Here is a 57,671-nt window from a genome sequence, read left to right on the forward strand (position 1 = left end):
TATTTACTAGGTCTAAAAATATTTCAATAGTTTGGTTGGTTATTTCTATTGTTTTGTTCATTTATATATATCGTAGAATAAAAAGAAAATAAGTATTAAAAGCATATAAAAAGTGGTTAGTATAGTATGTATTAAATATTATACACATACTATACTAACCACTTAACTATTTATATTCACATTAAGTTATTGACAAAAACACAAATATAGTGTATAGTCAAATATACACTTAATAATTTAATTATGTTACTACCTAACTACATAATATAATAAAAAAAAGTGTTTGTCAACAGTTAAAGAATTTTTGTTAAAAATCACAAAATTAGGAGGAAGATTAATGAAAGAACTAGAAGATGAAAACAGCGTATATTGCTTTGTGGATAATGTCAGATACACAATAAAGCCTTTGGAAGGGGGAGTAGGGAACATAATTAAAAATATTCTCAGTAAGGAGCATTTTAAAGCAAGTTTAAGCATGGAAGAACTTGCTTCTTATATGGGAAATGCTCATGCTATAATTCCTTGTAAACTAAAAATATACAGCAATAAAAAAGAGAATTTTGTTAAGACAAATTTGATTATTATTGATATTGACAACAAAGATGAACAAATAGAAAAATATGGTTATATAACTATAAACAGTATAAAGGATGAACCGTTTATTAAAGATAATTGCTCCTTTATTCAAAAATCAATTAGTTACACAGAGGAATTGAATAAATTTAAACTAGTTTTTAGAACAAATAGGGATATAACTTCTTTAGATGAAATGGAAAAAATCTATAGTTATTTTATTAGGAAGTATCCATTCGCAGATACTAGCGTTCAGAGTTCTACTCGGATATTCTTTGGAGGTATTGGAGTTGATGAGATAGACTACTCGAACACATTGACTATTGATGATATAGACTTAAGTAATATTGAATTAAAGAGGCATGATTCAACAGATGATGAAATAATAAATAATAACGCATTGCCTAATGGTCAATCTGAATTTATTGATTTATTGAAGGAAGATAATGAAACTAAGGTTAAAGAGGCACTTTTAAAACAAAAGAAAAATCAAAAGAAAACAACTAATTATGATGAATTGCTATCAATAATTCAGTCAATTAATTTACATGATTTATTAGATTGCCCTAAAGGACTATTCCTTGATTTATTTCATGTAGAAGAAAATCCATCCAGTAATATATATAAAGATGATAAAGGTATTTATCATTATAAATGTTTCAGTGAATCAGAAAATGGAAACAATTTAGATTTAGTAGGAATTATTGCAAAGGTCAAGGAAATACATCGTATGGATGCCTTTTTCTATTTGGTATGGCAATTAGAGTTACTTCCAGATGAGTTTAACTTAGCAAAAAAATCTATAATACATCATTTAGAAGAAATAGATAACGATAATTCTAGGTATATAAATGCAAATAAGATTTTTGGAAAGAAGACAAAGGAATTTATGGAAGTAATAGAAATTTTATTCAATAATTTGTCTATTGTAGATAAAAAAATCGTCAGTTTTTCAAGAATGTCAGGAAACTTAATGAGTAAAAAAATGAATGAACAAGACGAAACATATCGTCATAATAAATATGCTAAATTCTTATCATTTTGTAGTTTTTTTGGGTTTATAAAAAAATGTGAAGACTCTGAAATACCAAAGGTGTTATTAGGTGAGGTAGAAAAGAAGAAAAAAGAAAATAATTTTGTTCATAGAGATAATGTATACCAGTTATGTGTATTGAATGATTCCTTTTTTGAGAACTTAGAAGAGAAATGTAAAAAAATGGTTGATGCTGGATTTGTTTATTCCAGTTTCACTTACAAAGTCTTAATTAGAATATTTAGTGAAGAAGAAGTCTGTAAACATTTTCCACAAGAAAAAATTAGACATGATAGTGAAGTGGAAATTGAGGCTAGGCGCTATATTGGTGAAATAATTAATGAGTATGGTACATGTGGAGGAGTTATTTCAGAAGCAAAAATTGGCTTAGAGTTGAAAAATTACATTGATTGGTCAGATGGCAAAATAAAAAATTTTCTTAAAGATAATAGAGTTGTAATTCAAAAGGAAAATAACCTAGAATTTCAAAGAATGACAAAGCAAAACAAACGCTTTTATCATGTCGAAGGAGGATTTGGAAAAAATATTTATACTCCTAGGGTATCTTTAGATTTTAAAAATCTTGCTTTGAAATTAATGGATAATATCCCGAGTTTGCATAGCTTCTTAGAAATTGAAAATGGTAAAATTAGAGAAAAAGATGTAGTATGATATTGACCCTACCCCGTATCTAATTCACCGCATAAAGGGGTGCAGGATATATATAGGGGGGGGACCTAGGGAACCTATTTTTTAAGCGTTTTTTAAGCTCGAAACATGTGCAGGGTATATCTGAAACAGGAAGTTAATTATGAATGTAAAACACTGATATAACTGACTTTTACTCTGTTTCAGATAGTTTTTTTATTCCAATTGAAAAATAGTTTTTATTGATTTAAATTAAGAATATAGAACAAGGTAGTGGTATTTTTTTACGAAAAAATCACTAACAAATATTTCAGGTATATATGAAACGTGTTTAACTTACAAGGTGCTATTAATTCATTTGCTAGAAGGGAGGAAACATATGAATGCTATTATTGCTAAAACGTTAGATACTTTAATTAGTCAGGCTAAAAAAATACCTCAATTTTTATTAGTCGTATTAGTTTTTGTGACATTATTTTCAAAGCAAGCAAAATATATTTTTTCGATATTCAATGCTACTTTTTTTAGTTTACTCTCAGAATCTATAGTTGAACTTTTAAATAAGCTTTTACTTACAAAAGAGCAATTTATATATACATGGTCTTTTTTTCTTATTACTATGCTCATTACATTTATATGGAATATATTAAGCCAATCAATCGAGGAAAGTAACTCTGGTAGTCTAAAATTAGGTGGTGATATATTACTATATATAAATTCAATTATTTTCATATTCTTCTTAATTTACAATAAAATTTCTACTACTCCTTTAGTTTTTAATTCAGAGGAATTAAGCACCGTTTCAAATAGTCTATATTTTTGTGTACTAGGTATCTCTTTTGCGGTTTTCTTTCTTTTATTTTCACTAATATACTTAAAGATATTTTGGGATATAGGACCTTTCATTTGGAAGTTTAAACTGAAAATAGGATACAGAATAGCGTGTATATTTATCTATTTAATCGTGTTACAAAAAATAGCAAATACAATACTCCTACCATAATTTGAACTTTATTTAATTAATATAATCAGTACAGATAGTAAGTAAATAAATGGAGATGATAAGTTTTGAAACTTTCACTAAGTAGTACAGGAAAAGCAAAAATAAAAGGTATTGAAGAAATTTATGATGTGACAATATATCAAAATAATGAACAAAACGTAACAAGCGTTTATCTTTCTGTTGAAGTTTTGAATAGTCAAAAAAATAAAAGTTCTGCTACATTAATTCCTTCATATATCGACGAGTTAGAAGTAGAAATCTCAAATGGTGCCAAACTTTTACTTGTAGGTTGTGGTGATAGGAAACATTCTACAACAGTGTATGCGTCTTCTAGAGTAGAAGAGTTTCAATATTTTGCTGATTATATTATCTACGGGGCTAGTCATGTTGAAAATAGATTTGCAACTGCAATATATGATATTCCTGGTATTATTAAATGGGGAACTAAGACAAATTTTGCAAGGTCTACACAAGATGAAGAAAAACGTTATGTAGATATTAATACTGATACTGAAATTATACTTTACGAATCTCAAAGTTATCAAATTAATTATTATGTATCTAGGAATTATCCGTTGGATTTTATTAAAGAAACAGTAGAATTAAAACAGACTCCACATATTGAAATAGAAAGTTTGGAAGGCGTAGAATCAATACAGTGGTTTGAAAAAAAACTAAAGGAATTTGTTTCAGTTGTTGAGTTAGCAACACATAAAAAAATAAACTACAAAAAAATATCATTATTAAAAATAAGAAGAAATGAAATTAACACATCAGAAAATGTAGTATATGACGTAGATTCATATTTAGCAACAAATGAATTTTTGGAAGAGGAATACCATAATAATTACTTGTTTAATTGTGTAGAGCTAGTAAATAATGCTGATTTAGTTACATGGAATAAAAAATTAAGTAAATTACAGCCAGTATTAGATTTGTATAGAGAAGCTTATTACGCAAAGTATTCAAACATGCAAAATCACTTTTTAAATATTTGCCAAGCTTTAGAAACATATCATGCTAGAATGGTCACAAATAGTAAAAGAGAGTATATAAGATTAGCTAATTTAAAAATAGAAGGTTACGTTTCAGGTTGGAAAGACTTTTTAATTAGGGATGAAAAAAAAGAGCATATTCTTTTAGTTGAAAGGATATCTGATTTAATGTTTACTGATGAACCTAAATACTTTTTTTCTGGTGGATTTAATTTTAATGAATTTCCTCAAAAGGTTTCTAAAACAAGAAATTACTATACTCATTATAATGAAAAACAAAAAGATACAGCTTTTCAAGGTGAAGATTTAATAACTGCAACAAGACTTTTGAGATTAATACTAGAATTTCATTTGTTAAAAGAACTGGGCTTTAAAAATGAAGATAACTTTAAAAAATTAATGGAACATTTTAAAGGAGTTCGAACTAGCATGATGTATAAAGAGGCACTTGAAAAAAGTGATGAAATAAACTTTGAACAGAAAAATATTGATTGAATAATTTAAAGGCTACTAGTAGTTAGATTTAGATTTAGCAAAACATTAAAGTTTTTCTTCTATTATAAGTTAGAAAATGTTAAACTAGATTTAGTAAACAGAATAGTGATTTTAATGATACATCAATAGATAAAAGTCGTAAAAGTAGCTACAAATGCTGGACAAATCAAAACTGGTTCATTAAGCCGTACAGACCGTATTGCTAAATACAACCAATTATTAAGAATTGAAGATCAATTAGGTGACTTAGCTGTTTACCGTGGTTTAGGTTCTTTCTACAACTTAAAAAACAAATAATTTTTAAGTAAATTAACTTGCGAACCCTTGATTAAGCAAAGGTTCGTTTATGAAAAATCCCATCTACTATTTCTGAGGATAGTAGATGGGATTTTTTTATGAAATAATAGTTCATAGATAATTTTCTAAAAATTTAAATTTACAGAATTAACTTAATTAGTAATACATTCTTAATTGTTCTAAGAATTACCTAATTCATAAAGTATAAATAATTTCTTCAAATATCAGATTAACTTAAAATTTAAAAGAAGTTGTGTTACAATGAATACGTCTGTAATTTTATTTTGTACATATAAGGAGTTATCATGAAGAACCTACTGTTTATTGGTTTGATTTTATTTTTATCTGGGTGTAGTAAACAAGCTGTAACTCCACAAGGAGAAATAAGTAGTGAAAAAATAGAAGTCAGTTCAAGAATGACAAATGACCGGGAATTAGAAAACAGGTATCAAAGAGAATTAATTAAGGCGAAGGATACTGGAAAAGAGTTGCAAAAAAAATATGAGAATAATAGTGAATTTTTTTCTGGCTATGTAGCAGATTATCTGGCTGATGTATCTGGCTGATGTATCTTCTGTTGCTGCCATGGAAAAGTTTTCTGACTTAATTATTCAAGGTGTGGTAGTGGAAACTGAAGTTGTAGATGCTGCGGAACTAGAAACCATAGTCTCTATTTTAGTTAGGAATATCTATAAAGGAGATAAAAATTTAGTTGGGAACATAGTTCAGGAAAAGGAACTTGGTGCGATTGTCACAAAAGAAGAATGGTTGAAGAGGAACCCCGAAACTGAAGTTGCGGTAGATTATGTAGTTGATGCACCAAATCATGAGACTCCTTCAATAGTTGGCCAAGAAATAGTAATTTTCTTAATAAAGCTTGAAGAAGGTTATTTTGCTTACAGTGGCAATAGTTCTATTTTCTATCTAAATAAACAGACGAATGCTTATGAACAAAGTGATAAAGCGGGGACTGATTTTTCTGATCAAGAATTTAACCAACAATTAGCACAGTTTATATTAGATAGAAAATAAGTATATAAATTACTTGTATAATAAATAAGGATTAAAATTATTGACTTTTTAGATTTAAAAAGTTATAATTATTTGTACTTTTAATAAGAAAATTGGAGGAAAATAATTTGTTAGATGAAACAAATAAGTTTAGTTCTGAAGATATTGAACAAAATAAACTAATGGGAGGACTGGCGTACTTTATTTTCTTTTTACCCTTATTAGTTTGCCCAGATTCAAAGTTTGCTCGTTTCCATGCAAATCAATCATTGCTATTATTAATTTTATCTGTTGCAGGTACTTTTATTTTAGGTTTACTTCCAATTATTGGTTGGTTATTGTTATTTCCATTCTCTATTTTTCTTTTTATTCTCTATATTTTGGGTTTAATAAATGGATTCTCAGGACAAGCAAAACGTATGCCATTATTTGGAAATGTTGATCTTTTAAAATAAGATTTTTATTTTAAACTCACTACTTTTAGTGAGTTTTTTTTGTCATTCAAAAATGAATTTAACTGTCAGTATGAACAAGTTTAGACTATACTGAAATGAGAGAATCAAAAGCTTCATTGGAGGTTGAAAATGTTTAAAATTAATGATTTTTCACGCCTAACTAATGTTAGTGTGAAACTGTTACGTTATTATGATAAATTTAAAGTATTAACACCCTTAATTAGTGATGAGTCCACGGGTTATCGTTATTACTCGGCAGCTCAAATCAATCAACTTGCTAAAATAAAAGAATTGAAAGGGCAAGGATTTACTTTGGCTGTTATTCGCGAATTGTTGGCAATTGAACAGGATCCAAAACAAATAGAACAATATTTGAAAATCCGTGAAAGAGAACTGGAAGAGGAACAAAACAATAGAACAAAACAAGAAATTGCATTAGACCGTTCTATAAACTTAATTGAAAAAGAAGTTCCTAATATAAATGCTAGTGTTGTAATCAAAGAAATTCCTGCTTGCCGTGTGCTTAGTTTAAAAAAAATAGTTCCTAGTTATCATAATGAAAATCAACTATGGATACGTATTGCAAAGATACTCCAAGAATATCCTGAAATAAAAGTAGCTAATCCAAGTTATTGTATCCTGAATTCCCGGAATTTATAACGAGGGAAGGGCAACGCCTAACGCCTCGTATAATTCCTTCTGCTTCGTCGTAACCTCTCCCAACACGCGACCGTGCCCGGGGGCCTCAAATAATTCAATCATGTCCAGTTCGTCCAGTACACCTTGAAGGGTCCATTGGTTAAATAGCTCGGCATCCTGCATCTTCTTTTTCACGTAGGATAAGTAGATTAAGGCGATGAATTCCACAAAAAGCTTCCCATTCAGGGACAATTCGGATGAAACTTGCATTCTTCTGAAGTTGAGGCGCTCTTTTAAATTGCCGAAGGCTTTTTCAACAACATCCTTGCTGCGATAAAGAGACAACGCTTCAAACGGATCATTGACCTCATTAGAAAGCAAGGCGAAGTAACCATAATTTCTAACCGCATTGCGCATCGCCTCTTCTTTAGGCGTGATTTTCTTCCCTCGTTTAGGTGTCTCAGTAACTTCGAAGTACTTATCATAATCTTTCATACGATAATCTTTTAGTGTATTTTCCTTCAGATCTTGGTGAAGGGCTGTCAGATAGTCGTTCATGTCTACCTGATCTTTAATCGCTTTTTCAGGATTGTAGAACAGATGCAGATACGCGCGCTTTTCCAATTTTATCACATCACCTTTATACGGACGTTCCTGTTCGTATTCCCAGTTTATTGTGCGACATACACCGTAGGTGGTGAACTGTGTTTCGAAGTTTGACCAAAGTTTCAAGTTCTCACGTTCCGCTTCCAACACACCCTTGACATATTTGAGTTTGAGTTGCACTCCTATCACGAATTTCTGGTGGTGTTTATACAAGGCGTTGATATTATCCTTGCTGTAAAAACCTCGATCAAATATCACGTTGACCTTTTTGTAGCCCATTACATCAAATTCCTTCATGAGTTGCCGAACCGTTTTAACATCGGTGATATTTCCGGAGAGCTTGCGGTAATAAAAGGGCAGTCCGGATTGCGCCCCAAACAAGAGTGCCAAGTTGATTTGTGGCAAGCGGTCGTGTTCCTTGTTTCGTCCCTTCTTCACTTGCGATAAGACCTCTGAGTAACTCGATATCGACGTAGTGTCAAATGCCCAATACTCCTTTTCCATCCGGCGGTTGCCTTGTTTCTGAAAGAAGGCCATCCGGCCTTCCTCATCGATTGCTTGGAATAGGTCGCTGCTTCGTTGTGAAGGAATATCCTGGCAATACGGGTGATGATGCAGTTTTTGCCAATGGGAAAAACGACTCAAGGCGTTATTCTCTTCGAGAATCAAGTAATAGGCGATCGACAGAATTTGCTTATAATGCTCCGGGAAGATGGCCTTAAGGTCCGCGTATACGCCTGTCTGCTTGCCAATTTGATCGAGCAGATAACCTGCCCCATAGAAGATTCTTCGGACTTGTGTCATTGGAATCGGCCCTGGCTTAACTTCCGATGAAGTCGGGGCCGGTTTCTTTTTGTACGAACGTGTTGGGACGATTTCACCTGTAACCGGATCGACTTTTCCAATCAGTGTCCTCTTAGCGCGTGATTGTTGCTTTTCCTTATCCCAGTAGGGTTCATTCTGATAGGCATAAGTAATGCCCGTTTTCTTGTTTGTCTGAAAAATAACTGCCATATCAACACTCCTCGTTATACATTATATTATATAACGAGTTATAAGTCTACAAAAAAACCGCTATATATCAATCGTTATAGCGGTTTTTCGAGTGATTATCGTTACACAATTCGGGAATGCAGGTTGTATGGCTGTTTATCATGATAAAGAATTCAAGGAAGAGAATGTATTAATTGAAGTACAAGTAGTGTTAACAGAAGCAGAACTATCTAATGTACATTTGAGAATGCCAACGAGTACAATCAAGTGGCTTCCTGCGAAGACTGTTGCTTCAGTTAAATTACAAGGAAAACCTGAGGAAATGACAGAAGTTAATACTAGAGTAGCAGAATGGTTGGAAGCAAATCAACAAAAGTTAAAAGGAGCAATAGTTAACATGTACCATGGATCATTCAGTCACATACCAAATACAGATGAAGGGGGAACAACGGAACGGTGTTATCCGCTAAGCGAAGAGGGAGGCAAGCATAATGAAATATGAATGGCGTAAACAAGATAAACTAATCTATTTACCTAAAGCAGTCCCAACAGTTATAGAGGTACCTAAAATGAACTATTTAACGATTGATGGAGCTGGAAATCCTAATTCAACAGAATTTAGTAAATTGGTTGAAGCATTGTATGCTTATTCGTATGCTATTAAACTATCTCCTAAAAAAGCAATGGAACCAGAAGGCTACTTTGATTATACGGTTTTTCCTTTAGAAGGTTTCTGGACAGCAACAGTTCCTCCAAAAGTTGGTGAAGCAATTGATAAAGATACATTGATCTATCAACTGATGATTCGCCAACCAGAGTTTGTTACAGAACAAGTAGTAGATGAATTTAAAGAATTGGTAGCAAAAAAAGTCCCGTTAGAGCAATTAATGAAAGTTAAGTTTATGGAAATTGACGAAGGTAAGAATTTACAAATGCTGCATATCGGGAGTTATGATAGTGAAGCTGCATCATTTAAAAAAATGGAAGAGCATTGTATAGCCAATGACTGGATTCCATCAAGAACAAAGCATAAAGAAATCTATTTATCAGATCCTAGAAAAGTGCTACCAGAAAAACAAAAAACGGTGTTACGTTTTCAAATAAGGGACTAATCAAAAAAGTAATTCTATTAAAATAAAATTAGAAAAACTAGTCTAAAAAAACACTCATTTATAATAATAGTCTCTATAATGATAATATTAGTTGGAAAAAAAACATTTATTTTATCAAATAACTAAGATATACTAGAGTTAAACGAATGTTATATACAAAATTTAGGAGGAGAAAAAATAATGAAATATTCAATTGAAGGCGGAAATTTACCAGTAGTGATTTGTGATTTAGAAAAAGGCGAGTCAATGATTAGTGAAAATGGTGGACGTAGTTGGGTTTTAGGAGATATTACAACAGAAACTCATTCTGGTGGCGGAATGAAGAAAATGTTAGGTCGCGCTTTTTCAGGTGAAAGTTTATTCTTAAGTCGTTATACTGCTAATACTAATTCTCAAATTGCTTTTGCATCTTCTTTCCCAGGCAATATTATTGCAAAAGAGCTTGGAGTTGGTGAAAGTATTGTTGCACAAAAAACAGCATTTTTAGCATCTACTGAAGGAATGGAACTAAGTGTCTTCTTTCAAAAGAAAGGAACAGCAGGTTTCTTTGGTGGTGAAGGCTTTATTATGCAAAAGGTTACTGGACCGGGAACTGCGTTTTTTGAAATTGATGGAAGTACGAAGACTTATAACTTAGCAGCAGGAGAACGTTTAGTCTGTGATACTGGTTTAGTTGCCTTGATGGATGAAACGTGTAAATTAGAGATTGTTACTGTTAAAGGAATTAAAAACAAATTATTAGGTGGCGAAGGTTTCTTTGATACTGTTGTAACAGGACCAGGACAAGTTGTTGTACAAACAATGACAATTGGTGGATTTGCTCAAAGTATTATGCCCTTTATGGGAGGCGCCAAATAAACGAATTATATAAATAAAGAAATGAATTCAACCTCACTAATTTACTGATAAATTAGTGAGGTTTTTTAATTAAAATTAAATTAAAACGAAAGTTTTTTTGTTGTTTTTTTTAAAAGGTAGATTTTTATATTTTGAAATAAAAATAAAAAAAAGTAGAACTAAGTTGGAAATCTAATTTTTTTTAATGATTATACGAATAAAAAGTAGTTTATGTGTTTATTTTATTCGTTTTTCTGCTATAATTGTAGCTACATCGTTTTCTGAGGAAATGGTGAGAATAAATCAGCTAAAGGGGAAGATAGAGTGGAACGAGTGTATAATTTTTCAGCAGGACCAGCCGTATTGCCTGTTTCTGTTTTAGAGCAAGTACAAGCCGAGTTGCTTTCATACAATGGAAGTGGAATGTCAGTGATGGAATTAAGTCATCGTTCCTCATGGTTTCAACAAATCATTGATGATGCTGAGTCCTTATTAAGAGAGTTGATGAATATTCCAGATAATTACCAAGTTCTCTTCTTACAGGGTGGTGCTAGTTTGCAGTTCAGCATGATCCCAATGAATTTAGCAAATCGTCAAAAAGTGGCGTATGTAAATACTGGATCGTGGTCTGAAAAGGCGATTGAAGAAGCTGAAAAAATCGTTGGATTGCAAGTCAAAGTAGTAGCTAGTTCAAAAGAAAATAAATTCACTTCGGTTCCCCAAATTCCTGCTACTTCAGATGAATTTGATTATTTACACATTACAACAAACAATACGATTGAAGGAACTTGCTATTTTTCAGCTCCAACCAATAGTCAAGTCCCTGTTATTGCTGATATGTCATCAAATATCCTATCAAGTGAGTACAATGTTGCGGATTTTGGATTGATCTATGCTGGAGCGCAAAAAAATATTGGTCCAGCAGGGTTAACAGTAGTGATTGTACGTGAAGATTTAATTGCTGAAAGTAAGGAGAATCTTCCTTCAATGTTGGATTATCAATTGCAAGCTAAAAATGGTTCAATGTACAATACTCCACCTACTTTTGCTATTTATGTAGCTAAATTGGTTTTTGAGTGGATCAAAGAACTTGGTGGTGTTGCAGCTATTGAAAAGTTAAATCGCCAAAAAGCTGAGCTTTTATATACGTATTTAGATAAATCAACCTTATTCTCTTCTCCAGTGGAGCCAAATTCACGTTCTTTGACTAATATTCCATTTGTAACTGGAAATGAAGCGTTAGATAAAAAATTTGTTCAGGAAGCAGAGAAAGCAAACTTTGTAAATTTAAAAGGCCATCGTTCAGTTGGTGGGATGCGGGCTAGCTTGTATAATGCATTTCCAATTGAAGGTGTTCAAGCGCTAATTGAATTTATGCAGAAATTTGCTGAAAATGAGGGGGAAATATAGATGGTTTTTCATATAAAAACGTATAACGCAATTGCAGAAGAAGGATTGCAAAAATTTGAAGGTGCTGAGTATCAAGTAAATCAAAGTGAGTCCCCAGATGCCCTGTTAATTCGCAGTCAAAATCTTCATGATATTGAGATACCAGATAGTGTTTTGGCAGTTGGACGTGCAGGTGCAGGGGTAAATAATATTCCAGTTGAAGAGTATACAGAAAAAGGTGTTGTTGTTTTCAATACGCCGGGTGCCAATGCGAATGCAGTGAAAGAGTTAGTTTTAGCGAACTTATTTATGTCAGCTCGCCCAATTTTAAATGGAGCGGCTTGGACACGAACTTTAGCGACAGATGATCCTAATGTTGAAGCCGTTGTTGAAGCCGAAAAAAAACGCTTTGTTGGGACTGAACTACAAGATAAAAAATTAGGAGTAATCGGACTTGGTGCGATTGGAGCGATGGTGGCTAATGATGCATATCGTCTAGGAATGAATGTTGTCGGCTATGATCCTTATGTTTCGGTTGATACAGCTTGGAATATTTCAAGTCGGGTGAAACGCGCATTAACGATTGAGGAAGTTTTAGCAACTTCTGATTATCTAACGATTCATATTCCTTTAATGTCACAAACAAAGCATATTATTAATGCTGAAAAATTAGCTCTAGTTAAAGAAGGAGCTACCTTGTTGAACTTTTCTCGTGGTGAATTGGTTGACAATCAAGCGGTTTTACAAGCAATTGAAGCAGGTAAATTAAATCAATACATCACTGATTTTGCAGCACCAGAATTGATTGCTACTAAAAATGTTTTAGTTTTACCTCATCTAGGTGCTTCAACGCTGGAAGCCGAAGTAAACTGTGCTAAAATGGCGGCTCGCACGTTGAAATATTATTTAGAAACTGGAAATATCAAGCGTTCTGTGAATTTTCCAACAGTAGATATGAATTTTCAAGCACCATTTCGTTTATCTTTAATTCACCGTAATGTTCCGAGCATGGTAGGAACTATGACGATTGAGTTAGCGAACCAAGGCATTAACATTGTGAATATGATTAATCGCAGTAAAGGTGAATATGCGTATACTTTAATTGATCTAGAGGATATTTCAACAGAGCAATTAGCTCGAATTGTTGAGAAATTAGAAAGTGTTGAAGAGATTATTAGCGTGCGAACAATTGAAAATCAAGTTGTGTATGCATAACTTGACTGACGTAAATCAGAAGGTTGGCTTTATGCAAAATAAATTTTTTATGTTAAGGAGTTTGATAATTAAATGGTAAAAATCAAAGCTTTTAAAGGGATTCGTCCAAATACTCAGGATGCTCAGAAGATTGCGTCTTTGCCTTATGATGTTTTAAATACAGAGGAAGCCCGCGTTTTGGGTGACAAAAATAGTCAATCGTTTTTACACATTGACAAGGCTGAGATTGATTTAGCAAAAGAGGTTTCTCCATACGCAGACGAAGTTTATCAAAAGGCTGCTGAGAATTTGCAAACTTTCTTGCAAAAAGAGTGGTTAATTAAAGAGACTACAGAAAAATTTTATATTTATGAACTAACCATGAATGGACGTAGTCAGACGGGGTTAGTGGTGTGTACATCCATTGATGATTATCTAAATGAAAAGATTAAAAAGCATGAATTTACTCGTGAGGAAAAAGAGCTTGATCGAATTCGTCACGTGGATACGTGTGATGCGAATACAAGTCCAATTTTTTTAACGTATCGAGAAAATCAAGGAATTAATCAACTGATTACAGATTGGGTAAAAGAGCATCAAGCTTTATATGAGTTTACTAGCTTCCATGAAGTCACTCATCGAGTGTGGGAAATTAACGATACTGCAATAATTCAAGACTTAGAAGATTTATTTGCAGCAAAAGTTCCTTATTTGTATATTGCTGATGGTCATCATCGAACAGAGTCGGCTGTAAAAGTTGGCTTACAACGACGTCAGGAATTTCCAGCTGCTCCAGAAAATGCTGAATTTAACTATTTCTTATCTGTGTTGTTTCCAAAAGAACAATTAGACATTCTTGATTACAATCGAGTGGTAAATGTTCCGATATCGGTCGATTTTCTAGCAGATTTAGCAGAAATTTTTACGGTCACAAAAGTCGGCAAAGAAATTGTGAAACCAGAAAAAGCTAAGACCATTGGTATGTATTTGGCGGGCGATTGGTATCAATTAGAGGCCAAATCAGACATCATTTCAGAAGATCCTGTTGCTAGTTTGGATGTGTCTATTTTACAAGAGCATGTGTTAACTGCACTTTTTGATATTCAAGATATTCGGACAGATAAACGGATTGATTTTGTTGGAGGAATTCGTGGTTTAGGTGAATTGGTTGAATTAGTAGATAGCGGTGCTTATACGGTAGCATTTGCGATGTATCCAACTACTATGGAAGATTTATTAAATGTTGCAGATAGTGGTCAAATAATGCCGCCAAAATCAACATGGTTTGAGCCTAAATTATTAAGTGGTCTTTTTGTTCATGATTTGGAAAGTTCAACAAAATAGCATTTATTTTTTAACCCTTTAGACTTGTTTCTTGAGCTTATGAATAGTAAGCTAGTGGAGAAAGAATGTAAATCAAATTTAGAGGTGAAATGGAATGAAAAAAGCACTTATTATTGGTGGTTACGGTACGATTGGTTCAGCTGTAACTGAGGCATTAAAAGAATCTTATGATGTGATTACCGCTGGTCGAACTCAAGGTGACGTCCATGTAGATATGAATTCGATTAAAAGCATTAAAGAGATGTTTGAAACAGTTGGAAAAGTAGACGCAGTGATTTTTACGGCGGGAGCGGCTTACTTTGGTCCACTTGAGGGAATGACACCAGAAAATAATTTAATCAGTATTAGTGGAAAGCTTTTAGGGCAAGTGAATACAGTATTATTAGGAACTGAGTATGTAAATGACAATGGAAGTTTTACGTTAGTTACAGGTATCATGATGGATGATCCGATTTATCAAGGAGCTTCTGCAGCGATGGCTAATGGCGGTGTGCGTGCATTTGCAAAATCAGCAGCGTTGGAGTTACCTAGAGGGATTCGGATTAATACCGTTAGTCCAAATGTCTTAGAGGAATCGTGGGATAATTATCAAGAATTATTTGTTGGATTTAATCCAGTTCCAGTTGCTAAAGTAGCTAATGCTTTTGTCAAAAGTGTTCAGGGGTTACAAACTGGGGAAAGTTACGAAGTATATTAATGAAGAGATAAAGGCAGTTTTAGTTTTCTATATGAGAATTAAAGCTGCTTTTTTTACTAGTGTTAGAGAGAAATAGTTTAAAGTATACGTTCATTTATTTTCTTGGTATACTAATGCTGAAAGAAATTAGACTAGACTTTTTTAGGATTTACAATCAAATAGAGCGCATTTTTTGGAGGAATTTAGTATGGAACTTAAATTAGAAGTTGTGATTACAGATACGCAAACAACCATTCAATTGAATCATAACCAAGATCGGATTACAATCACGGATACTGAGACAAATGAAGTCAAAGTGGAACAACCAAGTGTTTATTTTTTAGTGCAAGATCAGACAATTGTTCATATTGGGCAAGCAACAAAAAAAATGAAGTATGATGGAACAGAATTTAATAAAATCATTGCCATTTATCCATCGTGGGAAGTTGAATTGCCTTATCTGGAACAAATCTTTATTGCTGAAGCGTTAGAAAATGGTGTTCTTCTTCAAGATGTTGCTAAGGAAGAGAGTAAAATTCCAAAAAGCCAAGTAAAAACGATTACTGAATATAAAGATGAAATTTTATTGATTCTTGAAAAATTTGGTTACCCATTGCATGTTAAGGCGCCAAAGCCTGAAGTGAAAGTAGCTAAAAAATCAGCAAAAGCACGACATAGATGGACAAAAGAAGTTAGCCAAATTGAATTTTTTGTAGATACTAGAGAAAGTAAAGCGACCGTTATGTGGCAAAAAAGAAATGAAATGCTACTAAAAGCAGGAGCAAAAATGATGCCGGTAGCACCGCTAAATAAAGATGGTTCAGTTGGTTTTTCTGCAAAAATGGGGGATAAATTGAGAGCAGATTATGCAGATAAATTTAAAAATTTTGTAACAACGGAAGACATGATTTTAAAAAGTGTCAATGAAGTTGGATTATTTTTGTATTATGCTGGGACAAATAGTTGGTTAGAGTTATTGGATACTGGTGGGAAATCAATCGATGCATGGACAAGAGTTGATTAAAAGCATTTTTTAGTAAGAAAATGGAATGAATGGATGATAATAATCCTTTCGATTTGATTAGAAAGAAGAGTCAATTGTTAAAAGATTATATAAAGTGGCTTATGTAATTGAAAAATAAAAAATTAGTAGTAATATTTCTTTGTTTATGGTATCGTAGTAACATATGAAATGTTAAGACGGGAGGGCAATAAATTTGTATAACACACTTTTACTTGCTATATTAGTAATTTCGGTTTTATTAATTATTGTTATCACTATGCAACCAACTAAAACAAACAGCGCTTCAAGTGCCTTGACAGGCGGAGCAGAGCAATTATTCGGTAAACAAAAAGCTCGTGGATTTGAAGCAGTTTTGCAACGTGTAACAGTAGTACTAGGAATAGGTTTCTTTGTACTAGCACTAGCGCTTGCTTATTTAACAGCTAATGGGATGAAATAAACTGATAGAATGAACCACCTGTTTTCAAAAAACAGGTGGTTTTTGTTTTGATTTTTAGAGGTGTTTATAAATCAATTCCACCACCTTTTACGAAGAAAATAATCGCTTTGGTTTTATTTATACTTAAAATACAGTAAAATAATAACTAGAAGAGTTCAAGGAGGAATTTCTAATGCCAAAAATTGCTTTACCACAACCTTTTTTCTTTGAAAATGGTCCTCGTGCAGTTCTGTTACTTCACGCGTATACAGGAAGTTCCAATGATATGCGTATGCTAGCACGAGCATTAGAAAAAGAAAATTATACAGTTTATGCCCCTCATTTTAAAGGTCACGGAACTTTAGAACCAACGGATATCTTAAAGGCAAATCCAAGTGATTGGTGGCAAGATACTCAAGATGGATTAGCTTTTTTACATGAAAAAGGGTATCAAGATATTGCTGTATTTGGTTTATCCTTAGGTGGTATTTTTGCGACAAAAGCGATGGAAGAAGAAACAATTCTTGGAGTAGGAACATTATGCTCTCCTTTATATCTCAATGAAAACAATCAGGTTGTCCCGACTTTTTTAAGATACGTACAAACAGTTAAAAAAATAGCGGGATTATCGGAAGCAGAAATTGTACGTGACTTACCGAAAATAAAAATTGGTGTGGAACAACAGTTACAAGCAATTGCTGATTATTTACCACCGATTCAACATAAAATCGCAGCTATTACAAAACCATTTTTTATCGCCCAAGCGGGGCAAGATGAATTAATAGATGCACAATCAGCCTATGAATTGCAAGAAGCTCTTGTACAAGCTCCTGTTTCCTTTCATTGGTACGAAAATAGTAGCCATGTGATAACAGTAGGAAAAGAACATCATGCATTGGAAAAAGATGTTTTAACTTTTCTTAATCAGTTATCCTGGAATGAGGGATAGAATATGACAAATAAAAATGAAATGAAGGAAGCAATTATTGCTTACCTTGAAGGCAGCTCGAAAAAATCGTTTGCTGTCAAAGATATCAGTGAAGGCATGGGGTTAACTAGTGCTGCTGATTTTAAAATGCTCGTTGGTGAGTTAGCTAAAATGGAACGTGAAGGTCACTTAAAATTAAATAAAAAAGGGCATTTTAAATTGCCAAATAAAAAACCAGTATTAACCGGGATTTTCCGTGCAAATGATCGTGGCTTTGGCTTTGTATCTATCGAAGATGAGGATGATGATATTTATATTCCCCAAGGTCATACAAACTTTGCCTTAGATGGTGATGTGGTTACGGTAGATATTACTCGTGTACCTGAACCTTGGAATGATAAAGGTGCAGAAGGTGTAGTAGATTCTATTGTTGAGCGTAAGTTCCATCAATTAGTTGGTGAATTTTATGCCTATGATGATGAAGGTATTGCTGAAACAGAGTTATATGGATATGTCGTTCCACAAGATAAAAAAATTAATGATATGCAAGTTTTTATTGAAGCTAAAGGAATTAAACCAGTTGATGGTGCCATTGTATTAGTAGAAATTACGTATTATCCAGATTTAGCTTTTCCAAAAAGTATGCAAGGGTTGATTAGCAAAACGATTGGGCATAAAAATGACCCAGGTGTAGATATTTTAGCAATCGTTTATAAACATGGAATTCCAACTGAATTTCCAGAAGCCGTTCTCAAGGAAGCTGATGCAGTTCCAGAAGTTATTTCTGAATCAGATCGAGAAGGTCGTCGTGATTTAACGAAAGAAATGATTGTGACGATTGATGGTGAAGATGCAAAAGACTTAGATGATGCGGTTACTGTTCGTCGTTTAGATAATGGTAATTATCATTTAGGAGTGCATATTGCTGATGTTTCCTATTATGTAACTGAAGATAGTGCCTTAGACGGTGAAGCCTTTGAACGGGCAACCAGTGTTTATTTAACGGATCGTGTGATTCCAATGTTGCCACATCGTTTATCAAATGGACTATGTTCTTTGAATCCTCATGAAGATCGTTTAACCATGAGCTGTGAGATGGAAATTAATGCCGCTGGTGAAGTCGTGAAACATGAGATTTTCCCAAGTGTCATTCATTCATCAAAACGAATGACATATACTGCTGTCAATCAGATTTTAATGGAGAAAGATCCAGCTATTATTGCTGAAAATCAAGAGTTTGTTCCAATGTTTGAATTAATGGGGGAACTGCATGAAATTTTAGTAAATAAACGAAAATCTCGTGGTGCGATTGATTTTGAAGCACCAGAAGCACAAATTTTAGTGGATCAAAATGGTCATCCAGAAGAAATCGTGATGCGTCATCGTGGAATTGGTGAGCGTTTGATTGAATCCTTTATGCTTTCAGCTAATGAAACAGTTGCCGAACATTATTTCAAATTAGATGTCCCTTTCATTTATCGTGTTCATGAACAGCCAGATAGTGATCGGATGCAACGCTTTATGGAATTTGTAACAGCCTTTGGTATTTTAATGAAGGGAAGTAGCGGCGAGGTTTCGCCTAAACAGCTTCAAAAAGTGTTACGTGAGGCTGAAGGAAAACCAGAAGAAGCAGTGATTTCGACAATGATGTTACGGAGCATGAAACAAGCGAAGTATGATTCAGAAGCCTTAGGACATTTTGGTTTAGGGGCAGAATTTTATTCGCATTTCACTTCACCAATTCGTCGTTATCCAGATTTAATCGTTCATCGTTTGATTCGAGCATATGCTGTGAATGGAATTGGCAACGAAGAAAAGGTTAAATGGGCGAGTAAGCTACCTGAAATTGCTGAACAAAGCTCTAAAATGGAGCGTCGTGCAGTTGATGCAGAGCGTGAAACAGATTCATTGAAGAAAACAGAGTATATGGCTGATAAAGTTGGCGAAATATACGATGGCGTGATTAGTTCTGTCACTAAATTCGGTATTTTTGTTGAATTGCCTAATACAATTGAAGGTCTGATCCATATTTCAAATATGAGAGAAGATTACTTTGAGTTTATTGAGAATCATATGATGCTAGTTGGTGAACGAACGGGAGTTAGCTACCGTATTGGTCAAGGAGTTAAAATTAAAGTAACGAAAGCTGATGTAGAAACGCGTGAAATTGACTTTGAATTGATTCCTGATCCAAATGCTCCTAAAGTTCCAGTGATCGATCGTCCTAAAAAAGGACGCGGTGGCAATCGTGAGGGAGATCGTCGTCGTGGAAATGGCGGCAAACCTAGTTATAATAAAGGGAAATCTTCTTCTGAAGGCGGAGCTAAAAAAAGTAGCGGTAAGAATACAGGAAAATTAAAAGTAGCGATTAATGAGAATGGTCCTAAAAAAGGGAAAAAGACAACTGGTGGAAAAGGCAAGAGTCCTTTTTATACGAGTGTTGCTAAGCCAAAGAAGAAAAAGAAAAAATAACTAAATTAAGCAGACGTTTAGGGAGGCGAAAGATTCAATGCCAAAGCATGAAGGAAAGTTAGTTGCTCAAAATCGAAAGGCCAGACATGATTATACAATTATTGATACTGTAGAAGCAGGGATGGTTTTACAAGGTACTGAAATCAAATCTATTCGTGGTGCTCGGATTAATTTAAAGGATGGATATGCTCGTATTTACAAGGATGAAATCTTTTTGCATAATGTGCATATTAGTCCTTATGAGCAAGGAAATCAATTTAACCATGATCCATTGAGAGTCCGTAAATTATTGTTGCATAAAAAACAAATTGCCCGTTTAGTCAATGAAACTAAAGGAACAGGGATTACCTTAGTTCCTTTGAAAGTTTACATTAAAAATGGCTATGCTAAAGTTTTAATTGGCTTAGCTAAGGGTAAGAAAAATTATGATAAGCGTGAAGATTTGAAACGCAAAGATGCCAAACGTGATATGGATCGTATGATGAAGATCCGTTAAATGGTGAATAAGATAGCTTGTTGTTGATGTGACTATTCATATTGGCAACAAGCTATTTTTATAGAATAATAGAGTTGGTTAATGAAAGATAAAAATAATTTTTTTGGAAGTTAAATGAAGGATATGTCCACTCTGATTAAATAGTCTACCTTTATTATTTAAATGTATAGACAAATTATTCGGATGTCTGTATAATCAAATATGTAAAGGAAGTTTAAACGACTTTAATTAGCGAGATAAGGAGCGGATAATATGGTGAAATATGAATTTCCAAAGGATTTTTGGTGGGGTTCGGCAGCAAGTGGACCACAAACAGAAGGTGTTTATGATGGCGATGGTAAAGGTGAAAGTTTATGGGATTTTTGGTATCAAACAGAACCTGAAAAATTCTTTAATCAAGTAGGTCCAGAGAAAACATCACGCTTCTATCAAAAGTATGCAGAAGACATTCAGTTAATGAAAGAAACGGGTCATACAAGCTATCGAACGTCAATTCAATGGAGTCGTTTAATTCCTAATGGAACGGGTGAAGTGAATCCACAAGCCGTTGAATTTTATAATAAAGTGATTGATGAGTTGATTGCGAATGATATTGAACCATTTATCAACTTATACCATTTTGATATTCCAATGGCGTTGCAACGTGAAGGTGGCTGGTTAAATCGTAAAACAGTGGATGCCTATGTTGTTTTTGCTAAAACATGTTTTGAACTATTTGGTGATCGTGTGAAGAAATGGTTTACACATAATGAACCGATTGTTCCGGTTGAAGCAGGTTATTTATATCAATTCCATTATCCAAATGAAATTAATTTACGTCATGCAGTGCAAGTTGGTTTTCATGAGTTATTGTCTAGTGCCAAAGCGATTGAGGCTTATCATGCAATGAAGCTAGATGGTGAGATTGGTATTATTTTAAACTTAACTCCGAGCTATCCAAGAGATGAAACGAATCCAGCAGATGTGAAAGCAGCAGCAATTGCCGATGCATTCTTTAATCGTTCCTTCTTAGATCCATCTGTTAAAGGAACGTTCCCGACTGAATTAGTTGAAATTTTAAAAGAAATCGATCATCTTCCAATTTATGAAGCGGATGATTTAGAAACAATTGCCAATAATACAGTCGATATTTTAGGAATTAATTACTATCAACCTCGTCGTATTAAAGCGAAAGAAACTCCAATTGATGGAACTCATGGACCAATGCCGGATGATTATTTTGATAATTATGAAATGCCTGGTCGCAAAATGAATATCTACCGTGGATGGGAAATTTACGAAAAAGGTATTTATGATATTTTAACAAATGTTCGCGAAAACTACGGCAATATTCGTTGTTACATCTCTGAAAATGGGATGGGTGTTGAGAATGAGGAACGCTTTATTAATGAAGCGGGTCAAGTTGAAGATGATTATCGCATTGATTTTGTGAAAGATCATTTACGTTACGTTCATCAAGCGATTCAAGAAGGCAGTAATGTTCAAGGCTATCATATGTGGACTTGTATGGATAATTGGTCATGGGCAAATGCTTATAAAAACCGCTATGGCTTTATCTCAGTGAATTTAGATAAAGAAGGCGAGCGTACGATTAAGAAAAGTGGACATTGGTTTAAACAAATGACAGAGGCTCATGGTTTTGATGATTAAAGATTAAATAAGTATCGGTTTGAGAAGAAAAGATAACTTTTCTTCTCAAACCTTTTTTTGCTAGGCAAATTTTGGCGCATTTTTGAGTTTGTTTGATACAATAGGAGAGAATAATAGCAATGAAGGGAAGCGAAGTAAAATGACAATTTATGATTTTACCGTAACTGAAATGAATGGTCAAAGTACAACTTTAGCAAAATATCAAGATTATGTTGTATTGATTGTAAATACAGCGAGTAAATGTGGCTTTACACCGCAATTAGAAGGCTTAGAAACACTTTATGAAGCCTATAAGGATCAAAAATTTGTTGTTTTAGGTTTTCCATGTAATCAATTCTTAATGCAAGATCCAAAAAGCAATGAGGAAATTATGGAATTTTGTCAGTTGAATTATGGTGTTCATTTCCCGATGCATGAAAAAATCAAAGTCAAAGGCAAACATGCAGATCCGCTGTATCAATATCTTGTTAAAGAAACCGACGATAAAAAAATTGAATGGAATTTTACGAAATTCTTAATTGGTCGCGATGGAAAAATTGTAGAGCGTTTTGGTTCTAAAGTTGCTCCAGAGGAGATTACTTCGGATATTGAAGCTGAGTTGGCTAAATAAGTTAAACGAGCAAAAAGAGCTGGAAACAATGAGTTTGTTTTCAGCTCTTTTTCTCGTTTAAAGGTTAGTAAAAATTAGCCTCTTTTATTTTAGTCAATGAGTCTTTTTTCTAAGTAATACTTTGTTGTTTCTTCGAGAGGAACTCCTTGGAGATGCCCAAAAATAGTATAGCCATGTTTTTGATAGAATTTTGGAGCTTGCCAACTCATTGTTTCTAGAACAATTAAAGTACAATTCTTTTTTCTAGCAATAGCTTCAATAGCAGTTAGCAACTGACTGCCAATTCCGTTTTTTTGTTTTGCAGAATCAATGGCTAATAAGCTGATGTGTAGATGATTCCAACTAATTTCACCTGTGATTCCACCAAGATAGTCATTCGTATCGCTGAAGGCAGCTAGTGAGATGAATTTCTTTTCAAATGGGGGAACATGGAATTTTTGGTCACGGCTATTTTTTTCTAGTAAACTTGCTAGTTTTTGATTGTTTTCAGCTAAGTCAATTTCTTTGATATGCATAAAAAGTCCTCCTAAAAATTCTTAATTGTAAATTTCATAGCTTACAACATTGCTGTCTGGTTTTTTAAATTCTTGTCGCAAATAGTGTAAATAAGTTCCAGGAGAAAGAATTCCATTTTGTTTTAGTAGATCAATTCCAGTGGCCTCTAAGAGGGTATCTGCTAGTAGCACACAATTGCTAGTTAAGACAAAATAGGATTTAAAAGGTTCTTTATGGAATTTGTAAAATTGAGCATCGATTTGATCGTATACTTCACTGGCGTAGTCTGTATAATCCGCAGTTGTGGCTTGTTCACCGCTCATTAAGGCTAGTTCTAACTTAGAGTGCCATTGATAGGCCTCTTCCTTTAGTTCAGCTAAAGCGCCTCGTACAGCTAGCAATTGTTCATCCGTTAATGAAATACCAAATCCAAATAAAGTTTTTTGGCTATAGCGAATGCAGAAGGGAATGTACTCTTCCTTACTAGAATGCATTAACACGCCATCTCCCATTGTGTCAAACAAATGAAAAGAATGTTCATCGTAATTGCCATAAGAAATAATTTCACCATCAAAGTATAAATCTAAGTGACCAATCGCACCGAAACTTTTTTCAGTAACGTGGATAAAAATTTCTAAATTCGGGATTTGGTCATTTTTTTTATCAATAAAATCAGGAATTGCATTTGGTTCAGTACTTGGTTTCAGGAAAGTTGTTGTTTCTTTTAGAACCATTTTAGGGATAAAAGCTTCGACAATACTAGGTAGTGAAATTCGGATTTTGCGTTTAAACTGATCAATTTTCGTTCGCTCTAAAAAATTTAATAAGAAAAAATAAAGATTAACAAAGCCGTACATTAAAAAATATAAACCAAAAATATTTAAGGTTTGATCGAGATTGAAAAAAGGGGAAAAGAGTAATAAAAAGCCAATTGTTAGCAGAAAAATACCACTGACTAAAAGTTGATACCAACCAGGTAAACGGCTTTTTCGTAAAGTTCTGTAGTTAATGAATTTAGCAAATCCCTTAATTGCTGTATATCCACCAAAAAGCATCATTAATAGGTGGATTGGGACAATTGGCAAATAATAAATGATAAAACCAATGACCAGCTTAATTACACTATCTTGAAGTAGCTTCCAATCCTGACCTCTTTGAAGGAGGAAACGAACGAGATGAGAAAGTCCATCAATCAAAAAAGCAAGAGCAACTAAGAAGAATAGGGGGAAAAAGATGGTTTCATTAAAAACCATAATGAGAGTGCCCGCACCAATGAGTAAACTACCAGTTAAAAATAAAATAAGTTGATTTTGAGATTTTGCAGACATATAGATTAGAGCCTTTCTGAGTAAAAAATTATTTCTATACGGACTTAAAAAAAGATGTTATATAAAGCTAGTTTACCATTATATAAGGAGAAATTAAAGTCGCTAGGTACTGAAAGCAGTAAAAGCTGATAAGAAGAAAATTTATAGGAAATGGTACATCTAACTTGGTTTTTTGGGAGTAGATAAAGCAAGAGTCTTTTTTTAATTTTTTTTCATGTTATAATAATTGGTATATGTACAAAAAGTAAGTAGTGTTTAGTGAAAACACTAAAGTAATGGGGGGAGAAAATGAAAGCTAAAGAAAAATATTTAAGATTAATGGCAAAGGAATTTCCAACAATCGGTGATACAGTGAGTGAAATTATCAATTTAGAGGCAATTTTAAATTTACCGAAGGGAACGGAACATTTTATTAGTGATATCCATGGTGAGTATGATGCGTTCCAACATGTGCTACGAAATGGATCAGGAAATGTGAAGCAGAAGATTAAAGAAGTGTTTCATAATCAATTGAGCCAAGAAGAAATCAATCAGTTGGCAACTTTAATTTATTATCCAAAGGAAAAGGTTCAACGAATCATTAGTCAATTTGAAACTCAGGATGAAATCAATGATTGGTATTGTTTGACATTAACTCGTTTGACTGAGCTTTGTAGTTTAGTGGCTTCAAAGTATACTCGTTCTAAGGTTCGCAAAGCGTTGCCGAAAGAGTTTGCTTATATTATTGAAGAATTGTTATTCAAATCGTTGGATAATCTAGATAAAAAGGATTATTACGATGAAATTATCCAAAGTATTATTGACTTAGATCGTGGAAGTGAATTTATTTGTGGCATTTCGTATCTGATTCAACAGTTGGTTGTGGATCATTTACATGTGGTGGGAGATATTTATGACCGTGGACCTTTTCCTGATAAGATCATGGATACATTAATGGATTATCATTCTGTTGACATTCAATGGGGAAATCATGATATTTTATGGATGGGTGCAGCGAGTGGTTCGGCTGTCTGTTTAGCAAATGTAATCCGAATTAGTGCTCGTTATGACAATCTATCTATTCTAGAAGATGGCTACGGAATTTCTTTACGCCCTTTATTAACGTTTTCTGATATGACTTACGCTGATGATCGCAATGATTATTTTAAACCAAAGATTAATCCTGAGCATGAAGATTATTTAAGTGAAGAAATTCGTCAAATTAGTAAAATGCACCAAGCGATTGCGATTATCCAGTTTAAATTAGAAGGCGAGATTATTTCAAGACGACCGGAGTTTGAGATGGATTCACGTTTGGTGTTGTCTAAGATTGATTATGAACAAGCAACGATTGAGTTAAATGGGGAAATATATCCTTTAAAACATGGCTATTTTCCTACGATTGATCCAGAAAATCCCTATCAGTTGACTCCTGATGAAGCTCAGCTAGTTGATAAGTTAATTTTGGCTTTTAAAAATAGTGAACGGCTGCAAAAGCATGTGGCATTCCTTTTAAAGAAGGGGCATATGTATCTAGCTTATAATAATAATCTGCTATTACATGGTTGCTTACCGTTAAATGCTGATGGTAGTTTTATGGAATTAGTCATTGATGGTACGCCTTATAGTGGAAAGCAGTTATTGGATAAATTTGAAGAGGACTTACGTTTAGGCTATCAAATTAAAGGTGCTGCTAAGGAAAAATATTTAGATATGATTTGGTATTTGTGGACTGGGGCAGCTTCTTCACTTTTTGGAAAAGATCAGATGACTACTTTTGAACGTTATTTCATTTCTAATAAGGATACGCACACAGAACGAAAAAATCCGTATTATCATTTACGAAATCTACCTGAGGTTTGTGAAGTAATCTTGACTGAATTTGGCTTAGATCCGGAATTGGGGCACATTATAAATGGTCACACACCTGTTAAAGAACGAATCGGTGAAGATCCAATCAAAGCGAATGGCAAATTAATCGTTATTGATGGTGGTTTTTCTAAAGCTTATCAAAAAACGACTGGTTTAGCAGGATATACCTTATTGTATAATTCTTATGGCATGCAATTGGCCTCACATCAGCCCTTTAGTTCAAAAAAAGAGGCTATTGAGAGTGAACAGGATATTCTTTCAACCCGACGTGTGATTGACCGTGAGCTTAGGCGTAAAAAAGTTCGAGAAACGGATAATGGAAAAGAATTAATGAAACAGTTAGTTGATTTAAAAGAGTTGTTAGCAGCTTATCGTAGTGGCTTTTTAAGTCAAAATAATTAATAGAGTAACGAGAAGAGAATTTTTCATTTTTGAAAGTTCTCTTTTTTATGAATGAGTAAATAAGGAACAACAATTAATGAAGCTAAATAATTTATTTTTTTGAGAAGTTAAGTATGATATGATAGAGAATGCTTACTGGAAATTGGATTAGAAACTACATATTAGTAAGAAGATTGTGAATGTGCGACAGGTGAATTCTAAGGATCATGGAATGCCTGAAAAGGTTGCAACAGAAACGAAGTAGGTACTAAAAGAAACGAGGGGATAATGATTAATACTGAAGAAACGTATCTAAAATTTTTATTAAGAACGATAAAAAAACCATCTAGCGCTGATGCAACAGAAAATTCACTATATGGCTATCTTTCAATCAGCCTGATTGCGTTTTTTATTGCACTAACATCAGGTAGAATAACAGCTCAGTTAGTTGAAAACATGAGTATATTTACAACAATTTCTCCATTTATAAGTGGATTACTGACCTTTTTTAAGATAATCCTTTTTTTAGGTGCTCTTTTAATGGCAGATATTGTATTAACGTATGGTATCATTGTAATTATGTATAAAAGAAAAGTGGATTTTAATCAATTTGTGACACGATTTATGGGCTTATTTAGTTTTGCTGTCCCTGTAGCTGTTGTCATTGGATTGCTAGGATTTGTTTTTGGTTTAGCCATGGTGAACGTCATTGGATATTTGTTAGTTAGTATCTTTATTGGCTATTTAACTGCTTTTAATTATCTGTTAATTCAAACGAAGCAAGGGAACGGCGTGGATTTTATTTATGTATTGTTAACAAGTAATCTTGTTTATCTTATTGGGATTTCTAGTTTATTAAAGTCAGTCTTTGCACCACTTATTGGTTCATTTTTTTAAATAGAATATAGTTTTATAAACAAATAGGATATAAATCAAAATTTCTTTTGAGCTATATCCTATCTTCTTTTGATTTGATTAAATTTGAGTTTAATGAGAGCTCTCCAATAAGCGACAATCGTTTTTACGAACGATTAACTTACCATGATACTTTTCTTCTAAAGCTTTATCTGAATTTAGTACAACGATCAAGAATGAATTTTCATAGACTTTTTCGATGTAACCCTCAAATTCTTTATCTTCAACGGTGAATACGATTTGATCTGCATATTCCATTGTTTTTCGCCTCCAAACTGCTTAAAAACTAGCTTAAATTTTTGAATAACATCATTATGCAATAAAATGTTAAAATAATAAAATGCAAATTCGCATATTTTCTGAAAGAGAGGTCATTTATGGCTAATTTAGGTCAACGAATTAAAGTAATTAGAAAGAAAAGCAATATGACACAGAAAATTTTAGCAGAGAAAATTTGTTCTCAAAGTGTTTTAAGCCGGATTGAGAATGACAATGAAACGCCTAATGCAGTGGTTTTACACCAATTATGTGAACGTTTAGGAATTACTGTGGAGCAAGTTCTATCAACGAATCTTCAAAATATTTCAACCAATACAGATACGTTGAAGAAATTGCGAATTTTATTTGACAATAATCGATATACTGAGTTGCTAGAGTATCTGAAAGAAAGTAAGTGTATCAATGAGCTTCATGAGGATGTTGAATTGCAATTTTATTATTATTGTTTAGGCAGTTGTCTTTATTATTTAGAACAGGATTATAAGGGAGCATTGCATGATCTTCAATTGGCGCTAAATTATACGTATTCACCAAATAATCATTATTATACCAACTCCGAAGTTCTAATTTTAAGCTGTATTGGGAAAACGTATTATTCAATGGGACAAGAGCAAGAGGCTTTTTATTATTTACATGAAAGCTTAGCAGCAATTCCACGAGTAGCAATTAATGAAAATGCTTATTTACTAACACGTATTTTCCATAATATTGCAACAACCCATACAATGAATGGAACATATGATGAAGCGCAAATTTATTTGGATAGAGGGATTAAATTTGCGAATGAATTACACAATAGTTATTATTTAGCGGAGTTATTTGTTGAAAAAGCAGCTATTTATCACTTACAAAAAAATGAATATTTGGCTGTTGAAGAAATGAATGTAGCTAAGGGTGTAGCAATTGCAGTAGGCAATAAAAAATTAGCCAAAGAGATTGAAGAACGGTTATTAGAATGGGAAAAAAAAAGTAATTCTTCTAGTTAAATAACGTATTCAAATCTATGGGAATGAAGCAGTTAAAATTCACTGACTTAATTTATGGAAAAATAAATTAAGTTTGATGGTAAAGAGTTGTAAATATCAATTAGAATGATTATAATATTACATGAAGTCTTAAGAAATCATTAAGCGTTTATTTTTTAAATAGGAGAAGGGGAGGTTTTTTTGTGAGCTTTGATATTGAAAGTTTAGCTCGTTTTCAATTTGCAATGACAACTATTTTTCATTACTTTTTTGTGCCATTATCAATAGGTTTGGCTTTAGTTGTTGCCACAATGCAAACGATGTATGTCGTAAAGAAAGATGATATGTACAAAGAGATGGCAAAATTTTGGGGACATATTTTCCTACTAAGTTTTGCGGTAGGAGTTGTTACTGGTATTATTCAGGAGTTTCAGTTTGGAATGAATTGGTCTGATTATTCTCGTTTTGTAGGAGATATTTTTGGAGCTCCGCTAGCGGTAGAGGCTTTATTAGCCTTCTTTATGGAATCAACTTTTATCGGTTTGTGGATGTTTGGATGGGATAAATTCAACAAGAAATTGCATCTTTTATTTATCTGGTTGGTTGTACTAGGTTCAATGATGTCAGCTTTTTGGATTTTAGTTGCCAACAGCTTTATGCAACATCCAGTTGGATATGAAATCAATAATGGTCGTGCAGAATTAAATGATTTTGGTGCATTGTTAACCAGTCCGCAAGTCTGGTATGAATTTACTCATGTAATTTTCTCAGCATTAATGTTAGGTGGCTTTGTCGTAGCTGGTTTAGCAGCATTTAGATTACTGAAAAAAGAACATACAACATTTTATTTACGTTCGTTGAATGTTGGTCTAGTGATAGGTTTGGTTTTTGCGGCCTTAACTATTTTTGCTGGAGATTTACAAACAAAAGCATTAGTGGAAGATCAACCAATGAAATTTGCTGCAACAGAAGGCTTGTATGAAGATTCTGGAGATCCAGCATCTTGGACACTAGTTGGTTGGCAAGATACGAATAAAAAAGAAACCGTTTGGTCGGTTGAGATTCCTTACTTACTAAGTATTTTATCTTTCAATAAACCATCTGGTGGCGTTCAAGGAATGCTAAGCATTAATGAAGAATTAGTGGCTAAATTTGGAAAACAAAATTATTTCCCACCAGTAAAAACATTATTCTGGAGTTTTAGAATTATGGCTGGTAGTGGTGTGTTTGTTGCTTTAGTGGCTGTTTTAGGATTATGGTTTAGTAAACGTAAGAAAAACCTGTTAGAAAAGAAATGGATGCTTTATATCATTGCTTTTTGTACGTTTGTACCATTTATTGGAACAACAGCTGGTTGGTTGATTACTGAATTAGGACGTTATCCTTGGACCGTCTATGAAGTCTTTACTATTGCTCAATCTGTTTCACCAAATGTTTCAGTGACTTCTTTATTAATTAGTAACACGATTTATTTCTTATTATTTGCTGGTTTAGGTGGCGTGATGGTTTACTTGACAATCCGTGAATTAAATCAAGGTCCTTATCATGAAGCAAAAATTAAAGATCAAGATAGTAAAGCAAATGTAGATCCATTTGAAAGGGAGGCTTTTGAATAATGGCTGATATTAGTGGGTTACAGTTACTTTGGTTTGTATTAATTGGAGTTTTATTCTCAGGTTTCTTCTTTTTAGAAGGATTTGATTTTGGTGTTGGAATGTCGACTCGATTATTAGCACGAAATCGTGAAGAGCGTAGTCAAGTTATTGGAACAATCGGACCTGTCTGGGATGCCAATGAAGTTTGGTTATTAACAGCGGGTGGGGCAATGTTTGCATCTTTCCCTAACTGGTACGCAGCTGTATTTAGTGGGTATTACTTGATTTTATTTGTTATTTTGTTTGGATTAATTATTCGTGGAGTTTCATTTGAATTCCGGAACAAAATGGCGACTGAAAAAGGACGGAATTTCTGGGATTGGACATTATTTGTCGGAAGTTTAATTCCTCCATTTTTCTTTGGCTTGTTATTTACAAGTATGGTAAGTGGGATGCCTTTAGATGCTAAAAGCAATATGATGGCAACCTTTACAGACTATTTCACTCCATTCTCAGTAGTGGGTGGAGTTGCTGTAACGTTATTGTGTTTCTTACATGGATTAAATTATATTCGCTTAAAAACGTTAGGTGAGATTCGTGAACGAGCAGAAGCCTATGCGAAAAAATTATATTTAGTTTTATTTGTTGGTTTAGTGGCCTTTGCTGGATTACTTTATGTTTCTACTGATTTCTTCGATGTTCATTTAGTATCAACTTTAGTAATTTTAGTGATTATTATTTTACTAAGTGTAGTTGCAACGTATGGTGCTTACACTGGAAAAGAAATGTTATCGTTTATCAGCAGTGGTTTAACATTAATTGGAGTAGTTGCCCTATTATTCTTCGGTTTATTCCCACGTGTAATGGTTAGTTCACTTGATTCAGCTTACGATTTATTAATTGTGAATGCCTCAAGTTCACCTTATACGCTTAAATTAATGACATGGATTTCATTATCTATTTTACCGTTTGTACTGTTGTATCAAGGTTGGAGTTACTATATCTTCCGTAAACGTATTTCTAAGGAAAAAGTGGTGGACTATTAAAAATGATGGATAAACGCTTAATGGGTTTATCTGGCATGAAGAAAATGATGATGTTGCTTGCAGGGATTTCTTTCCTGCAAGCTTTTATGATTATCTTTCAAGCGAGATATTTAGCCCTTTCAATTACTGGATTATGGAATGGTGAAGGTTTAACGAGTCAGTTTAGCCAGATGCTATTCTTTTTTTTAGCTTTTGGTGGACGACATCTATTAACCTTAATTCGCGAAAAGTTGCTGGATCATTTTTCCTATGAAAAAGGACAAGAACTACGGAAAGCATTATTAACAAAGGTTTTTTCTTTGGGCCCAAATATGGTTCAAAAATCAGGAACAGGAAATGTGGTGACAATGGCTTTAGAAGGCATTCGTCAAACAGAAAAATACATTACCTTATTCTTATCAAAAATGATGAATATGATGATTGTTCCGTGGCTGATTTTGATTTATGTGTTTATGTTAGATTTTGATTCAGGTATAACGATGATTATTGTATTTCCAATTATTATTGTGTTTATGATCGTGCTGGGATATGCAGCGAGAGGAAAAGCGGATCGTCAGTATGAAACGTACCGCGTTTTATCGAATCATTTTGTGGATTCACTGCAAGGATTAGAAACATTAAAACTGTTAGGGTTAAGTAAAAAATATCAAAAGAATGTCTATGATGTGAGTGAAAGTTATCGTAAAGCAACAATGAGTACACTAAAAATTGCAATTTTATCAACCTTTGCATTAGATTTCTTTACAACCTTGTCGATTGCTGTAATTGCTTTATTCTTGGGTTTGCGTCTGTTGGAAGGTGGTTTAACTTTGTTGCCGGCTTTAACTGTGTTGATTTTGTCACCTGAATTTTTCTTGCCATTACGAGAATTTTCTAGTGATTATCATGATACGTTAGATGGTAAGAATGCGATGGGGGCTATTCTAGATGTATTAGAATTAGAAAGCCCAACGGATAATCAAGTCTTACCAGATTCAGATGAAGGCTGGACGGCTGAAAGTCAGCTAGTAATTAAAGAGTTAAATGTTAGCTATGATAACAATGAGCAATTAGCGTTAGAGGGAATTAATTTGGAGTGGCAAGGATATGGCAAAATTGGTCTAATCGGTGCTAGTGGTTCGGGAAAATCATCTTTTATTGATACGATTGGTGGTTTTTTACCTCCAACTTCTGCCGCTGAGATTAGTCTGAATGGTGTTCAAGTGCCTCATTTTGCACAAACCAATTGGCAGAAGCAGATGCTTTATATTCCTCAAAAACCTTATTTATTCCATGATACATTAGCAAATAATATTCGTTTTTATATTCCAACTGCAAGCGATAGTGATGTGCTAGTTGCCGCAGAAAAGGCTGGTTTGAAAGAATTTATTTCTGAACTGCCAGATGGATTAGAAACCTTTATTGGTGAAAGTGGTCGAATGATGAGTGGGGGACAGGCCCAACGTGTTGCAATCGCTCGTGCTTTTTTAGATTCTGACCGAAAAATATTGCTATTCGATGAACCAACTGCTCATTTGGATATTGAAACAGAAGTTGCTTTGAAAGAGGCAATCTTACCTTTAATGGAACAACATCTAGTTTTCTTTGCAACCCATCGTTTACATTGGACAAATGAAATGGATTATATTTTAGTGATGGATCATGGGAAAATTGTGGAAGCAGGAACTCATGATGAATTAGTAGCTAAAAAAGGTGCTTATGTAACATTAATGAACCAGATGAGAGGTGGACAGCCAAATGAATAAAAATCGTAGCAAAGAAATTCGTGAAACCTTTGCCAAAGATACTTGGGTGCGTCCTTATCTGGCTAAATACCGTAAACTTTTATTTTTGGTGCTGTTCTTGGGTTTTATGACGCTATTTAGCGGAAGTGCCTTAATGTTTGTCTCTGGCTATTTAATTAGCAAGTCAGCAAGTATGGGAATTTCGATTCAAAATGGTGGCAATGAGAATATCATGCTTGTTTATGTTCCAATTGTTTTAACACGTGCTTTTGGAATAAGTCGTCCAACGTTTCGTTACGTTGAACGATTGACTAGTCATAACTGGGTATTAAAGATGACCTCAGATTTACGAGTAAAGCTCTATCGTTCTTTGGAAAAAGATGCGATTTTCTTTAAGGGAAAGTATAAAACCGGAGATATTTTAGCGGTTCTTGCTGAAGATATCGATCATATTCAAAATCTCTATTTGCGAACTATTTTCCCAACGTTAATTTCTTGGGGCATTTATGTAGTAGTCATTATTGCTCTGGGGTTATTTTCAATTCCATTTGCGATTATGATGCTGGTAATGTTAGCGATTGTGACAATTCTTTTGCCGTTAGTTTCATTATTAGTGAATGGAGCGAAGATGTATGCGCAAAAAACTGCTAGAAATGGTCTTTACGATCAATTAACAGATGCTGTTTTAGGTGTGGGTGATTGGCTGTTTAGTGGGCGTAAACATGATTTTGTTGCTAGTTATGAAGGTAGTGAGAATGAGGTTCGCCAAGATGATTCTAAGATTAAACAATTTGATCGTGTTCGAGATTTTATTGTTCAACTTATTTTTGGACTGATTGCACTGCTAGTTTTAGTCTGGACAAGTATGATTTTTAAAGGAGAACATGGTGGTGCAGCTAACTGGATTGGTGCATTTACATTAGCTGTTTTTCCATTAATTGATGCTTTTGCACCAGTTCCAAGTGCCGTTTCGGAACTGACTATCTATGAAGATTCAGTGAAACGTATGAATGCTTTACCTGAGACGGAAGAATCGCCAGAACAAATGAAATTCATGCAAATGGCTGTTGAAAAATTAGCAGGTTCAGACTTTCAACAAGTAACCATTGATTGTATTGATTTTGCTTATGAAAAAGAAAGCAACTTAGTTTTGCGAGATGTTTCATTAGAAATTCCTAAAGGCAAGAAAATTGCGATTCTAGGAAAAAGTGGAGCTGGAAAAAGTACGTTAGGTAAGTTAATTCGTGGAGATCTGAAACCGCAAAAAGGAAGTATTTGTTTAAACGATGTACCAGTTTATGAATTAGGCGATGAAGTAGCGAATTGGATAGGTGTGATTAATCAAAGCCCCTATTTATTCAATACAACCGTTTTAAATAATGTTCGCTTAGGCAATATTCATGCAAGTGATGAAGACGTGATTGCGGCTTTGTATCAAGTTGGTTTAGGTGAGATGCTGGCAAGTTTACCAGATGGGTTTCAAACGACCGTTGAGGAAGCCGGAGGACGCTTTTCTGGCGGGGAACGGCAACGCTTGGCGCTAGCTCGAATTTTATTACAAGATAGCCCGATTATTTTGTTGGATGAGCCGACAGTCGGATTAGATCCTATTACAGAGCAAATTTTATTAGATACTTTATTTACCGTATTAGCTGATAAAACAATTATCTGGATTACTCATCATTTACAGGGTGTTGATCAGATGGATGAAGTTATTTTTATTGAAGATGGTAAGATTGCAATTCAAGGAACTCCTACCCAGCTTTTAAGGGAAAATAGCCGATACCAAACACTTTATCATCTAGATCGTGGTGAAATGACTTTTTAACTATTTCAAACTAAGATAAAACTTTTTTAAGTTTTATCTTAGTTTTTTTATTTAAATAAAAGTTTAATGACTTTTTTTGCATATAGTTTATGTAAGAGCAAAATAAAATAAGTTAGGAGGTGGACAGATGTTACAGAATGATTTAGTGGAAAAAAGAGTGAGAAATACGGCGTCTATGACGAAGGCAAGAGATATAAAAGTAGCGAAATACTTGCTACGGAAACAATTTCCCGTGCAACAAGTGTTAGATGCAACCAGTTTAGATCCTAAAGAACTCAGTCAACTAATTAAAACAGTTCGTAAGGAAGAGTATATTGATTAATAAAAAAACTAGTTAAACAAATTTTAGTTGTTTAACTAGTTTGGTGAACATCTTATTAGTGAGTTCGTGTTAGCAGAGTATGAGTTAAGTTGTATAATAGCGTTTTTTCAGGTAAATTTGGTAATTTTTGAATTGATTTTAAGGCTTTATTTGTATAGCGTTCAGCTAAATTTTTGGCTAGTTGAACACCTTCATATTTTTGAATAAGCTCTAAAATAATTTTAACGTCCTCATTTGTCATTTCAGCACCTTTATTTAAATAAGGACAGAATTCTTTTTTGTGGTCTTTCATTGCGAGAATTAAGGGCAATGAATAGACTCCTTGTTTGACATCTTCTAAGACAGGTTTTTTAAGAGTATCGCTATTTTCAGTATAATCAAGAATGTCGTCTAAAATTTGAAAAGCAATTCCGATATTGTGTCCAATATGATAACTTAACGTCACAACTGTTAAGTCTGCATTTCCCATTTTTGCTCCTTCAAAACAGCTTAAAGAGAAAAGTTGCGCAGTTTTTCCAGTAACTCGACGTAAGTATTGTCTTAGAGTAATTTCAGTATTATAACGCAAATGCATTTGATCAAGCTCACCAATTAAAATGCGCTTCATTGTGAATGCATTTAATTTTAATGTTGAAAAAGATTCAAGAGAATCAGCAATCAATCCAAAATAAACAGCAAATAAAAAATCTCCTGTATAAACGGCGATATCTTTGCCATAAATTGACTGAACAGTATCTACACCACGACGAGTCGGTGAATCATCAATAACATCATCATGAACAAGGGTAGCCATATGCAGAATTTCTAGGGAAGCAGCAGTATAAATAATTTTTTGATGCTCTTTTTTTTCAATAGAGCCAAAACGTGAAAATAGAATAAAGTAAGCAGGGCGAAGTAATTTCCCACCAGAATGCAATAAATCTTGAACAGTTTGTTGGATATCTTTATTCCGAATCCGGACTTTTTTCTCAATTATTGCATAACTTTCCACTAAATCCTTTTCGATTTCGGGAAACTGTTCCCACATTGGATGAATCGGCATAATTATGTTCCTTTCAATAGGAGTAAATCCTAACGTCTTATTATTAGTTACGAATAATTCTAAATGAATATTCATATTCTTAAATCTATCTTATTCCCAGACAAGTGTCAATGATTGTGAATTAAAAAAATAGAAAAATCTCTTGAATAGGTGCCAATAAGCTTTTTTTCTTGACTTTAGAAATGCTTCATTGCATATTTAAGAGAGTTGTAAAAAATTAAGTATCGTTCATTTGTTGAACAAAAAAGGAAGGTTTTTATGAAATTTAAAACATTTTTAGAACTTGTTGAAATGCAAGCTAAGACAGCAAGTGTTTTGCCTTATTTTATGGGGATATTGTATGCTTGGTATCATTATAAGGAATTGCATTTATTTAATTTAGTTATTTTCTTTATCGCTATGTTTTTATTTAATATGGCAGTGGATGCTATTGATAATTATATGGATTATAAAAAAGCCTCTAATGAGCATAGCTATCGTGAGGATGTTAATGTCATTGGGCGCGAAAAGATACCGATGCCTTTAGTGGGGGTTTTGATTGTAGGAATGGTGGTAGTATCAGCTGGATTAGGATTATACTTGGTTCAACAGACTGGTTGGCCGCTTTTATTTATGGGGCTTTATTGTTACTTTGTCGGGATCTTCTATTCGTCAGGACCTAAGCCAATTTCTAGCATGCCTTTAGGAGAACTTTTTTCTGGTTTTACAATGGGCTTTATGATTTATATCATTAGTATTTATGTAAATGCCTATAATGTGATGGATTTTAATAGTCAAACCTTTTTAATTATTTTATTTGCTTCTATTCCAAATATGTTTGCTATTGCTAATCTAATGTTAGCGAATAATATCTGTGATCTTGAAGAAGATATTACCAATAAACGTTATACGCTACCATATTATTTAGGAAAAGCGCGAGCATTATCTTTGTTCAAATGGTTATATATACTTGCATTTCTTGTTTTAATTATTTCTGTAGTTACAGGTATTTATCCAAAAATGATGCTTTTAACGTTATTGATGGTCCCATTAGTTAAAAAAAATACAAGTAGATTTTTAGAAAAACAAGTAAAATCAGAAACTTTTATCTATGCTGTGCAAAATTTAGCAGCAATTACATTAGTACAAGTTCTAGCATTTGGAGTAGGAATTTGGTTTCAGTTTTAATGTGCCTGGATTTAAATTAAATGAAAAATTAGCTCCTTGTAAATTTAAGGTCTTTATTCATTTAAGTAACCGTTTGAATTTTATTTTTTTACCTAAGATTGCTGATAAAATAATTATTGAAAGTTAGGGTGAATACTGCGATAATGGAATAAGAGTAAAATTAAATTGAATTAAAAAAGGGGTCATAAAAATAATGAATGTATTAAGAGGGCAGATTCAAGTTGAGAAGTATGCTTTTGAATTATCCTCTGGTTCTCCAGAAGCGGAAACTAAAGTTGAAGTGTTAATCAATGAAGTTGTGCCAACTGATGAAGCAGATCAAGGAATTTTAGAAGAAGGAAAAATGTTTCGCATGGAGGTTCCATTTGCACTTCAATTAAACCGTTTTAAAATTGAAGGATTACTTAGCCAAATAGTTCAAATTCCAGAATTTTTTGGTGCTCCAAATGAAATTCCAGTTGAAGATATGCGTGAACTTTCTCGCCCGTTAATTAAATATATTGAACGTTTAACGTATGAAGTAACTGAAATTGCTTTTGACGAACCAGGATTTGCATTGAATTTTGATTAATTTATTCTAAACTAGATCTGCTCATTTTAATGAGTGGGTCTTTTATTTTTATATGCCATGAGTAGTAAAATATGCTCAAGAACACACAATCCTTCTCTTTGACTTTAGAACAATAACTGCCGTATACTAATCATATCCTAATAAAGAAATAGTTTAATAAGCAATTATACAAAGAAAGTGAGTGTTATCAAACATGAGTAAAACAAAAATTGTTATTTTAGGTGCTGGCTATGGTGGACTGCGTACGTTAAAGGGATTGCAAAAGAAACATCTTGATGTTGAGATTACTCTTGTGAATAAAAATGACTACCATTATGAGGCTACTTATTTACATGAAGTAGCAAGTGGAGCTAAAGAACCAGAACAAATTAGTTTTCAAATCAAGGATGTTGTAGATCCAAAGCAAACTACTTTTATTCAAGATACAGTTATCCAAGTAAATAAAGATGAAAAAACAGTTAACTTAGAGAAAAATGGTACAATTTCATTTGATTATTTAGTTTTTGCTTTAGGATTTGAATCAGAATCATTTGGAATTCCAGGTGTTGAAGAATTTGGTTTGCCAATGGTAACAATTGATAGCGCAGTGACTATTCGAGAACATATGCACCAACAGTTTGCTGCCTATCAAGAAAGTCAAGATGATTCATTATTGAGCATTGTTGTTTGTGGCGCCGGGTTTACAAGTATTGAGTATCTTGGAGAATTGACGCAACAATTGCCAAAGTTAGCTAAAAAATACAATTTGCCAGTTGAAAAAATACAACTGACTTGTATCGAAGCAATGCCAACTTTATTGCCTATGTTTGCTGATAAGCTTGCAAATTATGGAATTCAAAAATTGAAAGATCGTGGTGTACAGTTTATCGTCGGAACACCAATCAAGGAAATTACTCAAGATACCGTTATTTATGAAGAAAATGAAGAATTAAAATCAATTAAAGCGAAAACAATCGTTTGGACTACGGGGGTTAAGGGGAGTAGTGTAGTCGGTCAATCTGGTTTTGAAGAACGCCGTGGTCGAGTAATGGTAGAGTCAGATTTAACGGCTCCAGGATACTCAGAAATATTTGTTATTGGTGATTGTTCAGCGGTTATGGACCCAGAAAGTAATCGTCCTTATCCAACGACGGCCCAAATCGCATTGAAGCAAGCGGATGGAGTTGTGACAAATTTAGTAGCCAAACTAAATGATCGACCAATTGTTCCTTTTACCTTTAAATCACAAGGATCAGTTTGCTCAATTGGGAATAATGAAGCAATTGGTGAGGTATTGGGAGCCAATCTAAAAGGTTATCCAGCCTCTGTTATGAAGAAAATTATTGAAGATAAATCTTTAAGTCAAACTGGTGGTTTAAAAATTATGTTCAACAAAGGTCGCTTCGATTTATATCACTAAACTAAAAGAAATAAGTATAAATTAAGAAATTGCGAAGAAGATTTATTCACAAGGTAAGGAATTTAGAGTGTGAAGCAAAACTAAAAAATAGTTTTGTCTCACACTTTTTTTTGAATTATAAAAAAAGCTCGCAAAAATGAGTTAGTTTGATACAATAGAAGGGTAAGGACGTGACCGTTAAGAATGACAAAAGTTTTAGGAATCTTAGGTACACCCAATCGTTCTGGACTAACTGCAGCAATGTTGCAAGAAGTTTTGACTGGTGCAGAGCTAGATGGTTGTGAGGTTGAAACCCTTTATTTATCCGATTATCGATTAGAGTTGGAAAAAGCAGATGAAACTAATGAGGATTTAGATAAATTGCATCAAAAGATGCTAGCGAGTGATTGTATTGTTTTAGCAGCACCTACTTATTGGGGAAACGTCTCAGGAGTGATGAAACAATTTTTAGATTCGATGCGTAGTCGACTCGTTCGATTTGCTAAGGATGGAGAAATGTTACCAGATTTGTATCATAAAAAGAAATATATTTTAATGACAAATTGTTATACAAAGAAATTTGAAAATAGATTAACAGGTGTAACAGATACTACATTTATCACGATGGATCGAGCTTTTTCAACGGCTGGAATGGAACGAATGGCAGAAATTGTTTGTACAGATACCTTCGATATGCAAGAATTACCAACGAAGAAAATTGCGGAATGTCGCAAAGTTGGATCATTAATTAAAACAAAGATTGAGAAGAGGGATTTTACTGTGAAACGTTATATCCAGTTATTTTTTATGCTTGCGTTTAGTACACTTGTGACGATGGGAATTCAAACGTTGATTGGAAACTGGATTGACATAACTAGTTTTTTTGCTCGTTATGTTTCATTTGTTTTAATCTTTTTTAGTTTACTTTCGATAGTTTTGCATTATTTTTCAGTAAAAAAACACAAACGTAGTTAATAAATAGCATTCGTTTTGAGAATATGGAGGAGATTTTTTTGGGAAAAGGCTGTACATTTTATTTTGTAAGACATGGTGAAACATTTTTTAATCAATATATGAAAATGCAAGGTTGGTCAGATACACCACTAACAAAAGATGGACGCTTTACGGTTATTCGTAGCGGGCGTGGTTTATCCGACGTTCGTTTTAGTGCAGCGTATTGCAGTGATTTGCGTCGAACAGAAGAAACTTTAGAGATATTATTGGAAGAAAATTTTAGCTCTCGTAATTTGAAAATTCAACCTATGCCAGAATTTAGAGAAGCTTTTTATGGCTCTTTTGAAGGTTCGGATGTTGCTGAAAGTTGGGATACGATTAGTAAAACTTTAGGCTATGATTCAGCTGATGAGATGCGAGAAAAAGCAACGTTGGCTGATCGAATGGATGGAACTAAAAAAGCCGATCCTCGACATGATGCGGAGGACTTTCTGACTTTTTGGCTACGTGTTGAAAAAGGAATGTTGAAATTAATTGATAAGCATCGTGAAACAGATGAAAATATTTTAATTGTGGCTCATGGAAATACGATTCGCAATCTATTAAATGGAATTGTACCAGAGTTAGATATGCCAACTTCTGTAGAAAATGCTAGTGTTTCAGTTGTAAATTACCATGATGGGCAATATCATTTAGAACGATTTAATGATACTAAACATTTTAGATAGAATGAATTGGAGAAAAGAGGACGATTTTTTGAAACCAACAGCACTTGTATTTTTTGATTTGGATGGAACCTTATTAAATCAGCACTCTGAAGTAGAGGCAGATGTAGTGAAAGCTATTACTGATTTGAAAGCTAAGGGCGGAGTACCGATTATTGCAACAGGACGGACGAATATTGAATTTCAACATGTAGTAAAGGCCACAGATATTCATTCGAGTATTTCAATGAATGGTCAATTTATTACGTATGAAGGCACTGAGATTTATCGTAGTGTATTGCCGAGAGAAACTGTAAGGCGTTTGAAGGATGCTACGGATGAACGGGGTTTAGGTTTGTCTTTTTATACAGATAAATGGATTCGGACAACTGTAGAAAATGACACAGTGAAAAAAGCTTATCAATTTATTCATACTGGAATGCCTGAAATTGATCCAACGATTCATTTAAATGAAGATATTTTTATGGCGCTTGTTTTAAATGAGGAAGTTCATCATGATCAGTATTTCAGAGAAACCTTTCCGGAATTATCTTTTTATCGTAATACGCCTTATAGTATGGATACGATTAGTAATGGGAATTCAAAAGCAACGGGAATTAAGCAATTACAGAAACAATTAGGATTGGAGCATGTTCCGACTTTTGCTTTTGGTGATGGTCCTAATGATCTAGAGATGTTTGGGATTGCTGATTATTCAGTGGCGATGGGAAATGGAATTTCTGAGCTTAAGGAGCAAGCTAGTTTTGTTGCGAAAAGTAATCTTGATGGTGGCATTATTGAGGGACTACAACACTTTGATTTAATTTAATTGATTAAGAATTAAGTAGGGAATGTGCTTCTCTGCTTTTTTTTTTATTGGATTCATGTTAGAATAGTAAAAGAGAGTATTTTAGGAAGACTGATTGTCCTTCCTATCCGTTCAAACAAAACCCTTTTCTATACGGGGGCGTTACGGATTCGACAGGTGTAGGTCGAGCTTGGATTGCGTTTCGTAGGTTACGTCTACGTAAAAACGTTACAGTTAAATATAACTGCTAAAAACAATAATAACTCTTACGCTTTAGCTGCCTAAAAACAGTTGACGTAGATCCTCCCGGCATCGCCCATGTGCTCGGGTAAGGGTCCTATAATAAGTGGGATACGCCAAACTTTTCCGTCTGTAAAGTTTTGAAGAGATTATCAGACTAGCGATGCACGATGCCTGTTAGGCGGCTAGTGTTCAGCGAAACCTTAATAGCATGACTATGAACGTAGACGTCTAAGTGCCGATATGCTTGGACAGGGGTTCGACTCCCCTCGTCTCCATATGAGTGAACTTGCAGAAACATTGTTAAATCAGTGTTTTTGTAGGTTTTTTTTTTGTTATTAGGGCGAAGAACTATCCTCGGACTTCCTAGAAAAGGAGTGGATGGTTTTGACAAAAGAAAATAGAAATATGACGTTGTAAAAGATACAAAGTTAAGTAATATGTATAGTAAAAAGAACAAGAAAGAAAATAAAAAGAAATGAAAAAGTGTGGGAATGCAACTACTTTTTGACACAATTTAAAAAGAGCATCTCATCTTGGTTATCTTTTCTCAGTAATCTACTGGTGAAAGGTGACCTAATTTCGTTAATATTCGTTTGTTATTCCAAAACTTAATGTAATTCTTAACAATATCTATTGCAATGTTATTAGAACCTATTGGTTCTTTGTTGAGATAGAATGTTTCAGACTTTAGTGAGGAATGAAACGATTCTATTGGGACGTTATCTGAAGGGAGTTCCTTTGCGGGACATACTTCGGATGACGTTTTTTTGTTGAGCAACTTTACAAAATTCCCTTGAAGAATATGTTGCACCTTGATCACTGTGCAACATAGCTACTTCTGGGAACTCTTCAATTTGGTTTAAAGTATCCAAGGCAAGCTTAGTATCTGGATGATTTGAAATTTGAAACGCAATAATTTCACTATTATAGGTATCCATAATAGTCGATAAATAAAGCCTAGATTTACCAAAAGAAAGGATGAAATAATATAGTACAAAATAAAAAGTATTTTGTTAAACTGCCAATGACTACTAAAGCACTTAATTCGGAAAAAAGTAGTTACGTTATATTCATTAAATTCAGAATAATTGAGGGCTTATGGATTATTACAAAGGTATCGCTATGTATATGACACCAAAAAAACATGTATCACACTTGATTTATTATTATATTTAATTGAAGAATTACATAGCTTAACTAAAAGAAAAAAATTAGTAGAAGCAATTAGATAAAGTCCATATAATTGTGTAAAAGTTAAAAGGCCATGTAACAGCCCTTTTACGGTACAATGTTTTTAACCATTAAAAACATACCCAGGAGGACTTTACATGACCCAAGTACATTTTACACTGAACAACGAAGAGGTTCAAAGTATTATTGAACATTCCGTTAAAGATGATGTGTCTAAAAATATTTTAACGACAGTTTTCAATCAGTTGATGGAAAACCAACGAACAGAATACATTAAAGCTGATGACTATGAACGATCTGAAAGTCGTCAGAGTCAACGAAATGGCTACTACGAGCGTGACTTTACGACTCGCGTTGGTACACTTGAATTAAGAGTACCTAGAACACGTGATGGTGAGTTTTCACCGACGGTGTTTGAGCGGTATCAGCGAAATGAAAAGGCGCTGCTTGCTTCAATGCTTGAGATGTATGTTTCAGGCGTTTCAACACGTAAAGTCTCTAAGATTGTTGAGGAGTTATGTGGTAAATCAGTTTCTAAGTCCTTTGTTTCTAGTCTGACTGAACAGTTAGACCCTCTGGTCAATGAATGGCAAAATCGATCGCTTTCAGATATAAACTATCCTTACTTGATGACTGATGTCCTGTACATAAAGATTAGAGAAGATAATCGAGTACTTTCTAAGAGTTGTCACATTGCGATTGGAATAACCAAAGATGGCGATCGTGAAATTATTGGCTTCATGATTCAAAATGAAGAGAGTGATAACACATGGTCTAACTTCTTTGAATACTTAAAAGAAAGAGGATTACAAGGTGTAGAACTCGTTATTTCTGACGCTCATAAAGGCTTAGTATCTGCGATTCGTAAATCCTTTACCAACGCAAGTTGGCAGAGATGCCAAGTTCACTTCTTAAGAAATATCTTTACAACAATTCCTAAGAAGAATTCTAAACCTTTTAGAGAAGCTGTAAAAGCTATCTTCAAGTTTACGGATATTAATTTAGCACGAGAAGCTAAAAATCGTCTGGTTGAAGAATACTACGACCAAAAGAAATACACAAAAGCTTACGAGACCTTAGATAATGGCTTCGAAGATGCCTTTCAATATACTGTCCTAGGTAACTCCCACAATCGACTAAAAAGTACCAATCTTCTTGAACGATTAAACCAAGAGGTTCGCAGAAGAGAAAAGATCATTCGAATCTTTCCAAATCATGCTTCAGCCAATCGATTGATTGGGGCAGTTCTTATGGACCTGCATGAAGAATGGATTAGTTCTACAAGAAAGTATATAAATTTTAGCAAGTAAGAAACAATAGAAACGTTGTATAGTATTTTACACAGGATTATGGACTTGACTAGCAATTACTAAACTTAATAAAATTTAGGATAGAAACTATTGATAAATTAGATGAAAATGCATTGAAAGGTTTATTAGGATTTTCGGGAATAAATATAAAACAAAGTGATTATTTTGCATATAAGAATAGTTCGAATGAGAATTTTAAAGAATTGATTAAGATATTTTTAGAGAGTGAAGCAGTGTCAGGTTTTGAATGTATTTTAAAAAAATTAGAAAACAATGATGAGGATAATGAAGTTGAAATGAATGTTCAAAAAAATTCTGATGCTCCATACGGAGATAAGCAACTCTTGAAAAATTAAATGGATATTTAAGCAAAATTCATCTTATGATTAAGAATAAAGAAACACACACGTCTGAATTTGTCCCTTTAGTTAAGAAGTTTGAGGCTAATCGTAGTTCGTTAGGCATTCCAGATGATACAGATTATCGAGAATTTATAGTAAATGAGAAATAAGCTGTAAGTATTGATGCGCTGTAAGCAAATGAATAATAGTACGTCTATAGATGACTATCTTACAAGAAAACTTACGCTGATAAAAGGATGCTTTTATTGTGATGGTTGTTGCGTAGAACATAAGGAGTAGCGATAATAGCTACTCCTTATGTTTTCTGTTTTTTTATAATAAATAATTAGTTAAACTAAATTTTTATATGTCATCAGACAAAACTAATTAGTTTATAGAATAAAATAGACAAGATAGTATTTCTAGTGTTATTATATATTGTAGAACTGTTGTTTTTTTATTTTGAAATAAAGGAGAATTAATTTAAATGAGCTTAATTCAAAGTGATTATAATCAAGCAAGTGCAATAGCAACTAATTTAGTTAATGCTTTAAATTCATTGCCAAATAATAAAACGATTTCTAAAGCTTCAAGAACAACAGTAGTAGGAAATCAACAAGCACAAGCATCCTCAGACAAAGGAAAGTTATTGGTGGCTAGTTTTATTACAGCATTAAATCGTGATAGTGCCAATATACGAAGTGTTGCGAAAGAATTTGAAGCCATCGATCAGCAGTTAAATGAATCGTTAATGAAGGTGAAATAATATGGATGATAAACAACGAGAACACGAAAATAAGATTGACCAATTACAGACTCAATTAAAGTTTGTGACGGAAGATCGATACAATGCAGAAGTTTCTATTCATCAATTTGAACGTAACGAAGAAGAAATATATTCTATTTTTCGTGGGATTCAACATCTATTTCATGATATTCATGAGACTTTTCAAGAGGGCGAGATGAATGTTTTTATTGCAGATGCTCATCAAGAAATTGAGTATAAGCAACATGGCTTTAACTATGAAAATGAAGAGAAATTAGAACTTCTACAGAAAGAAAAACGAGAATTATTGGATAGTGAAGATGACTTGTACTATAAAATAAGAAGCTTGAACCAGCAAGGGGTGGCTAAATGAGTATTGATTTTTTCATTGGTGAAGTGGGTATACAAAATCAATCGATTAAAAGCTACTGTAATGAAGTGATTAGTGGTATGGAGCAAGTTCGAACGGCTCTCTCTCAATTTGTTATAGAGCCATCCTTAAAGGGAGGAGCTTATGATTCCTCAAAAAGTTACTTCAATAGTGCCTATATACCAGCTACAAAAGGTTTTACTTTAGTTTGTGAAGCGATGATAAAAGCGAATGACAGATTTAGTAAGGACTATAAAAGTAATGTCGATAGCAATAGCCTGCAAGAAGATGTCTTGGTATCTTATATTTATCGATTAAATTCCTTATCTACAGCATTAGAGGAATTGCCTGCAGGAAATATTTTTTTATCCTCTGTTATTGAAAACTTACAGAATGTACGCCAAAAAACAGATGAAAAATTAGATAAGTTAAGAGAATTTAACTATACGTCAGTGCATATATTTGATGAATTAGAGAACCAGTTGCAAAATCTAGAAGCAGGCGTTATGATGCTTGTAGAGGGAAAAGCGTGGAATCAGTCAACTGGAACCTTTTCAACCATGGGTTTAAATTTAGATTGGGCGACAGATATTAATCAATCTTGGGATGCTCGAGATAAAAAGAAAAAAGGTTTTGATGATGAAAAAAATAAACAATTAGAAAAATATGATATTATTCGTTGTTATGATCCAATCACTAAGAAAACTACATGGGCATTGGAAAAAGATGGAAAAGCCGTCATTGATCCAGCGTTAACGAAGTATCTTAACAAAGTTGGGGATTCACTAAATAAATCAGATTATTCAATGATTGAAGTGACTCCAAAAGAGTGGGAAAAACGTGTCAATGATGCATGGAAAATGAATGGGACAGAGTATTTTTCTGGTAAACAATATGGCTGGTCAATGGCAGGTTTAGCTCATGTACAAGATGCAAAAGGCAAATTAGATGACAGTGGTGCATGGGATGCTTTGTGGTCGTTAGGCTTTATGTATGGGGCTGTGAAGTCTATTAATAAGATGAATCAGTCAATTGAGGCAGTAAACGACACGAAGCAAATAATAACAAATAGGTATCCAGATGAAATACAAAATGGAAAGTCATTTGATTTTGTGCTTGAAAATGGAAATATAAAAATAAGAGATGGAATAAAAGAAGTAGACTTTATAATTGATACTAATGGTAACTTGAAAGTTGGCAGAGGGCATTCATATCTAGCTAATACTGGGGATGTACAGGCGGCTGGTAAAATGAAAGTGAATCAAGTTGGGAATGTAAGAAAAATAACCAATGAATCTGGTCATTATACACCAACTTTGGAGCATGCGAAAAATTATGAACAAATTTTTAATGAGTCTGGTATTGGAACTAAGAATAGTTGGTTAGAAATTTATCAATTAGAACTAACTAATTCAGGATATGTTAATTTGAGTACACTAAAAAGGATAGAATCAGTTAATCTAAAATGATGGAGGCAATGAAAGTGAATAAAGTAACTCAGATGAATGATGAAATTTTTTCTGGAAATTTATTAATAGCAGTTAAAAAATTGAAAGAAATTAAAAAAATTTCAAGTAGCGATAATATGTTTATTATTGAGCCTATAGCCGAAAATGGAAAAATTTTAGATGGTGGAGATGAAATGATGAAGCGTTTAGTTTTGTCAAAAGAAAACATTGGTGAAAAAAAATTACTACTTGATGATGTAGTCAGTGTTTTAGGAGGACTTTTCCCAAGAGCACCTATTTGGATAAATATTTCTTTTTTAGAATTGGACGGAGATATAGCAATATTTAAGCTAGAAACTAGCTTACGATTTAGAAAACCAACATTACTAAGAAATGGTGAAACAGGGCACGCCCCATTTAAAATAATTGAGTAATTATTTATCTATTAAAAAAGTATAATAGAAGATTTGTGTAAATTAAAACCGATGCCTTAGGTGGAAAATATAAATTTATAAGATATAAAGAAAACTTGATATTAAAAGGAAGAAATTCCATTCCTATATGTATATCTATCCCAACACTAAAAGATAAAGTATGCTTAAAAGCAACATTGAAAACGTTGAAGGAGTATTTTCCAGAATGTAAAAATACGTTGTTATCACAGGAATGTATTAAAGAAATAAAAAGCAAAATAGATAGTAAAAAATATGACTATTTTATAACGCTAAATATTAGTAATTTTTATGGAGACATAAAGCACTATAAATTAATGATGATGCTAAGGGATAGAATAAAAGATGAAACATTCTTGGATTTGATTAAGCAGGCAATTATTCCCCCCATTTATCCTGATAAAAGTAAAAGTATTTCAGGAGTTCCACAAGGTTTATCAAGTTCTAACATATTAGCTCAAATTTATATGACGAAGTTTGATGGAAAGTTTAAAAATTAGTCTTGTGTTGTGTTCCTCTGATAATAAATTAGAGGTTCTTGAAGCTTTGAATTTTGAGTTAAAAAGAAATCGTTTGTTATCTTTAAATAGAAAAAAATTTATGTTTAGTCTGTTAATAAACCCGTCAACAGACAAATTAACAGAAACTAGCTTTTCTTTCTTAGGGTATAAAATTCAAAAAAGAAAAGATGGAAAAAATTTGTTTACTATCTTATCTAGGTTTATCAGCAAGATAGGGGAAATATGATTTTGAAAAATTCGTTCTGTTTATGTATAAATACTTTTTTAATTGTATTTTTAGACTGTTGAAACCATAACAAATAAATACCATGGAAAGTAACCTTTAAAAAATAGGTTATTGATTGATAATATAGTGTAACACGATTAGAAAAATGTAAAAATAAAGTATTTATGATCGAGGGGTTTTTAGTTTCAATTTTTTAATATTTAGTGCGTTTAGTTACATCACTTAAATAACAATGATTCTATTTTCAAAATGTAAAAATAAAATCATTTTTTGCTAGTACGTATCTGTTTAAAAAAAATTATGGTAAATTATAAATAACGAAATGAAAGGGGTTTCTATGATGAAGAAGACAACAATTTTTTTACTATCTTTTGTTAGCGGATTGGTTATTTTTGGAGGACAAGTAAAGGCCGCTGACACAGGTACTGAAAAACCTGGATATACATTAGATTTTTCTGATGAGTTCAATGGTACTACTTTAGATACGAGTAAATGGACGGATTATTATTTGCCACAGTGGACGGCGAATCCAGAAAATGCAAAGGCTAATTATCGATTTGAAAATGGGACATTGATTGAATATATTGATAAAAATCAAAAACCATGGTCACCAGAGTTAGATGGAACTGTGAAATCGAGTGCAATTATGTCATTCAATAAAAATTGGATACACAATTTTTCAAATAGTCCAAAAAACTTAAGTAATCAAGAAGAATGGACCGGTTATGCCACAACTTACGGATATTTTGAATTAAGAGCAAAACTTTCTAATGTTGGTGGAGGTGGTCATCAGGCTTGGTGGATGGTTGGTATGCAAAATGATACGAATGATTGGTTTAATTCTAAACAGACTGGAGAAATTGATGTAATTGAAACATTTTTCAATAAACCTGAGACTTGGAGAATTGCAGCCTATGGATGGAATGATCCATTTTTTCAAACAAATTGGGAATTATCTGAAAAAACCGTACCTTTTGGCAATCAAACAGAGGAATTCCATACGTATGGATTAGATTGGTCACCAGGTTCGCTAAAATTCTACTATGATGGAATTTTATTTAAAGAAATAAATCAAGCGCCAGATTATCCAATGGGAACGATTTTGAATATTTATACGGATGCTGGATCAGGTGTTGGGAATAACACGTATCCTAAAGAATGGGCAATTGATTATTTCAGAGTATACAAAAAAAATGAGGGGTACGAGGTCCCTAAAAAAACAATTCAAAGTAGAGAAACTAATGAATATATTAGCTTAGATAGTAGTACAGATAAAGTGACGTTGGCAGCGACAAGTGGGGAAAATGAACAATGGCAATTAATTCCTAAAGGGGAATATTTCTTAATCAAGAATGTGAAAACTGGGGAGTTGTTGCATAATGAATCTCAAAAAGGCTATGTTGAACATGGAATAGTTCCTGAAACTTATTATAGCGCTCAGTGGAAACAGCAGACTGTTGAGAACGGGAAGATTCGATTAGTTAACCGATGGAAACCAGATCAAGTGATTCACACAGAAAATAAATTAGGGTATTTAGAACTTGGACAAATCCACGAAGGTGCATGGAGAAGTCAATGGACGCTTAATTAGCTAAAAATTTAGTAGAATCTCAAAAAAGTTAGACTTAAAAATCTAGCTTTTTTGAGGTTTTTTAGCGTATCTAAATAACGCGAGAAATATACATAATTGAATACATCAAAATCAGAATAATACTCAAAGGTAGACCAATCATGGTATTATTTATAAAAAGCCTGTTAAGGATAGGGTGCAGAAGGGCTTTATTCTTGAATAGCTACAAGATTTGGCTGAGGGAGTTCGAGTTCAGCTGAATTGGGAAGAAATAAGTTTGTCAGTATAAGCAAGAGAGTAAGAAAAACGTAGTGAGCTATTAGCGATAAGAGGACATTTGTGAAAATTGTTCCTCTTATTGCTAAAGAAGCTCCTTCTTCTTGCGGCTCTTACAAGTTTAGCAGGCGAAGCGAAATTAAAACAAGTTGTACTTTACATTCAATGAAACTAACTATTAGAAGGTGGAGTATTTTTAGGCTCTTTTTTTGTATAGCGACTGATTAAATATTCCATTAGATTTAGACTGTTGCCATAAAAGTAATTGAGATTGAAATTTTCCTGATCCATATTAGAAGTGCCGTTATCTATAATAAACGAAATATCTCCTTCTCTGGAATAGGAGCTATTTGGAGTTGCGGTGAAAGTAATGACTTTTCCCCCGTAATTTTTACATTCTATAATTTTAGTTAAGCCGTGTTTATTTTCCCCTGATTGTGAAAAAGTGAAAAGTGTATGAGGGGTTTCATCTGCAATTAAACTGATTTCGACTCCATCTAAATTAACCGCATATATTTTTTTTAAAAGCAATTTTCGATAAGTGTAATTTACTAAAAACTGACAAAAACCTTCGCCAAATAGATAAACTTTCCTCTCTGCCAAAGCTTCAATCAAATACTGATCAATGACATCCCACTCTTTAGTGCAAGTTACAAAAGGAAGATTAGGTAGATGCTCTTCAGGGACATTGAGAAATTGATTGGATAGGAAAAAGATCAGTTCTTTAAAGTTATTAAAACCACCTCGTTTGGCCAAACGGCTGATAGATGCAGGGGAAGTAAAATTTATTTGAGCGATGTGTCGAATATCTAAGCTTTCTTTATTGAGAATGGCATCTACTATTTTTTCAATCATCTTTTTATCATCTTCTCTAAACACATTTTTTGGAATTAAACGATCTAAATAATAAATTTTTGTCATTTTATCACGCACCTCCTGAAAATATTTTCAAAATAAGAAAACGCCACCAAAAGCATCTATAAGCATTGTTTGATAATTTTTACTATACTATACTACGTTTATAGAGAAATTTAAAGCGATTTTTTGAAATTATTTTCATTATGAAAAATGATAGAAGAGGTGTGTGTATGAAAAAGGTAATTATTAATGCAGATGATTTTGGTTACTCATCCGCAGTAAATGGTGGCATTATTCAAGCTTTTAAAAAGGGCATCTTATCATCAACGACATTAATGGCCAATATGCCTGGTTGTGATGAAGCAATTGAATTAGCAAAAAAAAATCCTACATTGGGAGTTGGGGGGCATTTAGTTTTAACTTGTGGAAAAGCACTAACAAGTTCAAATTCATTAGTTGATTCAGAAGGGAAGTTTTTTAAATTAAATGAATATAAAAAATATCGCTCTGAAATGAAAGATGAAGAAATTTTTAATGAGTGGAGTTGCCAAATTGAGTATTTAATTAACAATGGTGTCGAGCTGACGCATTTGGATAGTCATCATCATGTGCATACATTTTCCGAAAATTTGGAGATTACTAAAAGAATTGCTGAAAAATATCATTTGGCTTTTCGGAATGCATTTGACTTAGAAAATCAAATAAGTTTACCGTATCAAAAAGGAATAAAGGGCTTTGATGACTTGATGAATGAAGCGGCTATTCGGGATATGAGCAGTAGCTATCATGAGAAAAAAGATCAATGTTTGGATGAAATTAAGGTTATTTTAGAACGGATAGAGGAACAAGAAATTACGGAGTTGATGGTTCATCCAGCTTTTGTTGATGAGATGTTGTATTTTAATTCGTCATTTAATTTAGCAAGAATGAGGGAAGTTGAGATATTATCTGATCCAGAGGTAGAAAAACTTTTTAAGAGTTATGAAATTGAAATTGTTTGTTATCGAGATGTGGCAATTAGTTGAAAATAAAATAATTTGGAGGGTTAATGATGAAAAATATTATCAGAAAGATAAAATTTAATTTGTCTAAGCTTGGAGAAGCTATGTTAGTTCCGATTGTAGCGATGCCTGTAGCTGGTTTGTTAAGTCGCTTTGGGCAGCCGGATTTACTCGATCTTCAAGTGTTACGAATGTCTGCGGATGTTGTATTTAGCAATTTGGACTTATTGTTTGCGGTAGGAATGATTCTGGCATTTACAAAAACAAAAGACAAATCAATTCCTGTCTTAGCAGCGGTATTATCTATTATGGTTTTTAAAAATGCACTGACTTATTTTAATGAAGATTTGTCAATGGGAGTATTTGCGGGGATAGCCACTGGTGGTTTAGTTTCTTATTTATACGAGAAAAGCCGATTATGGAAAACGCCCAATGCCTTTAATCTTTTTACTGGAGAAAAATTCATTCTAACATTAGGTCCGATTGCAATGATTCCTTATGCATTCTTCTGGAGCTTGGTCTGGGCACCAATTGAAAATGGGTTAGATGGATTTGCTCTTTGGATGGGAGCCGCTGGTATTCTTGGGGTTGCGTTATTTGGATTTTTAAATCGTTTGTTAATTCCAACGGGCTTGCATCATGTTTTGAATGCGTATATTTTTTATCAATTAGGTAGTTATGTATCAGCAGATGGAACGAAGGTTACAGGTGAGGTTGCTAGATTTTTAGCAGGAGATCCAACAGCTGGAACCTTTATGAGTATGTTTTTCGTCATCATGGTTTTTGGTCTTCCAGGTGCATGTTTGGGAATGTATCAAGCAGCAAAACCAGAACAAAAAAAATCAGCAAAAGGGCTGCTTTCGTCTGGTGGGATTACTTCATTTTTCTCAGGAACAACTGAACCAGTTGAGTTTACGTTTATGTTTTCAGGACCGCAGTTGTATTTATTGCACTCATTTTTAACAGGTTTAGCAGGAGCCATTCTATATTTAACAGGAACAAAGTTAGGTTTTGCTTTTGGATTTAATATCTTTGATTTAGTCTTGAATTGGCAAATGGGAACCAATGTCATTTTCATTCCGTTATTAGGAATTGCGTACTTCTTTATTTATTGGTTTAGTTTTAAATTCATTATTTTGAAATTCGACTTGAAAACGCCAGGTCGTCAAGATTTTGTCGAATCAATGGAAGCAGATGATATTACAACAATTGAAAAGGGTCATTCTTTGAAAAATAAAGATTACGATTATTTATCTAAGAAAATTCTACAAAATGTTGGTGGAGCGACTAATGTAGTCTCTGCAAGCAATTGCGCTACACGTTTAAGATTGGTAGTGAAAGACAGCGATCTAGTTGATTCTGAAAAAATTAAACAACTAAATGTTTTAGGTGTAGTTAAATTATCGAAAGAAAATGTTCAAGTTATTATTGGACCAGAAGTGAGGCACGTTGCTGAGTCGTTTAATGCGTATTTAGACTTAGAAAATTAAGCTGGAAAGAAGGAATTACGGTGGGAAACAAGTTTGTAATGATTGGTGGCGGTTCAACGCAGTCACCCGGAATTTTAGAAGTTTTACGCAAAAGAGCGTCAGAATTAAATTTGACGGAGTTAGTACTTTATGATATTGATGGTGAGCGCGTTTCTTTATTAGGGAAATATACAGAAATGTATTATGAAGAAACCGGTTCGAGTGTCAAGGTGAGCTATACAACAGATATCGATGAAGCTCTTCAAGGAGCCGACTTCTTGTTTATGCAGATTCGTCCAGGTTTAAATAAACAACGTGGAATTGATGAAAAAATTTGCATCCGAAATGGGTTAGTTGGGCAAGAAACTTGTGGATTAGGTGGATTTTCATTTGCGATGAGAGTGATTCCGGCTGTTCTAGAAATTATTAAAAAGGTGAAAGAAATTTGTCCAAACGCTTGGATTTTAAATTACACCAATCCAGAAGCAGTCTTATCTGAAGCGATTTATCGTGAATTTCCAGAGGCGAAAGTTCTGTGTATTTGTGACATGCCGATTTCAATTGAGGGAGCAATTGCTGACTATTTCAACAAAGATTTGCGTGATTTAACGTTTAAATACTTTGGGATGAATCATTTTGGTTGGTGGACGAATGTGATTGATGAACAGGGTCATGATTTGTTGCCGCAGCTAAGAGAAGATGTAGTTTCTGGGAAGATAGATACGCTGCTACAATCTAACGAAGAGACGAAGGAAGATCAATATTGGATTGACACGTATCGTCAGATGATTCGTTTATTCAAACGTTTTCCAGAGTATTTTCCAAATTGCTATTTGCAATATTATTTAACGCCAGATGAAATGTTGGCTCATGATGATCCTAATTTTACTCGTGGAGATTATGTCATGCAAGGAAGAGAGAAACGGATTTATGATGAGTGTCGTCGCGTCATTCAAGCAGGCACCGCAAAAGATTCTTCTTTACATGCAGGCGTTCATGGCAATTATATTGTAGATATTGCCTATGCGATTATTCACAACACTAGAGAACGTTTTACAGTAAATATGAAAAATAATGGTGCTATTTCAAACTTTGATTCTGAAGCGGTGATTGAAGTTCCGGCTTATGTTGGAAGTATGGGAGCTGAAACAATTAACGTTGGAACGATTCCGACCTTCCAAAAAGGATTGATGGAGATGCAAAAAGCATATGAAAAAATGACAGTCGACGCTGCTTTGACAGGTTCTTATCAGACTGCACTAGAAGCGGTGATGCTAAATAAAACGGTGCCTAACTATTCAATAGGCAAAAAAGTATTAGATGAATTGTATGAGGCGAATAAAGAGTATTGGCCACTATTAAAATAGAACCAACAGGAAAGATTGAATGAAAATGGCTATAAAAAAGTAGTTGAGAAAAATTAATTTCTCAGCTACTTTTTTAGTTATCATGAAACTGGTTAAAATAATGGCTTGATTGTTTTTATGATTGACTTGTGAAGAAAATAAGGACATGATTTTCTTGATAAGAACAAATTATTCAGAAGTTGTCTGTTCTTGATTGAACTCATTATTTTTTTCAAAATCTTCTACAAATTGAGTCAAGGTAACAGTAATCACTTTATCTAGTGAAATAGCGACATTTCCAATCGAATGTGGAATTGAATTCATCGCTACATAGTCATCAGAGAGAGTGAGTAAAAGTGTTTGAACATCACCAAAATTTTTCTCAGGATAAAGAATGCCAACTTCACCAGCTTCATTGGTTAATACGGTAAGTGAGAGTGGTGCTTTCAGTGTCCAACCATAAGGCAATTGAATTGTTTTCATTGTTAATTCCCCTTTTTAGATTATTATACTTGTATTAAGAGATAATGGCTAAGAAATTTTTAAGGATTCTCTGTATTCTTCAGCATCGGCAAGTAATGTAAACTCAACAGTTTTATTATGATTTTTTTCAACTTCTTTTTGTATATTTGCAAGTGAGATTTTGAAGAATTCTTTTCTATTGTTAACTTTATTCACTTTGGATTTATCAAAGGCTCTATGAAGTGCATTTTCTAAAGCAGGAGCATCTTCGCTGAATATCATCGCATGGATATCAAATTTAAATGGGACAGATGCGCTGCCTAATTCATTTACGCGTTCTTCTGGGACTAATCGACGAGTCACACCAATTTTATAAAAATCTTCTCCAAATGAACCAATATTCGAGATAATATATACATATCCAGCACGAGTATTTTGCTCTCTATCAAACACATTTTTCTTATCTAATTCTAGTAAAGATAATTTTGATTCTAATTCATTAATTTTCTGGAGATAGTTTGCAAATTCGGTAGTCGTGCTATCTAATTTATTTTTTTCTTGATTTAATCGAGTTAGTTCAGTTATAAAATGTTTTTCTTCTTTCTCGATTTTTTTCTTTTCAAGTTCAATTTCTCTTAAAACTTTTTTCTCTTCTCTAATTTGATCAGCCAAATCTTTTTGTTCTTCTTTTTCCTTTTGTTTTTTCAATTCGTACTCATAGGAAAGTTTTAATTCTTCATTTTTTAAAGATAAATACTCTGTTTTAATTGAAATTTTATTTCGTTGGTTTGCTTTGTTGATTTGATTAAAGCTGTTAAGCATTCGTTTTTCAATTGTTTCAAGGTTGTTAAATTTGACTTTATAAATAGCTGCATCACATTCGGAATTGAAAGCCCGAAGTGCTAATTTGATATTATCATTATTCATAGCGGCACCTTTAGCTTTACTTCCATCTAAAGTCCAACTGTCAGAAAAATTACAGGCATTTTTATTTTTGATAAGTGTTTTTTGTAAATCTCGGATGTAATTTAGTCTATCCATATATTCTTTTGAATTTGAATAGTTATATTTAGGTTGGTAAAATCCAAATGTTTGGAATAATACTTCATCATCAGTGATGATTAGTTTATTTTGTAATAAATTCAATTCATTTTTCTTTCTTAAAATTAATGATTCTACCTTTTCGAGCCTAGAATCCGCATCAATCTCTTTTTTTATTTGCTCATTTCTCATATATGTTTCTGCATAATCTGCATCATTCATACTTTTCTCATGTTTTATTTTAATAATTAGTAGCACAATAGCAGCGATAATTGGGATGACAAAGAGCCAAAGTGTTGATAATACCATTAAAAACCAAGTGGACAGATACCATTTTTCTTTCATTATTTCAGTTTCAACTCCTATTTTATAGTAATTTTTTAATATAATTACTGCATAGTACTACTCATTCTGGAAGGTATGAGTAGAGTTTCTAAATAGTTTATATTAACATTTTTTATTAATATGATTTTACAATTATATAAAACATATTAATCAACTCTATCAAATTATCTTTAGATAGTCAATT

General features: G+C 33.3%; 58 protein-coding genes, 1 other RNA gene and 1 pseudogene (1 of these 60 running past the window's edge). 50 read left to right on the forward strand and 10 right to left on the reverse strand.

Annotated elements, in window-relative coordinates; translation table 11 throughout:
• The 9 genes and pseudogenes from BR43_RS15210 to BR43_RS15245 all read left to right on the forward strand — a co-directional run.
• On the forward strand, positions 1 to 92 hold the end of the coding sequence (locus BR43_RS15210; RefSeq protein ID WP_034563460.1) for a hypothetical protein. The gene continues 355 nt to the left of window position 1, outside the view; only the last 92 of its 447 coding nucleotides appear in the window; its start codon lies off the left edge, out of view; it ends in the stop codon at positions 90 to 92.
• A gap of 245 nt (positions 93 to 337) precedes the next feature.
• On the forward strand, positions 338 to 2,278 hold the full coding sequence (locus tag BR43_RS15215; RefSeq protein WP_034563462.1) for a hypothetical protein: 1,941 nt from the start codon (positions 338 to 340) through the stop codon (positions 2,276 to 2,278).
• Between the two features lie 355 nt (positions 2,279 to 2,633).
• Entirely contained in the window at positions 2,634 to 3,257 is a 624-nt protein-coding gene (locus BR43_RS15220) for a hypothetical protein (protein ID WP_034563464.1), read from the forward strand.
• Between the two features lie 65 nt (positions 3,258 to 3,322).
• Complete coding sequence (locus BR43_RS15225) at positions 3,323 to 4,747, forward strand: HEPN domain-containing protein (RefSeq protein ID WP_034563466.1); 1,425 nt, start codon at positions 3,323 to 3,325, stop codon at positions 4,745 to 4,747.
• A 138-nt stretch (positions 4,748 to 4,885) separates the two neighbouring features.
• Positions 4,886 to 5,044, forward strand: a pseudogene (gene eno, locus BR43_RS19675) (phosphopyruvate hydratase); the annotation flags it as partial.
• 305 nt (positions 5,045 to 5,349) lie between these two features.
• Positions 5,350 to 5,610 (forward strand): hypothetical protein, encoded by a 261-nt coding sequence (locus BR43_RS15230; RefSeq protein WP_034563468.1) that lies wholly within the window; start codon positions 5,350 to 5,352, stop codon positions 5,608 to 5,610.
• Positions 5,597 to 6,076 carry a hypothetical protein gene (locus BR43_RS15235; RefSeq protein WP_034563470.1) on the forward strand — a complete coding sequence of 160 codons (480 nt, stop codon included), beginning with the start codon at positions 5,597 to 5,599 and terminating at the stop codon, positions 6,074 to 6,076. The genes BR43_RS15230 and BR43_RS15235 overlap by 14 nt, the downstream gene beginning before the upstream one ends.
• A gap of 107 nt (positions 6,077 to 6,183) precedes the next feature.
• On the forward strand, positions 6,184 to 6,510 hold the full coding sequence (locus BR43_RS15240; RefSeq protein WP_034563472.1) for a magnetosome magnetite crystal formation protein family: 327 nt from the start codon (positions 6,184 to 6,186) through the stop codon (positions 6,508 to 6,510).
• Between the two features lie 129 nt (positions 6,511 to 6,639).
• Entirely contained in the window at positions 6,640 to 7,170 is a 531-nt protein-coding gene (locus tag BR43_RS15245; protein ID WP_051933992.1) for a MerR family transcriptional regulator, read from the forward strand.
• Here the strand turns inward: BR43_RS15245 and BR43_RS15250 are convergent.
• Entirely contained in the window at positions 7,165 to 8,769 is a 1,605-nt protein-coding gene (locus BR43_RS15250; RefSeq protein WP_034558278.1) for an IS1634 family transposase, read from the reverse strand. The two genes, BR43_RS15245 and BR43_RS15250, sit on opposite strands and share 6 nt — an antisense overlap.
• Positions 8,770 to 8,860: 91 nt before the next feature.
• On the opposite strand from BR43_RS15250, the gene BR43_RS15255 reads away from it, so the two are divergent.
• The 14 genes from BR43_RS15255 to BR43_RS15320 all read left to right on the forward strand — a co-directional run bounded on the left by BR43_RS15255 (position 8,861) and on the right by BR43_RS15320 (position 22,898).
• Complete coding sequence (locus tag BR43_RS15255) at positions 8,861 to 9,250, forward strand: GyrI-like domain-containing protein (protein ID WP_157464068.1); 390 nt, start codon at positions 8,861 to 8,863, stop codon at positions 9,248 to 9,250.
• The gene (locus tag BR43_RS15260) at positions 9,240 to 9,860 is read left to right on the forward strand and encodes a GyrI-like domain-containing protein (RefSeq protein WP_034563478.1); all 621 of its coding nucleotides are present in this window, start codon (positions 9,240 to 9,242) and stop codon (positions 9,858 to 9,860) included. The genes BR43_RS15255 and BR43_RS15260 overlap by 11 nt, the downstream gene beginning before the upstream one ends.
• A gap of 180 nt (positions 9,861 to 10,040) precedes the next feature.
• Positions 10,041 to 10,718, forward strand: coding sequence for an AIM24 family protein (locus BR43_RS15265; protein WP_034563481.1), 678 nt, complete (start codon positions 10,041 to 10,043; stop codon positions 10,716 to 10,718).
• A gap of 303 nt (positions 10,719 to 11,021) precedes the next feature.
• The gene (gene serC, locus BR43_RS15270) at positions 11,022 to 12,107 is read left to right on the forward strand and encodes a 3-phosphoserine/phosphohydroxythreonine transaminase (protein ID WP_034563483.1); all 1,086 of its coding nucleotides are present in this window, start codon (positions 11,022 to 11,024) and stop codon (positions 12,105 to 12,107) included.
• Positions 12,108 to 13,301 (forward strand): 3-phosphoglycerate dehydrogenase family protein, encoded by a 1,194-nt coding sequence (locus BR43_RS15275; RefSeq protein ID WP_034563486.1) that lies wholly within the window; start codon positions 12,108 to 12,110, stop codon positions 13,299 to 13,301.
• 72 nt (positions 13,302 to 13,373) lie between these two features.
• Positions 13,374 to 14,624, forward strand: a complete 1,251-nt coding sequence (locus BR43_RS15280; protein WP_034563489.1) for a DUF1015 domain-containing protein — start codon at positions 13,374 to 13,376, stop codon at positions 14,622 to 14,624.
• Between the two features lie 94 nt (positions 14,625 to 14,718).
• On the forward strand, positions 14,719 to 15,321 hold the full coding sequence (locus BR43_RS15285; protein WP_034563491.1) for a short chain dehydrogenase: 603 nt from the start codon (positions 14,719 to 14,721) through the stop codon (positions 15,319 to 15,321).
• A gap of 187 nt (positions 15,322 to 15,508) precedes the next feature.
• The gene (locus tag BR43_RS15290) at positions 15,509 to 16,324 is read left to right on the forward strand and encodes a hypothetical protein (RefSeq protein WP_034563493.1); all 816 of its coding nucleotides are present in this window, start codon (positions 15,509 to 15,511) and stop codon (positions 16,322 to 16,324) included.
• A 193-nt stretch (positions 16,325 to 16,517) separates the two neighbouring features.
• Positions 16,518 to 16,763 (forward strand): preprotein translocase subunit SecG, encoded by a 246-nt coding sequence (secG, locus tag BR43_RS15295; RefSeq protein WP_034563496.1) that lies wholly within the window; start codon positions 16,518 to 16,520, stop codon positions 16,761 to 16,763.
• Between the two features lie 172 nt (positions 16,764 to 16,935).
• Positions 16,936 to 17,691 carry an alpha/beta hydrolase gene (locus tag BR43_RS15300; protein ID WP_034563497.1) on the forward strand — a complete coding sequence of 252 codons (756 nt, stop codon included), beginning with the start codon at positions 16,936 to 16,938 and terminating at the stop codon, positions 17,689 to 17,691.
• A gap of 3 nt (positions 17,692 to 17,694) precedes the next feature.
• Positions 17,695 to 20,142, forward strand: a complete 2,448-nt coding sequence (gene rnr, locus BR43_RS15305) for a ribonuclease R (protein WP_034563500.1) — start codon at positions 17,695 to 17,697, stop codon at positions 20,140 to 20,142.
• Between the two features lie 37 nt (positions 20,143 to 20,179).
• On the forward strand, positions 20,180 to 20,638 hold the full coding sequence (gene smpB / locus BR43_RS15310; protein WP_034563503.1) for an SsrA-binding protein SmpB: 459 nt from the start codon (positions 20,180 to 20,182) through the stop codon (positions 20,636 to 20,638).
• A gap of 252 nt (positions 20,639 to 20,890) precedes the next feature.
• Positions 20,891 to 22,288, forward strand: coding sequence for a glycoside hydrolase family 1 protein (locus tag BR43_RS15315; RefSeq protein ID WP_034563505.1), 1,398 nt, complete (start codon positions 20,891 to 20,893; stop codon positions 22,286 to 22,288).
• Between the two features lie 139 nt (positions 22,289 to 22,427).
• Complete coding sequence (locus BR43_RS15320; protein WP_034563507.1) at positions 22,428 to 22,898, forward strand: glutathione peroxidase; 471 nt, start codon at positions 22,428 to 22,430, stop codon at positions 22,896 to 22,898.
• Positions 22,899 to 22,987: 89 nt separating this feature from the next.
• On the opposite strand, the gene BR43_RS15325 is transcribed toward BR43_RS15320, so the two are convergent.
• Both BR43_RS15325 and BR43_RS15330 read right to left on the reverse strand, forming a co-directional pair.
• Positions 22,988 to 23,413 (reverse strand): GNAT family N-acetyltransferase, encoded by a 426-nt coding sequence (locus BR43_RS15325; protein ID WP_034563510.1) that lies wholly within the window; start codon positions 23,411 to 23,413, stop codon positions 22,988 to 22,990.
• Between the two features lie 21 nt (positions 23,414 to 23,434).
• The gene (locus tag BR43_RS15330; protein ID WP_034563512.1) at positions 23,435 to 24,721 is read right to left on the reverse strand and encodes an HdeD family acid-resistance protein; all 1,287 of its coding nucleotides are present in this window, start codon (positions 24,719 to 24,721) and stop codon (positions 23,435 to 23,437) included.
• Positions 24,722 to 25,009: 288 nt separating this feature from the next.
• Between BR43_RS15330 and BR43_RS15335 the strand changes: the two genes are divergently transcribed.
• Positions 25,010 to 26,974 (forward strand): fructose-bisphosphatase class III, encoded by a 1,965-nt coding sequence (locus BR43_RS15335; RefSeq protein ID WP_034563514.1) that lies wholly within the window; start codon positions 25,010 to 25,012, stop codon positions 26,972 to 26,974.
• A gap of 267 nt (positions 26,975 to 27,241) precedes the next feature.
• Positions 27,242 to 27,850 carry a hypothetical protein gene (locus BR43_RS15340; protein ID WP_034563517.1) on the forward strand — a complete coding sequence of 203 codons (609 nt, stop codon included), beginning with the start codon at positions 27,242 to 27,244 and terminating at the stop codon, positions 27,848 to 27,850.
• 90 nt (positions 27,851 to 27,940) lie between these two features.
• Here the strand turns inward: BR43_RS15340 and BR43_RS15345 are convergent, their stop codons facing one another.
• Complete coding sequence (locus BR43_RS15345; RefSeq protein WP_034563519.1) at positions 27,941 to 28,126, reverse strand: hypothetical protein; 186 nt, start codon at positions 28,124 to 28,126, stop codon at positions 27,941 to 27,943.
• Between the two features lie 119 nt (positions 28,127 to 28,245).
• Here BR43_RS15345 and BR43_RS15350 point away from each other — a divergent pair, with 119 nt between their 5' ends.
• The 6 genes from BR43_RS15350 to BR43_RS15375 all read left to right on the forward strand — a co-directional run bounded on the left by BR43_RS15350 (position 28,246) and on the right by BR43_RS15375 (position 35,627).
• A complete protein-coding gene (locus tag BR43_RS15350; RefSeq protein ID WP_034563521.1) occupies positions 28,246 to 29,133 on the forward strand; it encodes a helix-turn-helix transcriptional regulator in 888 nt (295 codons plus the stop codon).
• Positions 29,134 to 29,315: 182 nt separating this feature from the next.
• A complete protein-coding gene (locus BR43_RS15355; protein WP_034563523.1) occupies positions 29,316 to 30,728 on the forward strand; it encodes a cytochrome ubiquinol oxidase subunit I in 1,413 nt (470 codons plus the stop codon).
• 8 nt (positions 30,729 to 30,736) lie between these two features.
• Entirely contained in the window at positions 30,737 to 31,753 is a 1,017-nt protein-coding gene (gene cydB / locus BR43_RS15360) for a cytochrome d ubiquinol oxidase subunit II (RefSeq protein ID WP_034565266.1), read from the forward strand.
• 2 nt (positions 31,754 to 31,755) lie between these two features.
• Positions 31,756 to 33,498, forward strand: a complete 1,743-nt coding sequence (gene cydD, locus BR43_RS15365) for a thiol reductant ABC exporter subunit CydD (RefSeq protein WP_034563525.1) — start codon at positions 31,756 to 31,758, stop codon at positions 33,496 to 33,498.
• Positions 33,491 to 35,305, forward strand: a complete 1,815-nt coding sequence (gene cydC / locus BR43_RS15370; RefSeq protein ID WP_034563528.1) for a thiol reductant ABC exporter subunit CydC — start codon at positions 33,491 to 33,493, stop codon at positions 35,303 to 35,305. The genes cydD and cydC overlap by 8 nt, the downstream gene beginning before the upstream one ends.
• Positions 35,306 to 35,432: 127 nt before the next feature.
• Positions 35,433 to 35,627: a hypothetical protein gene (locus BR43_RS15375; RefSeq protein WP_034563530.1), complete on the forward strand. Its 195-nt coding sequence runs from the start codon at positions 35,433 to 35,435 to the stop codon at positions 35,625 to 35,627.
• A gap of 55 nt (positions 35,628 to 35,682) precedes the next feature.
• Here BR43_RS15375 and BR43_RS15380 read toward each other — a convergent pair whose 3' ends face one another.
• Positions 35,683 to 36,669: a polyprenyl synthetase family protein gene (locus BR43_RS15380; protein WP_034563533.1), complete on the reverse strand. Its 987-nt coding sequence runs from the start codon at positions 36,667 to 36,669 to the stop codon at positions 35,683 to 35,685.
• A gap of 258 nt (positions 36,670 to 36,927) precedes the next feature.
• Between BR43_RS15380 and BR43_RS15385 the strand changes: the two genes are divergently transcribed.
• From BR43_RS15385 to ssrA, 7 genes are all read left to right on the forward strand, one after another.
• Positions 36,928 to 37,836, forward strand: coding sequence for a prenyltransferase (locus tag BR43_RS15385; RefSeq protein WP_034563535.1), 909 nt, complete (start codon positions 36,928 to 36,930; stop codon positions 37,834 to 37,836).
• Positions 37,837 to 38,029: 193 nt separating this feature from the next.
• The gene (locus BR43_RS15390) at positions 38,030 to 38,407 is read left to right on the forward strand and encodes a DUF1149 family protein (protein ID WP_034563537.1); all 378 of its coding nucleotides are present in this window, start codon (positions 38,030 to 38,032) and stop codon (positions 38,405 to 38,407) included.
• Positions 38,408 to 38,600: 193 nt separating this feature from the next.
• On the forward strand, positions 38,601 to 39,806 hold the full coding sequence (locus tag BR43_RS15395; RefSeq protein ID WP_034563539.1) for an NAD(P)/FAD-dependent oxidoreductase: 1,206 nt from the start codon (positions 38,601 to 38,603) through the stop codon (positions 39,804 to 39,806).
• A gap of 183 nt (positions 39,807 to 39,989) precedes the next feature.
• Entirely contained in the window at positions 39,990 to 40,760 is a 771-nt protein-coding gene (locus tag BR43_RS15400; RefSeq protein ID WP_034563542.1) for a flavodoxin family protein, read from the forward strand.
• Positions 40,761 to 40,798: 38 nt separating this feature from the next.
• Positions 40,799 to 41,467, forward strand: a complete 669-nt coding sequence (locus tag BR43_RS15405; protein WP_034563545.1) for a histidine phosphatase family protein — start codon at positions 40,799 to 40,801, stop codon at positions 41,465 to 41,467.
• Positions 41,468 to 41,495: 28 nt separating this feature from the next.
• Positions 41,496 to 42,272 (forward strand): Cof-type HAD-IIB family hydrolase, encoded by a 777-nt coding sequence (locus BR43_RS15410; RefSeq protein ID WP_034563547.1) that lies wholly within the window; start codon positions 41,496 to 41,498, stop codon positions 42,270 to 42,272.
• Positions 42,273 to 42,406: 134 nt separating this feature from the next.
• Positions 42,407 to 42,772, forward strand: a transfer-messenger RNA (tmRNA) gene (ssrA, locus tag BR43_RS19680).
• A gap of 269 nt (positions 42,773 to 43,041) precedes the next feature.
• Here the strand turns inward: ssrA and BR43_RS20760 are convergent.
• Positions 43,042 to 43,314, reverse strand: coding sequence for an IS3 family transposase (locus BR43_RS20760; RefSeq protein WP_084679954.1), 273 nt, complete (start codon positions 43,312 to 43,314; stop codon positions 43,042 to 43,044).
• Complete coding sequence (locus tag BR43_RS19685) at positions 43,214 to 43,474, reverse strand: DDE-type integrase/transposase/recombinase (RefSeq protein ID WP_281173987.1); 261 nt, start codon at positions 43,472 to 43,474, stop codon at positions 43,214 to 43,216. Before BR43_RS19685 ends, BR43_RS20760 begins: the two co-directional genes overlap by 101 nt.
• A gap of 348 nt (positions 43,475 to 43,822) precedes the next feature.
• On the opposite strand from BR43_RS19685, the gene BR43_RS15420 reads away from it, so the two are divergent.
• The 9 genes from BR43_RS15420 to BR43_RS15460 all read left to right on the forward strand — a co-directional run bounded on the left by BR43_RS15420 (position 43,823) and on the right by BR43_RS15460 (position 50,710).
• A complete protein-coding gene (locus BR43_RS15420; protein ID WP_034558139.1) occupies positions 43,823 to 44,995 on the forward strand; it encodes an IS256 family transposase in 1,173 nt (390 codons plus the stop codon).
• 113 nt (positions 44,996 to 45,108) lie between these two features.
• On the forward strand, positions 45,109 to 45,351 hold the full coding sequence (locus BR43_RS15425; protein ID WP_034563549.1) for a hypothetical protein: 243 nt from the start codon (positions 45,109 to 45,111) through the stop codon (positions 45,349 to 45,351).
• Between the two features lie 26 nt (positions 45,352 to 45,377).
• Positions 45,378 to 45,506 (forward strand): hypothetical protein, encoded by a 129-nt coding sequence (locus BR43_RS20640; protein ID WP_281173973.1) that lies wholly within the window; start codon positions 45,378 to 45,380, stop codon positions 45,504 to 45,506.
• A 317-nt stretch (positions 45,507 to 45,823) separates the two neighbouring features.
• Positions 45,824 to 46,102, forward strand: coding sequence for a TIGR04197 family type VII secretion effector (locus BR43_RS15430; protein WP_034563551.1), 279 nt, complete (start codon positions 45,824 to 45,826; stop codon positions 46,100 to 46,102).
• A gap of 1 nt (position 46,103) precedes the next feature.
• On the forward strand, positions 46,104 to 46,475 hold the full coding sequence (locus BR43_RS15435; RefSeq protein WP_034563554.1) for a DUF3958 family protein: 372 nt from the start codon (positions 46,104 to 46,106) through the stop codon (positions 46,473 to 46,475).
• Complete coding sequence (locus tag BR43_RS15440; protein ID WP_034563556.1) at positions 46,472 to 47,941, forward strand: LXG domain-containing protein; 1,470 nt, start codon at positions 46,472 to 46,474, stop codon at positions 47,939 to 47,941. Before BR43_RS15435 ends, BR43_RS15440 begins: the two co-directional genes overlap by 4 nt.
• 14 nt (positions 47,942 to 47,955) lie before the next feature.
• The gene (locus BR43_RS15445) at positions 47,956 to 48,354 is read left to right on the forward strand and encodes a hypothetical protein (RefSeq protein WP_034563557.1); all 399 of its coding nucleotides are present in this window, start codon (positions 47,956 to 47,958) and stop codon (positions 48,352 to 48,354) included.
• A 95-nt stretch (positions 48,355 to 48,449) separates the two neighbouring features.
• Positions 48,450 to 48,872 carry a reverse transcriptase domain-containing protein gene (locus BR43_RS15450; protein ID WP_051933993.1) on the forward strand — a complete coding sequence of 141 codons (423 nt, stop codon included), beginning with the start codon at positions 48,450 to 48,452 and terminating at the stop codon, positions 48,870 to 48,872.
• Between the two features lie 587 nt (positions 48,873 to 49,459).
• Positions 49,460 to 50,710 (forward strand): glycoside hydrolase family 16 protein, encoded by a 1,251-nt coding sequence (locus tag BR43_RS15460; protein WP_157464070.1) that lies wholly within the window; start codon positions 49,460 to 49,462, stop codon positions 50,708 to 50,710.
• Between the two features lie 426 nt (positions 50,711 to 51,136).
• Here BR43_RS15460 and BR43_RS15465 read toward each other — a convergent pair whose 3' ends face one another.
• A complete protein-coding gene (locus tag BR43_RS15465) occupies positions 51,137 to 51,886 on the reverse strand; it encodes a MurR/RpiR family transcriptional regulator (RefSeq protein WP_034563567.1) in 750 nt (249 codons plus the stop codon).
• Positions 51,887 to 52,053: 167 nt separating this feature from the next.
• Between BR43_RS15465 and BR43_RS15470 the strand changes: the two genes are divergently transcribed.
• The 3 genes from BR43_RS15470 to BR43_RS15480 are packed head-to-tail and all read left to right on the forward strand — an operon-like array spanning position 52,054 to position 55,660.
• On the forward strand, positions 52,054 to 52,848 hold the full coding sequence (locus BR43_RS15470; RefSeq protein ID WP_034563568.1) for a carbohydrate deacetylase: 795 nt from the start codon (positions 52,054 to 52,056) through the stop codon (positions 52,846 to 52,848).
• Positions 52,849 to 52,874: 26 nt separating this feature from the next.
• A complete protein-coding gene (locus tag BR43_RS15475; RefSeq protein WP_211252933.1) occupies positions 52,875 to 54,314 on the forward strand; it encodes a PTS transporter subunit EIIC in 1,440 nt (479 codons plus the stop codon).
• Between the two features lie 20 nt (positions 54,315 to 54,334).
• Entirely contained in the window at positions 54,335 to 55,660 is a 1,326-nt protein-coding gene (locus BR43_RS15480; protein ID WP_034563570.1) for a family 4 glycosyl hydrolase, read from the forward strand.
• 168 nt (positions 55,661 to 55,828) lie between these two features.
• On the opposite strand, the gene BR43_RS15485 is transcribed toward BR43_RS15480, so the two are convergent.
• Entirely contained in the window at positions 55,829 to 56,122 is a 294-nt protein-coding gene (locus tag BR43_RS15485) for a hypothetical protein (protein WP_034563573.1), read from the reverse strand.
• A gap of 48 nt (positions 56,123 to 56,170) precedes the next feature.
• On the reverse strand, positions 56,171 to 57,487 hold the full coding sequence (locus BR43_RS15490) for an SNIPE associated domain-containing protein (protein ID WP_034563575.1): 1,317 nt from the start codon (positions 57,485 to 57,487) through the stop codon (positions 56,171 to 56,173).
• Between the last annotated feature and the right edge of the window lie 184 nt (positions 57,488 to 57,671).

The sequence above is a fragment of the Carnobacterium gallinarum DSM 4847 genome (genome assembly GCF_000744375.1).
GTDB lineage: Bacteria > Bacillota > Bacilli > Lactobacillales > Carnobacteriaceae > Carnobacterium > Carnobacterium gallinarum.

What these genes read in the sequence shown, in the direction of transcription:
- BR43_RS15280 (WP_034563489.1), top strand. Translation starts at nt 13,374, where the DNA reads ATGGTAAAAATCAAAGCTTTTAAAGGGATTCGTCCAAATACTCAGGAT.
- BR43_RS15275 (WP_034563486.1), top strand. Translation starts at nt 12,108, where the DNA reads ATGGTTTTTCATATAAAAACGTATAACGCAATTGCAGAAGAAGGATTG.
- BR43_RS15250 (WP_034558278.1), bottom strand. Translation starts at nt 8,769, where the DNA reads ATGGCAGTTATTTTTCAGACAAACAAGAAAACGGGCATTACTTATGCC.
- BR43_RS15475 (WP_211252933.1), top strand. Translation starts at nt 52,875, where the DNA reads ATGAAAAATATTATCAGAAAGATAAAATTTAATTTGTCTAAGCTTGGA.
- smpB (WP_034563503.1), top strand. Translation starts at nt 20,180, where the DNA reads ATGCCAAAGCATGAAGGAAAGTTAGTTGCTCAAAATCGAAAGGCCAGA.
- BR43_RS15460 (WP_157464070.1), top strand. Translation starts at nt 49,460, where the DNA reads ATGAAGAAGACAACAATTTTTTTACTATCTTTTGTTAGCGGATTGGTT.
- BR43_RS15220 (WP_034563464.1), top strand. Translation starts at nt 2,634, where the DNA reads ATGAATGCTATTATTGCTAAAACGTTAGATACTTTAATTAGTCAGGCT.
- BR43_RS15350 (WP_034563521.1), top strand. Translation starts at nt 28,246, where the DNA reads ATGGCTAATTTAGGTCAACGAATTAAAGTAATTAGAAAGAAAAGCAAT.
- BR43_RS15330 (WP_034563512.1), bottom strand. Translation starts at nt 24,721, where the DNA reads ATGTCTGCAAAATCTCAAAATCAACTTATTTTATTTTTAACTGGTAGT.
- BR43_RS15345 (WP_034563519.1), bottom strand. Translation starts at nt 28,126, where the DNA reads ATGGAATATGCAGATCAAATCGTATTCACCGTTGAAGATAAAGAATTT.
- BR43_RS15375 (WP_034563530.1), top strand. Translation starts at nt 35,433, where the DNA reads ATGTTACAGAATGATTTAGTGGAAAAAAGAGTGAGAAATACGGCGTCT.
- BR43_RS15265 (WP_034563481.1), top strand. Translation starts at nt 10,041, where the DNA reads ATGAAATATTCAATTGAAGGCGGAAATTTACCAGTAGTGATTTGTGAT.
- BR43_RS15380 (WP_034563533.1), bottom strand. Translation starts at nt 36,669, where the DNA reads ATGCCGATTCATCCAATGTGGGAACAGTTTCCCGAAATCGAAAAGGAT.
- BR43_RS15470 (WP_034563568.1), top strand. Translation starts at nt 52,054, where the DNA reads ATGAAAAAGGTAATTATTAATGCAGATGATTTTGGTTACTCATCCGCA.
- BR43_RS15325 (WP_034563510.1), bottom strand. Translation starts at nt 23,413, where the DNA reads ATGCATATCAAAGAAATTGACTTAGCTGAAAACAATCAAAAACTAGCA.
- BR43_RS15490 (WP_034563575.1), bottom strand. Translation starts at nt 57,487, where the DNA reads ATGAAAGAAAAATGGTATCTGTCCACTTGGTTTTTAATGGTATTATCA.
- BR43_RS15285 (WP_034563491.1), top strand. Translation starts at nt 14,719, where the DNA reads ATGAAAAAAGCACTTATTATTGGTGGTTACGGTACGATTGGTTCAGCT.
- BR43_RS15245 (WP_051933992.1), top strand. Translation starts at nt 6,640, where the DNA reads ATGTTTAAAATTAATGATTTTTCACGCCTAACTAATGTTAGTGTGAAA.
- cydD (WP_034563525.1), top strand. Translation starts at nt 31,756, where the DNA reads ATGATGGATAAACGCTTAATGGGTTTATCTGGCATGAAGAAAATGATG.
- BR43_RS15390 (WP_034563537.1), top strand. Translation starts at nt 38,030, where the DNA reads ATGAATGTATTAAGAGGGCAGATTCAAGTTGAGAAGTATGCTTTTGAA.
- BR43_RS15395 (WP_034563539.1), top strand. Translation starts at nt 38,601, where the DNA reads ATGAGTAAAACAAAAATTGTTATTTTAGGTGCTGGCTATGGTGGACTG.
- BR43_RS20640 (WP_281173973.1), top strand. Translation starts at nt 45,378, where the DNA reads ATGATTAAGAATAAAGAAACACACACGTCTGAATTTGTCCCTTTAGTT.
- cydC (WP_034563528.1), top strand. Translation starts at nt 33,491, where the DNA reads ATGAATAAAAATCGTAGCAAAGAAATTCGTGAAACCTTTGCCAAAGAT.
- BR43_RS15385 (WP_034563535.1), top strand. Translation starts at nt 36,928, where the DNA reads ATGAAATTTAAAACATTTTTAGAACTTGTTGAAATGCAAGCTAAGACA.
- BR43_RS15235 (WP_034563470.1), top strand. Translation starts at nt 5,597, where the DNA reads ATGTATCTGGCTGATGTATCTTCTGTTGCTGCCATGGAAAAGTTTTCT.
- BR43_RS15335 (WP_034563514.1), top strand. Translation starts at nt 25,010, where the DNA reads ATGAAAGCTAAAGAAAAATATTTAAGATTAATGGCAAAGGAATTTCCA.
- BR43_RS15300 (WP_034563497.1), top strand. Translation starts at nt 16,936, where the DNA reads ATGCCAAAAATTGCTTTACCACAACCTTTTTTCTTTGAAAATGGTCCT.
- BR43_RS15260 (WP_034563478.1), top strand. Translation starts at nt 9,240, where the DNA reads ATGAAATATGAATGGCGTAAACAAGATAAACTAATCTATTTACCTAAA.
- BR43_RS15320 (WP_034563507.1), top strand. Translation starts at nt 22,428, where the DNA reads ATGACAATTTATGATTTTACCGTAACTGAAATGAATGGTCAAAGTACA.
- BR43_RS15340 (WP_034563517.1), top strand. Translation starts at nt 27,242, where the DNA reads ATGATTAATACTGAAGAAACGTATCTAAAATTTTTATTAAGAACGATA.
- BR43_RS15315 (WP_034563505.1), top strand. Translation starts at nt 20,891, where the DNA reads ATGGTGAAATATGAATTTCCAAAGGATTTTTGGTGGGGTTCGGCAGCA.
- rnr (WP_034563500.1), top strand. Translation starts at nt 17,695, where the DNA reads ATGACAAATAAAAATGAAATGAAGGAAGCAATTATTGCTTACCTTGAA.
- BR43_RS15430 (WP_034563551.1), top strand. Translation starts at nt 45,824, where the DNA reads ATGAGCTTAATTCAAAGTGATTATAATCAAGCAAGTGCAATAGCAACT.
- BR43_RS15435 (WP_034563554.1), top strand. Translation starts at nt 46,104, where the DNA reads ATGGATGATAAACAACGAGAACACGAAAATAAGATTGACCAATTACAG.
- BR43_RS15230 (WP_034563468.1), top strand. Translation starts at nt 5,350, where the DNA reads ATGAAGAACCTACTGTTTATTGGTTTGATTTTATTTTTATCTGGGTGT.
- BR43_RS15420 (WP_034558139.1), top strand. Translation starts at nt 43,823, where the DNA reads ATGACCCAAGTACATTTTACACTGAACAACGAAGAGGTTCAAAGTATT.
- BR43_RS15485 (WP_034563573.1), bottom strand. Translation starts at nt 56,122, where the DNA reads ATGAAAACAATTCAATTGCCTTATGGTTGGACACTGAAAGCACCACTC.
- BR43_RS15440 (WP_034563556.1), top strand. Translation starts at nt 46,472, where the DNA reads ATGAGTATTGATTTTTTCATTGGTGAAGTGGGTATACAAAATCAATCG.
- BR43_RS15290 (WP_034563493.1), top strand. Translation starts at nt 15,509, where the DNA reads ATGGAACTTAAATTAGAAGTTGTGATTACAGATACGCAAACAACCATT.
- BR43_RS15465 (WP_034563567.1), bottom strand. Translation starts at nt 51,886, where the DNA reads ATGACAAAAATTTATTATTTAGATCGTTTAATTCCAAAAAATGTGTTT.
- BR43_RS15215 (WP_034563462.1), top strand. Translation starts at nt 338, where the DNA reads ATGAAAGAACTAGAAGATGAAAACAGCGTATATTGCTTTGTGGATAAT.
- BR43_RS15400 (WP_034563542.1), top strand. Translation starts at nt 39,990, where the DNA reads ATGACAAAAGTTTTAGGAATCTTAGGTACACCCAATCGTTCTGGACTA.